Below are 49,598 nucleotides of genomic sequence, written 5' to 3' on the forward strand. Positions count from 1 at the left end.
CAGCGGTGACATGGGATCTCCGCGCACATCGGGCTCGACGAGAGCCAAGAGGGCATCCCGCAGGGCCGGCTCGCGGTCGACCAGTCGCTTACGACCACCGCCGGCCCGGCGGACACGTCCCAGCGGGGCCTCACCGGACTCAAGTTCTCGCACACCGAGCGACACAGTGCCCTCACGAACGCCTGCGGCGCGGGCAACCGTCCTGATCCCGCCGTGACCGAGCGATCGGGCTTCCGCCCCTATCAGCAGACGACGCTGCCGCTCGTCCAAGTGCGGCAGAATCGCCGCGAACTTCACCGCCAGAGCCGCCCGTTGCACGTCCAACCCACTCATGCCAGACCAACGAACCGTCGACTGGAAAGCCACGGGTTATTGATCTGCGCGTCCTAAGGCTCCGCCTGTCGCGGCCGCACCTTGCGACGGGGAATGTTCCGTTTCCCGTGGATCCATGACCGGTGAACGTCATCTCCGGTAGAGGGCCGACCCGTCGGGCACCTGTTCCGCGCAGCCGACCAAGGTCATGCGTCGAGTCCTCCCCGCTTCACCAGCTGGGCCGCGATGACATTGCGCTGGATCTCGTTCGTGCCCTCGCCCACGATCATCAGCGGCGCGTCACGGAAGTAGCGCTCGACGTCGAACTCCGTCGAGTAGCCGTAACCGCCATGAATGCGGACGGCGTTGAGGGCGATCTGGAGGGCCGTCTCGGACGCGAACAGCTTGGCCATGCCCGCCTCCATGTCCACCCGGTGGCCCGCCTCCGCCTCTCGGGCCGCGTACAGGGTCAGCTGGCGTGCCGCGGTCAGCGAAGTGGCCATGTCGGCGAGGTAGTTGCCGATGGACTGGTGTCGCCAGATCGGTTTGCCGAACGACTCGCGCTCCTGGGCGTAGGCGAGCGCGTCCTCCAGCGCCGCCCGGCCCACACCGAGCGCGCGGGCGGCGACCTGCAGGCGTCCCGTTTCCAGGCCCTTCATCATCTGTGCGAAGCCCTGGCCCTCGCCCCCGCCGAGTACGGCGTCGGCCGGCGCCCGGTAGTCCTCGAAGACCAGCTCGCAGCTCTCCACGCCCTTGTAGCCGAGCTTGGGCAGGTCGCGCGGGACGGTGAGCCCGGGACCGTGTTCGACCAGCAGGACGGAGATGCCCCGGTGCGCCGGGCTCGCCTCCGGGTCCGTCTTGCACAGCAGGGCGATCAGCTGCGAGCGGCGGGAGTTGGTGATCCAGGTCTTCGCACCGTTGACCACATAGCCGTCGGCTGCCCGGCGCGCGACGGTGCGCATGGCCTGCAGGTCGGAGCCGCCGCCGGGCTCGGTCAGGGCCATCGTCGCCCGGATCTCGCCGGTGGCCATCCGTGGCAGGTAGCGTCGCCGCTGCTCCTCGGTGCCGAAGTGCAGCAGCAGCTTGGCGACCACCGTGTGGCCGCCCATCGCGCCGGCCAGGCTCATCCAGCCGCGCGCCAGTTCCTCGGTGATCAGGACGTAGCAGGGTGCGGAGACGGGTGCGCCCCCGTACTCCTGCGGGACGGCCAGGCCGAAGATGCCGAGTTGCTTCATCCGGTCGATGAGCGCCTCGGGATAGGTGTTGGCGTGCTCCAGTTCCCTGACGACCGGCCTGACGTCCTTGTCGACGAAGTCGTGCACCGTCCGGACGATGAACTGTTCCTCGTCGGACAGGATGTCGAGGGTGCTCATGATGTGATGACGCTCCTTGCCGGAAGTCTCCGTCGATGGCTCCGTCCATGGTGGGGCCGTCGCTCCACCGGAGGTCCGCACGTCGCGCCGGCGCCGGCGGGCGGCGGGCACGGGGTGGCGCCAGGAGTTCCGGCAGCACGGCCGTCCTTGCCTCACCGCCGAGGTGACGTTCGCATGACCGCGCAGGCTGCCCATCCGCACACCGCGGCCCGATCTGCACACCGCGGCCCGGACCTCACTGCGGGCGGGCCGGCCGCCCTCCGCGCTGCAGCCCGGCGAGTGCCGCGGCGCGCTGATCGAGCCTCTTCAGAGCGACCTCGCCCCACCGGAGGTTGTCCTCTTCCAGTGACAGGCCGCGCAGCAAGGTGAGGTAGGGGCCGATGCGTTCGGCGGTGTCGAAGTACTCGTCCTCGGTGCGGCCGGCAAGCAGTCGTTCCCGGGTGCGCTCGAATCGGACCACTTTGGCGGCGGCCAGCTCCATGCGCTGGGCGATGGACGTACGAACGGCCTGGAGATCCCCGACGTCGACGCACTGGACCTTGACCAGCAGTTCGTCTCTGATCGCGGTCGGTTTGGCGGGAGGCTCGGCCGTGTGGGCGTGCACGGCTTCGTAGCCGGCCTCGGTGAGCGAGTAGAGCCGTTTGTTGGGCCTGCGCTCCTGTTGGACGGTGCGAGCGGCGACGAGACCGTCGCCCTCCATGCGTTCGAGTTCCCGGTAGATCTGCTGCGGGGTGGCCATCCAGAAGTTGGCGACGGAGGACCCGAACCCCTTCGCGAGGTCGTATCCGGACGCCTCACCCTCCAAGAGCGCGGCCATCACCGCATTGCGCAGAGCCATGGAGCCCAATTTAACAGCAGACGAGAATATTCAAAGAGTTGAATATTCTCACCCGTCAACGAGTCGGTTCGTACGTCAGTTGCTTCACCTGGCGCAGGGTGAGGGTCGATTCGACGGACTGAACGCCCTGGAGGGCTCCGATCTTCTCGCTCAGGTAGTGATAGAGCTCGCCGGTGCCCGCGGTGGCGACGGACGCAACCAGGTTGGCCTGGCCCGTGGTCGCCGCGGCGAAGCCGACCTCGCGGTGTTTCGCGAGCGCGTGTCCGACGTCGGCGAGGGCGGAGGGCGCCACGGTGAGCCACAGCATCGCGCCCACGCCGAGACCGAGGGAGGCGCTGTCGTGCTGCACGTCGAAGTAGAGGGCGCCCGAGACGCGCAGACGTTCCACACGTCGCTTGACGACGGATTCCGACTGGCCGGTCGCGGTCTGCAGTTCGCTGAACGTGGCCCGCCCGTCGCGGCGGAGCAGGGCCACCAGGGCCTCGTCGACCTCGTCCAGGTGGACGGGGGCGTCATCCGGCTCGATGCGCGGCGGACGCAACGCCTCTTCCTCGTCCGCATCGAGCGCCTGGATCTTGTCCAGCCAGCCGAGCGGGCCGCCGTAGAACATGTGGAGCAGACAGTGGGCGCTGACGGAGACGACACGCGGGGTGCGTTGCAGTCGGTCGAAGAGGAGTTCGTCGCGGTCCTGCCGGCTGCGGGGCCTCATGGCGCACAGGACCTCGGTGCCGCCGGAGATGAGGTTGATGTAGGTGGTGTCGGAGCGACGGGCCAGCGCGGTGGCCAGCTGCTCGGCCACATCGGGGGTGCAGCGCAGCCGGACGATCCAGCTGGCCCGGCCGAGCCGGGTCTCGTCGACCATGCCGACCACTCGCAGGCCTGCCGTGGTGCGCAGCCGCCGGAGGCGTCGGGCGACGGTCTGGTCGGACACTCCGAGCACCTCGCCGATACGGCTGAACGGCGCCCGCCCGTCCAGTTGCAGGGCCTGGAGCAGCTTCAGGTCCAGTGCGTCGAGAGGCTGGGGATCCACGGGCGGCCCTCCTGGTCCAGGGCGGGATACGGTCGTCGGTCGACGGTACGGGGAGCGTGGTGTCGCCGCGGTCGGCTCCTGCCGTGTCGCGAGGCCCGGGATCTTGGTGCGTGATCCCGGGCCCCGGTGCGGCGCCGTACCCGTCCCCACGGACGGCGCCGGTACCGGGCCGGCGTTCCGCTCGGTACGCCTGGCCGGCACGTCGGGTCTCACCCTCCGGTGTGGTTGCCCGCAAGGGAGGAGGCTTCGCCGTGCCTCTGGGTTCCCGTGCCGACCGGGCCTTCGGCTGCGGCCGCCTGACGGGGGCCGGGGGTCCGGCGCGGTGCCGTGTACTGCGGGCGGCGCAGCAGGAGTGCCCCGACGGCAGCGGCGAGCAGGGTCAGTGCGGCCGACACGATCAGGCAGAGGTGCAGGCCGTCCAGGAAGGCCTCGGACAGCGCGCCCAGGACGCGGGGCGTGTCCGCACCGAGGTCGAGCCCGCCGACAGCGCCGAGTCCGCCGTGGTCGGCGACCGTCCTGACCTGCTGCACGGTCGGCCCGTTCAGGCCGGCGTCGGTGAGGTGGCCGGGCAGGGTGTCGAGGGCCTTGGTGGACAGCAGGGCGCCGAGGACGGCCGGGCCGAGAGCGGCGCCGACCTGACGGAAGGCGTTGTTGCCCGCGGCGGCCATGCCCGCCTGGTGGAACGGCACCGAGCCGACCGCGGTGGCGGTCATCGGGGTGATGACGAAGGCCATGCCGAGTCCTAGCAGGGCGAGCCGCCAGGCCAGCGATCCGAACGAGGTGTGCGCGCCGATGTCGGTCAGCGCCAGCAGGGCGGCCGTGGTGAGCAGCAGGCCGCCCGGAATGAGGACGCGCGGCGAGACACGGTGGACGAGCCGGCCGACGGGGGCACCGAGCAGGAGCGGGACCATGGTCACCATGAGCAGGCGCCAGGCGGCGTCCAGGGTGGACAGGTGCTGGACCATGCCGAAGTAGAGGCTGAGGGCGAAGAAGAACCCGATCAGGCCCAGAAAGTTGATCATGGCGATCAGGGTGGTGGCGGTGAAGGCCGGGCTGCGGAACAGCGTGAGGTCCAGCATCGGGCTGGAGCTGCCGCGTTCCACCAGGACCAGCGCGACGGCTGCGACGACGGCGGTGGACAGCGCCACCATGACCTCGACGTCGGTGAAGGACCCGGCTCCGCCTTCGATGATCCCGTAGACGAGTGCGGTGATCGCGAGGGCGGCGGTGATCTGGCCGGGCCAGTCGAGACGACGGCTGCCCGGTGCCCGGGAGTCGGTCAGGAGCCTGGCGGCGAAGGCCATGGCGAGCAGCGACGCCGGGATGGCGAGGAGATAGATCCAGCGCCAGGCGTAGTGATCGAGGATGGTGCCGGCGATGACCGGGCCCAGGGCCAGGGCGGCGGTGAGGGACGTGGCCCACAGGCCGATGAACTTGCCGCGCTCACGCGGGTCGGGGACGGCGTGACTGATCAGGGCGAGAGTGGTGGGCAGCAGGGCGGCCGAGCCCAGTCCGGCGATGGCCTGTCCGGCCCAGACGACCTGGACGGACTGGGCACACAGGGCGAGGAGGGCGCCCAGGGCGCTGAGGGCGAGGCCCGCCTGGTAGACCTTCTTGCGGCCGTGGACGTCACCGAACACGCCCGCGGTCAGGATGAGGGCGGCCATCGGCAGGACGAACGCGTCGGAGACCCAGGACAGTTGGGAGGTCGAGGTGTTCAGCGCCCGCTGGATGGCCGGCAGGCTCGCCGAAACCGTGGTCACCGGCAGGTAGGCCACGAAGACGCCGATACAGGCCATGACGAGCGTGGCGGCTCGCCGTTCCTGTGGCGCGTTCGCCATGGTCGTGGCATTCACGGAAACTCTCCCTTGCAGCACCAGGAGCCGTGCAGCACCAGGGGCGCTGGGCACGGGGGTTCGATTGACGGGCCTCACTTTCCGCACCGCCGCCGGCCCGGAGCCAGCCACCGCCCGCCGAAGCCCGGAAAATCGACATCAGAGACCGGCTTTCCGCGGATTTCCGACCAGGGCGGGCCGGGCCGTACCTCCGCTCGTGGTGGCCGGTCACCCTGGGTACGGCACGTGAGGGACATCGGGCGGCAGGTTGAACGGTGTGACCACCTGGATCGCCGACGGAAGGATCGGCCCGTCGTCCGGCAGTGCCTTGTGGGCCCGCATGATCGCCTGACAGGCACGGCGCACGTCCTGGCGCAGGTCGTGGTGAAGCACCGCGGAAAGGCGGCGCTCCCGCAGCAGACGCATGTTGTCGTGGTCGAGGTCGTGGGCGATGAAGACGGCACACGACCGCCCCAGGGCGTCGAACCCGTCCAGCGTGGCGAGATTGCAAGGCAGAGGGCGCCTCGGAGGACTGGCTGCGCCACGTGGTCGCCGCCACCGCCGAGGGCTACCCCTTCCCCACCGGCCTGGACCTCGACCCGCCGGTGGACGGCCTCGCACCGCCCTCGCAGGCGGACGCCCTCCGGCGGGCCGTCGACGCGGGCTGGATCCCCGGGCGGCTGCGCCGGGAACTGCGGGCAGCCGCCAGGCGCCGCCGCGGCTGACATGGCCTCACGTCCCATGTGCACCGGTACGCCGTTGCCGGGGGCGGGGCGTCACCAAAGCCGGGGAGGGGCCTACAGGCCCGCAGGAGACACGAGTTGAGGAACCCACCGCGTTCGATACCCCTCTAGAGGGTTGACGCCGCGCAGTGCCCGGGTCCTCGGCCGTCCCCACGCCGGAGGCGGGCGGAGGGGAAGGACGGAACGTGCGGAACCGGGAGACGCCGGAGGCCGTGCCCAGGGAGAGCAGGGACCGAACGCGCATCGGCCGGATCGGGCGCTCGCCGCTGCGGTGGCACCACGCTCTGCTGACCCTGTGGACGGCCGTCTGGTTCGTTGTGGCCGAACGCCATGGGGCCGTGTCCTGGCACTATCTGAGAACCGGCCAGCAACTGCTCTTCGGCCAGACGCCAGGTGGCGGCCTCGCGCTCTACGCCAACCACCCCGAGCTGCAGATCGGCCCGGTCAGCTTCCTGGTCGCCGCGCTGTTCGAACCGTTCCCCGCCGAGGTGGGCGAAAAGCTCGCCGACGCCTTCATGTCGGGACTGGGCCTGTACATCCTGGTGCTGGTCGGCCGCGCCGCCGCCGACCACTACCGGGGCACCGGGCTCAACCACAAGCGCCTCCAGCAGCGCGTGCTGATCGCCGGGGCGGCCTTCATCCCCATGTGGGTGGAGGTCGCGGTGCGTTTCGCGCATCTCGACGACGTCCTGGCGCTGTTCTTCACCACGTTGGCCGTGCGCGCGCTGGTCCGGGGCAATGCCACCTCGGTCGGCGTCTTCCTGGCGCTGGCGGTCGACTCCAAACCCTGGGCGGTCGGCTTCCTGCCCCTCCTTCTGGCGCTGCCACGCCCGGTGCGCGTGCGCTCCGCCGCATGGACGGCCGGCCTGGTGGCTGCCGCCTGGCTCCCCTTCTATCTCACCCACCTGGAGACCCTGGCGGCGGCCCGCTTCACCATTCCCAACCAACCCGCGTCCGCCCTCCGCTGGATCGGCGTGCACGACGCCGCCACCCCCTGGTGGGACCGTCCGGCCCAAATGGCCCTCGGTATCGCCCTGGGCACACTGGCCGTGCGCCGGCACCGCTGGCCGGCGGTCGTGCTACTGGCTGCCGATGCCCGTATCGTCCTGGACCCGAGCGTGTACACGTACTACAACGCCTCGGTCCTCCTCGGCACCCTCATCTGGGACTCGATCGGCCAGCGCCACCTGGTCCCCTGGGTCAGCTGGATCGCCCTCATCTCCCTCTACGGCAGCGCCCTGTTGGTCCCGTCCGATTCCGCCCAGGGTTTCATCCGCCTCGCCTTCGCGCTCGGCTCCGCCGCCTATGTCCTGTGGTGGCCCCAGCGCACGCCCCGCAGCAAACGCAGGGGACGACGGCCGCTGAGTCCACCGCCCACGTCGTGGCAGGCCGGGCAGGACGTGGTGCAACTGCCCCATCAGAGGTCGCCACGATCCGCGAGGCTTCCGATCCCTGGAGAGCCCGGACCGTGACCGGACAGGCACCTCACCCTCACCGGCCTTGTCGGCCGTTGTAACGGTTCACCACCGTTTGCCCCGCACCGGGCATGGACAGCCTCGGTTCATGGCATCTCCAGCCCCCGTATTCGTCAATGTCCGCGACTTCGGCGCCGTTCCCGGCCCCGCCGGCCGACTCACCTGTTCGGACGCGTTCCAGAAGGCCGTCGACGCGCTGGACGAGAACGCGGGCGGAGTCGTCTTCGTTCCCGCCGCCCCGCAGCCCTATGAGTTCGTGCGCTCGGTGATGGTCGACCGCAACAGGGTCCGCATCGTCGGCGAGGACAGGAGGGCGAGTGCGCTGCAGGCCATCGGGGCCACGCCCCCACTGACCTTCGGGCTCCGTCGGATCACCCACGGGCAGCCGCTGAGTGACGGTCACTGGGCGGACCTGAGCGGCATGCTCGATGCCTCCGTCACCGACCAGCGGTGGGGCTGCCGCACGCGCGTCCCCTCCCCGGTGGCCGGGGGGCCGACGAGCGAGGCCACGGTGACCCTCCCCTGCTCGCCGTTCCAGTTCGGCCCGACGGACGGCGCCTACTGGTCGGGCGTCCGTCAGCTGACGGTGGATCTCGTGGTGCGCAACGACGCCATGCCGTGGTCCGTGCAGCCCCTGTTCGGCATGGTCGACGCGTTCCGTGCGCCGTCCCCCTTCTACGCCTACGTCAATGCGCACGAGACCCCGCCGGCTGTCGTCTTCGTCTTCCGGACGACCGACGGGCTGCACCGTGAGATCCGGATCCCCTTCGACCCCGCGCAGCCCGTGCTGCGCTGTTCCTTCCAGCTCGACCTGGACGCCCGCACCGTGACGGCCTGGACCAACAGACGGCAGGCGACACAACGGGTACAAGTCCAGCCTGATCTCTCGCTGGTCAACGACGACTGGACACCGCAGGAGCCCGGCAAGGACCTGGCGTTCGTCCCCAACTGGTACGCCCCGTTCCGGCTCGCCGCCATCGGTCCGAACTCGTCCGGCCGGGCCGGGCTGCCCGGCAGTGAGAACAATCCGGTCGACCTGACCTTCGGCGCGCTGCGGTTCTCCGACACCCTGCGCTACCGCGTCCTGGCGGAGGGGCAGGAACAGGAGGACACCAACGGCAAGGTGAACGACCGGCGGTGCCTCACCGTCGAGCCCGGTGCCTTCGGTGCCCTGACGATGAGGGAGCCGGTGCACAAGAGCGCCGCAGGCGTGCCCGATCTGCAGATTCTGTGGGAAGGGGACGGAGGATCGTTCGGGCGTGCATTCTTCGTCCCGGACCAGCTCGTGGAGTACGTCGAGGGAAACGGGTGCGAGAAGCTGAACATCAAGGGATTCTCGTTCGCCCCGAATCCCACGCACTACGGGCAGGCCATCGGACTCGGGCTCGTGTACAGCTTCTCGCTGGACGACATGGTGGTGGAATTCGGCGCGCAGGGGCTGAGTTCGCACCACTTCGGCGCGAACTACCCGGTGTCGCTGGCCTCCTGCCGGTTCGAGCACCAGACCGACTGCGCCATTTACGGCTTCTTCCAGAACACCACGGCCGACAATCTGGCGCTGGGCTACTACGGGCGCTCCGCGTTCAAGGCTCTCAGGTCCCGCGTCACCTACGGCAATGTCTCCTGCAGCGACTCCGCCGTCTGTGAGTCGGCCGTCAAGCTGTTCCAGACCGAAGCGGTGCTCGACAACTGGCTGATCGACTTCGAGGACTTCGGTGCGGATCTGCCGCGCGACAGCTACATCTGGGCGAGCCTCGCGGACGACATCGGCGGACCGACCCAGCTGACCGTACGCGACTGCGTCGGCAGCGCCGGAGGCGAGCACGCCGTCGCGATCCGGCTGGTCAGCAATGAGCGCGGGGCCCTGCCGGACTCCCACAAGGGAGCGGGCTGGTGCAAGGCCGAACGGTCCTTCAACCATCACGCCGACCCCCGAATGCCGGCCCTGATCGCAGTGGACGGTCCCCTGTGGCAGGGCCTCTACGAAGGCCTTCCACCCGCGGGAAAAGCTCTGGTCATCAACACGGCCACCCCCGGCGCCTCGGCCAGGATCGGCATCGGCGCGGTGCCTCCCCCGGCGTCGGCCCCACCGCTCCTGGCCCCGCCGGACGACCCGTTGCCGAAGCTCCCCGGCCTCATCGGCTACTACCGCGCCGATGCCCTGCGGGACACCCACGGCAGCCCCTTACGGGACGGGGCACTCGTGACCGAGTTCACCGACCTGAGCCCGGCCCGCAGCCACGGCACCCCGGCGGGCGGTGCGGCCGTGTTCGAGACCGGGGCCGTGAACGGCCTCGCAGCCCTGCGCTTCACCGGCGGTGTGTACGAGTTTCCCGCCCTGCGGGGCACCACCGGCGCCGCGACGTGGTTCTTCGTCGCGAAGCGCCTGCCCACCTTCGACTCGGCCCCCGGCCGGCCCGGTTCACTGCGCAGCTACGGGCAGGGCTGGCAGCTCGACTTCCTGCTCATGTCGCGCACTGCCGAGTCGGACAACGACTGGGCGGTGTACGCCGTGCGCTCCACGGCGGGCCCGGCCCGCAAGCTCCGGACCTTCGTCAACGGATACCCGTACGAACTGCGAAGGGACGACCGGGTCCGCACTGTCGGCTGGTCCACGCCGGTGCTCGGCTACCGCGCCGACCACGGTCACGCCTTGCAGGGCCTCGTGGCCGCCGCGGTCGTCTGCGACTCGGCACTGAGCGACCAGGACGTGGCCGACACCTGCCGCTACCTGCTGCACCGGCACCAGATCCCGGTGTAGCGGCGAGCTTCACTCGGTCACCGCCCCCAGATTTCTCGGTAGCCGTCCCGGTAGCCCGGCGGGTCCCAGGTCGTCGCGTGGCGGCTGTTGGCGGCCGTGGCCAGGTGGACGGGGGCGACGTAACCGCTCGCGGGTCGGCCGGAGAAGGCGCGGTTGAATTCGTCGACGATCTGCCAGCCCTGCAGGGACAGCGGCTCGGGCACGGTGGCGGTCTGATACTGACCGCTCTCGATGCGCTGAAAGGCGGACGGGTCGCCGTCGCCGGCGCCGATGTTGAAGGGTGGGCCGGAGCCCTTTCGGCCGGCGGCGCGGAAGGCGGGTGCGGCGTCGGCGAAGTACAGGTCGTTGATGGCGACGGAGTGGGTCCATCTGCTCTGGAAACGGGAGAGGAGGGAGGAGATCTCCCGCGGGGTGCGGCTGCTCGCGTCCGCGATGGGGATGTTCTCGTACGCGAGCAGCCGCACGCCCTCGCAGGAGGCGAGTTCCTTGCGGATCAGCTCGGACTTGTCCCTGGCGAAGGGGATCGAGGCATCGGTGATGAGCACGACCCCGGCGTGGCCGTTGGAGTGCGCGATGACCCACTGGGCGCTGATGGCAGCCACGTCCTGCACCCGAGTGGTGACGTTGGCGAAGAGCAGGGGGCGCCGGCTGGGGCCGGGGGCGGCGAGCGCGTGCCAGCCGACGAGCGGGATGCGCGCCTCGTTGGCCCGGACGACCTGCTGCGAGGTCGAGTTGGGGTCGAAGCCTCCGACGACGATGCCCGACGGCTTGAGGGCCACGGCCTCGCTCATGGCCGCCTGGATGCCGGCGGGGGTACCTCCGCCGTCGATGACCCGGACGTTCCAGCCGATGACGTGCGCGGCTTCGCGTACGCCGTTCGCGGCGCCTGCGACTCCGGGATTGGTCATGGTCTGGGCGACGTAGACGACGGTCTTGCCGGACACCGCCGTGGGGCCGGTCCTCGGTCCGTCCCAGGGCATGTCCGTCTTCTCCGCCTGTCGGACCTCTGCCCGGGCCCTGGCCTGGACCGCGGGGCAGCCGGCCGGGCCGGTGGTGGAGTCCGCCGGGCCGCCCGAGGAGCCGCGTTCACAGCCGGTGAGGGTGAGTGCCGCTGCTGCCAGCAGGGCTACGGCGGTGCACCGGGCCTTGACGGGGCCCGGACCGGCCTTGCGGTTGGCGTACACGGGAACTCCTCCCAAGGGGTGAGCGGCAGGACGCGGCTGCGGTCACGGGGTGGTGCCTTGTGCACCTCCGTGCCGGTTCGGGGGCGGGGGCGGCCCGGTGAGCAGGTCGCGGGCGGCGGTGCCCGTGCGCAGGCGGCGGCGAGCCGCGTAACCGGCCAGACCGACGGCGAGGAGCAGAGTGCCGCCGTAGAACAGCGGGGTCGTCCAGAAGTCGCCGCCCAGCTGGGCGATGCCGGTGAGGCCGACGGCGAGGACGGCGACGGCGACGAGCGTGCCGAGGGCATTGGGGCGGCCGGGTTTGACGGCGGTGGAGCCGAGGAGGGCACCGGCAAAGGCGGGCAGCAGGTAGTCCAGGCCGACGCTCGGATTGCCGACCTGCAACTGGGCCGCGAGGAGGACCCCGGCGAAGCCGGTGATCAGCCCCGATGCGGTGAAGGCGTAGACCGTGTACCTGCGGGTCGGGATGCCGAGGAGGTCGGCGGCGCGCGGATTGGATCCGACGACGTACAGGCTGCGGCCGAGCGGCAGCCGCTCCAGTACCAACCAGAGGACGGCGCCGAGGGCGAGCACGTAGAAGGCGGGGACGGGCAGGCCCAGGAGCGTGGAGTCGTAGAGGTCGGTGAAGGCGGCGGGCAGTCCTTGGGGGCCGGGGACGATGCGGGCACCGCCGGTGATCCATCCGGTCACCGCGTAGAGCATGCTGCCGGTGCCGAGCGTGGCGATGAAGGAGTCGATCTGCCCGAACTCGACGATGACGCCGTTGAGGACGCCCACGATCCCCGCTCCGGCGAGTACCGCGAGGCAGGCGAGCGGCCACGGCCAGTGTGCGTTGACGATCAGCTGCAGCGTCATGACATGGGCAAGACCGAGGCCGTAGCCGAGGGAGAGGTCGAACGCCCGGGTCACGATGGGGACCATGGCGGCAAGCGCGAGAAGGGCCGGGATCGACTGGGTGGACAGGATCGAGTCGACGGTTTCCCGGGTGGGGAAGGTGCGGGGCAGGGCGAGGGTGAAGACCAGGACGAGCAGCACCGCGAGGGCCGGCAGGCCGTAGGCCGCGACGAGGTGTCCGCCCGGCCGGTGCCGCCGCGGTCGGGGCGAGGACGGGGACGCGGTCACGAGGCGGTCGCGGTTCCGGGGCCGGGCAGGGCGGAGGCGGCTCGGGTGAGCCCGGCGACGGTCAGGGCTGCGCCGCTCAGCTCGGCCGTCACGGATCCGCGGACGAAGACCAGGGCGCGTGTGCACACATGGGTGACCTCCTCGAAGTCGGTGGAGACGAGAAGGGCCGCGAGACCGGCGGCCAGCGCCTGGTCGAGCAGCCGGTGGACCACGGCCCGCGCGCCGATGTCCACGCTCGCCGTCGGTTCCTCGAGGATCAGCAGGCGCAGGCCCGCGGGCAGCCACCGGCCGATCATGACCTTCTGCTGGTTGCCGCCGGACAGGGTGGCGATGGGGATCTCGCTGTCGCGGGGACGCACCGAGAAGCGGTCGATCAGGACGGAGGCGGCGGCGCGTTCCCGGCGGGGGCTGATCCAGCGCAGCGCCGGCAGGCCGCCGACGCGGGGGTTGGCCAGGAAGTTCTCCCGTACCGTCAGTTCGGCGGCACAGCCCTCGCGTTGTCGGTCTGCGGACACGAGGCCCACGCCGAGGCCGACGGCGTCGGCGACGTTGCGGGGGTGGTAGGGCCGGGTGCCGAGGAGCACCCGCCCGTGGAGGAGGGGCCGGGCGCCGGCGAGGGCTCGGCCCAGGTCCATGTGTCCGGCGCCCGTCAGGCCGACCAGGCCCAGGATTTCCCCGGGCGCGAGTTCCAGGCTGACCGGTCCGGCACCGGGGGTGCGTACGTGGTCGAGAACCAGGACGGCCGGACCGCCGGCAGGAACCCGGGCGGGGCTGCGGAGATCCGCCGGTTCCTCACCGACGATGTCGCGGACCAGACGTGCGGGGCTGTGGCCCGCGAGCGGGCCGTGGCCGACGAGGCGGCCGTCGCGCAGGACGGCGAAGGTGTCGGCCACTTCGTACACCTCGTCCAGGCGGTGGGTGACGTAGAGGATGCCGTGTCCCCGGTCGCGCAGGGCGTGCAGGACGCCGAAGAGCCGGGCGCAGTCCACCGCGGGGAGACGGGCGGTCGGTTCGTCGAGGACGACGAGCTTCGCCCGGGCCGCGAGGGCTCGGGCGATGGCGACCAACGAGCGTTCGGCCGGGTCAAGTTGGGAGACGGTCGTCTCGGGGTCGAGATGTGCTGCGACGATCCGCAGGGCGTCGGTGCAGCGCTCTTCGGTGCGTCGCCAGGAGATCAGTCCGGCGCGGCGGGGATATCCGGTGCTCAGCGCGATGTTCTCGGCGACCGTCATCCACTCGACCAGTCCGAGGTCCTGGTGGATGAAGGACATGCTGCGGGTTGCGTCCCGGGTGCCGAGCGGGTGTCCGGCCACGGTGATCTGCCCCGCGTCGGCGTGATGGACGCCCGCGAGCACCTTGATGAGTGTGGACTTTCCGGCACCGTTGGGGCCGAGGAGGGCGAGGACACTGCCGGCACGGACGTCGAGGTCGACCCCGGCCAGCGCGACGGTTCCGCCGAAGCGCTTGCCGAGCCCGCGCATACGGACCAGGGGTGGAGCGTCGTGCACGGACATCTCCGGAGATTCGACCTGGTTGATTCATCCCTTATGTGCAAGGGATATTAACGGAGCAAATCGTGGAATTTCAGGTCAGTCGGTCGTCAGGCTGCGTCGAGTGCGCATTCGGCCCAGATGACCTTGCCGTCGGCGGTGTAGCGCGCGCCCCAGCTGCGGGACAGCTGCGCGACGAGGAACAGACCGCGGCCGCCCTCGTCGGTACTGGCCGCGCGGCGCATGTGCGGGGCGGTGTTGCTGGTGTCGGAGACTTCGCAGATCAGGTTGCGGGCGTGCAGCAGCCGGACCCGGATGGGTCCCGAACCGTGGCGGACCGCGTTCGTGACCAGCTCGCTGAGGATCAGTTCCGCGGCGAACGCGGCCTCGTCGAGCCCCCAGTCGGCCACCTGCCGGAGGGCGTCCGCACGGACTTCACCGACCAGGGCCGGATCGGCGGCCAGGTCCCAGGTGGCGATCCGCGCGCGGTCCATGGCGTGGGTACGGGCGACGAGCAGGGCTATGTCGTCGTAGGGGTGGTCGGGCGCCACGAGATCCAGAATGATCTGACAGGTCTCCTCGGGGGTGTGCTCGGGGTGCCCCAGAGCGCCGCACAGGTGGTCGAGCACGTCGTCGACGTCGCGATGGCGGTCCTCGATGAGTCCGTCGGTGTACAGGACCAGCCGGCTGTCCTCCGGAAGGTGGATCTCGGCCGTCTCGAAGGGCAGGCCGCCGAGGCCGAGAGGGGGCGTGGCGGGCAGATCGGGGAACGACACGGTGCCGTCGGGCTGGACGAGCGCGGGCAGGGGGTGACCGGCGCGGGCCATGGTGCACTGCTGCGAGGTCGGGTCATAGACGGCGTACAGACAGGTCGCTCCGATGATGCCGAGGTCCGCGACCTCGGGATCCTCCCGGTCCAGGCGCCCCACGACATTGTCGAGATGGGCGAGGACTTCGTCCGGCGGGAAGTCGAGTTCGGCGAAGCTGCGTGCGGCGGTCCGCAGGCGGCCCATGGTGGCGGCGGAGAACATGCCGTGGCCGACGACGTCGCCGACGAAGAGGCCCACGCGCGTACCGGAGAGCGGGATGACGTCGTACCAGTCGCCGCCCACGTCGGATTCGGCGGGCAGATAGCGATGGGCGACCTCGACGGCGTCCAGATCGGGCAGGCCCTGCGGGAGCAGGCTGCGCTGCAGGGCCAGGACCATGGCGCGTTCGTGCGTGTAGCGCCGGGCGTTGTCCATGGACAGGGCGGCGCGCGCGGCGAGTTCCTGGGCCAGCGAGCGGTCGTCGTCCCCGAACGGGGCAGGGTCCTGCGAGCGGTAGAAGCTGGCCACACCCAGGATGACGCCGCGGGCGACCAGGGGGACGGTGATCAGGGAGTGGACGGTGGCCAGGAGCTGCTCGCTGAGCTCGGGATCATGGGCGAGCCAGCCCGCGGCGACCTTCAGATCCGGCTCCAGGACCGCGTGCCCAGTGGTCAGGCACTGCAGTTGCGGCGTGGTCGGGCCGAAGTCGATCCGCTTGCCGACCGGGTTGAAGGGAAGGTCGTCGCGGATACCGCGCACCACCGTGCGCCGCAGGTCACCGAGCGGGTCGGCGGACTCCTCGCCCCGCAGTACGGCCTCGGGCAGGTCGATCGTGACGAAGTCGGCCAGTCGCGGAATCGCCGTCTCGGCCAGTTCCTCGGCGGTGCGGCGTACGTCCAGGGTCGTGCCGATGCGAGCGCTGGCCTCGGACAGCAGCTCCAGGCGTCGGCGCGCCGCCAGGGCGTATTCGCCCACGTACGGCTCCCCCACCAGCACGAGCCCTCGCGCCGTCGGCCGGGAGTCGGCGGGACGGTCCCTCCCGCCACCGGCGGTGGCCATGATCGTCTCACCGCCCGCGCCGCCGAGTCCCGGCCCTGCCCCATGGGCCGCGCCGCCGAGCCCCGGCTCCGCCCCATGAGCCGCGGCGGCGCCGTGGTCGCCGTCCATGCCGTCCGGCACCGGCGCGGCTCCGGCGTGGCGACCGGGCACCGGGCCGGCGGAGAGACGGGCCGGCACCAGGAGGACGGCACCGTGTCCGGGCGACAGGACGACGGGAAGGGCCGCCGCGACCTGCGCGCTGTCGACGACCTCGTCGCCCTGGTACGGGATGGCGACGGGTGGCGGGGGCGAGGGCCCGGTGAGAACGGCTTCGATGACCATGCCCTCAACGCCGGAGGCACTGGTCGTCGGCCGGCCCACGAGCGTGACCCGACGGCCGTCGGACAGGCTCACGTCCAGCGCGGCCCGCTGGGCGCCGGAGATCAGCTCTGTGGCCCGCTCCAGGAGAACGGCCCGGTCACAGGGATGCAGTTCGGGGGCCAGTACGTCCACGCCGATCCGCTGGTGAAGGCCCGCGACAGCACCGGTCCGGGCGCCCAGATAGGCCCGCAGCAGCGCACGCTCGCGTACGGAACTCTGCCCCAGCAGCCGCCGTTCGACGGCCTCGGCCGCCTTGCGGATCACAGTGGCGAGCCGCGGATCCTCGGCGCCGCGCGGATAGCCCAGACACAGGACGCCTTCGATGCGCCCGCTCAGCGGGTCGCGGACCGGAACCGCACGGCAGGCGCTTCCCTGGGCGCGCTCGGCGAAATGCTCGGCGCCGAAGACCCGGATCAGCCGACGTTCCGCCAGCGCGAGACCGATGCCGTTGGTCCCGGCGTACTGCTCGGCGAACACGAATCCCGGGACGCGCTGGATCGCGGGGAGGGTTCTGGCCAAAGACGCCCGTCCGAAGCGGCGCAAAAGGACGGTCCCGCTCGCGTCGGCGAGGGAGATGTTCATCGCGCTGCCGGCGAATCTCGACTGCAACCGGTCGAGCACCGGAGCGGCCGCGCGGACGAGCCTGCTGTCCGTGTCGACATCCTCACGGAAGGGAAGGTCGGACTGGTCGGGCGAAAGCCCCAGGGACCGGCAGCGCTGCCAGGAGCCCAGGATCGGCGACCGTACGCCTGGCTCGACAGCGTCACCCTGCAGGAAGCGCTCACGGCTGCGGACGGGCCCTCCGCCGCCCGTCACGCGCCTCGTGGGCGTCGGATCCCCGCCGGACCGAACCACGCTTCGCCTCGCTCGCGCTAGCATTACTCGCCGTTTCCGTAAAAAACCGGGCATTGATGAGAATACGGTCATAACGGGCGTGAGTCATGGGCGGCAAAGCCGGTCACGTCCGGCGATCGGGCAGTGACTGTTCGCAGACGCATACCGTGGCCGACGCGAGCGTTGATCAAAGAACCGCGACCGGATTGACGGGCGAGCCCGTCCCGCCCGGTACGTTCAGCGGTGACAGGACGAGCAGGAACTCGTACCGCCTCGCCTCGGCAGCCGCGACGGCCAGTGCCTCCAGGTCGAGGTTGTCCAGCAGCGGCACCCCCATCGCCGCCACGGCCAGGGCATGGACCGGCGAATGGACGCCCTCCACGGGCGAGGGCCGTACATCACTGTCGCCGTCGGCGCCGAGCAGCGCGATACCGCGCTCGGCCAGCAGCGGTACGGCGTCCACATGAAGGCCCGCGCTCCCCCTGTCGGGATCCCAGGCACCCAGTTCCTCCCGGCGGCGGACGTGACCGGAGCGCAGCAGCACCGCGTCTCCCTCGCCGATCGTCACGCCCAGGGCCTTCTCCGCCGCGACGATGTCCTCCGCGTGCACCGCCTGCCCCGGCTCCAGCCAGTGGATCCCGGCGACAGCGGGGAGGTCGAGCAGCACACCCGTCGTGACGAGCGCCCCCAGCGCCGAGACCGCACCGAAGCGGGCGCCCGCGGCGTCGACGACCTCGCTCGCCGTCCGGCCGTCGTAGAGGCGCCCCCGGTAGGCGATGTGGCACAGGGCGTCGAGATGGGTGACGCCTTTGCCGTGGTAGTCCGCGGCGATGAAGTCCTTGTGGGTGGAGGGCTCTGGCGGCTCCACATCACCGAGATCGGTCATGCAGTGCACGGCCGGCTTGCGGTTGTCGGGGCCGACCCGGGTGTTCCAGGGCAGCCCCATCGGAACGACCGTCCCGGACCGCACCCGCGTCGCGGCCCGCCGCACCCGCTCCGCGGTCACCCGGTTCCATGCACCACGGTCCGCCTCGGCCCAGCGGCCCCAGGTGCGGACCGCCTCGAAGAGTGCGTCGAACTCCTGCCTGGAAACGGCGGGCCCATGGCCGGGAGCAGCCCGCGCGGAGTGCGGGCCGCCGGCGAAGCTGGGGCTCATCCACACTCACCGCTTCCGGTCGTCGGACACCTCGGCCGCGGGACGGCGTGACGTCGACGCCGTGCGACGGCAAGGAGCCACTGTGGTGACCAGAACTCCAGCGTCGCACACGCGGGTGGACCACCTCACGCCTCCGTCGGGACCGGGCTCGTCGGGTCCCGCTCGATCGGGTCCCGCTCGATCGGGTCCCGCACGCCGGACGTCCCCGCAGAGTCCCGTCAGGCACGGCCGCGCGGCAGCATGAGGGCCACGGCCGTGGTGGCCACCAGCATCACCACCGCGACACACAGGGCGACCCGCAGGCCCCCCATGAACTCACCCCGGTCAGCGACCAAGGCACCGAAGACGGCCACGGCGAGCGCGCCGCCCGTCTGCCGGAAGGAGTTCAGGATCCCGGCCGCCATTCCGGCCCGGTCCGCGGCGATGTCGTTCAGCACGACGGCGGTCAGGGACGGTACGGCGAAACCTACGCCGAGACCGACCGGGACGAGCATCGCCGCGATCACTGGTCTGCTGGTCCCCTCGTCCAGCCGGAGCAGACCGAACATCGCCAGCGCGCAGATCGCTTGTCCCACGGCGATCGGCATCCGCGGCCCAAAGCGTGCCGCAGCCCTGGCCGAGGCCAGGTTGGCTCCGGCGATCACGGCCATCATCGGCAGGAACATCAGCCCCGCGGCCATGACGGACAGGTTCAGAACGTCCTGGAAGAACAGACTCAGCACGAACACCAGCCCGTAGAAAGCGGCATTGACGACGAAGCCGATCGCGACCGAACCCGTCACCGTGCGCGAACGGAAGAGGTCGAGCGGGACCATCGGCGCGGCGGTACGTGCCTCGATCATGATGAACGCGGCCGTCGCCGCAACGGCGAGCGCCAGGCAGCCCAGCACCACGGGCTCGCCGAAGCCGTTCTCCCCTGCGGCGATCACCGCGAAGGTGAGCGCCGCGAGCGCGGCGATCGCCATGAGCTGGCCGAACGGATCGAGCGGCGCGGCACGGCGCGGTGAGCGCTCCGCACGGGTCAACACCGCGAGCGTGGCGATGCCGACGGGCAGGTTGACGACGAAGATCGCCCGCCAGCTCAGGGTGCTGGACAGCACCCCGCCGGCCACCGGGCCAGCGGCGATCGCGACGGCTCCGCCGACGGTCCACAGGGCGATGGCCCGTGCCCGTTCGGCCGCGTCCGGGAAGGCCTGCCGGACGAGGGCCAGCGAGGAGGGCAGCATGATCGCCGCCGCGCTCCCCTGGACCAGGCGGGCTGCGATCAACTCGCCCAGACCCGGCGCCAGTCCGCACGCCGCCGAGGCGACCGTGAAGCCCGCGACGCCGGCGCCGAACACCCGGCTCGCCCCGACGCGGTCGGAGAGCGTGCCCGCGGAAGGCAGGAGCGCGGCGAACATCAGCGTGTAGGCGTCCACGATCCATTGCAGTCCCGCCGTGCTGCCGCCGAAGTCCCGCCCGATCCCCGGCAGTGCCACGTTCATCGCCATGGCGTCGAGATTGAGGAGAAAGATGCCCATGAACGTGGTCGCCAGGATCAGCTTGGGTGCGGCCGTGCGGTGCCGGACATCCTGTGACGCGCGGGCTGGTGCATGACTGGTCATCCGTCCAGGCTGGTCGGACTCGCGAGGGCGGGGCAGACCGTGATCCTCCAGGGTGCGCCACAGGGGGGTGTGACAGGGCCAGTCTCCGGGCCTGGCCCGTGATCACGCGCTGGCATACTGACGACATGACCGAGTTCGGGAAGTTCCTGCGGGCTCGCCGTGGCGACGTACGCCCGGCGGACGTCGGGCTGCCCGCCAGAACCGGCACACGCCGCACGCCGGGTCTGCGCCGGGAGGAACTGGCGGCGCTGGCCGGTGTGAGCATCGACTACTACGTACGTCTGGAACGTGGCAAGGAGACCCGTCCGAGCCCCTCCGTGGTCGAGGCGCTGGCCGACGCGCTCCGCCTCGACGCGGAGGAGCGCGGCTTCCTGCGCGAACTGGCGGCGCGAGCGGCGCGGCGCGCTCCCGAGCCCCGTCCCCTGCCGTCGCGGCGAGTCCGCCCGACCGTCACCCAGCTTCTGGAGACGCTCCGGCCCAACCCGGCGTACGTCGTGAACCGCACCAACGACCTGCTGGCGGCCAATCCCGGCGGGCTGCGGCTGCTCCACGGCATCGCCGACTGGCCTGAGCGGCAGCGGAACACCGTCCGGTACACCTTCCTGCACCCGGCCGCCCGCGAGCTGTGGGTGGACTGGGAACAGAAGGCCAAGGGGTGCGTCGCCCAGTTGCGGGCGATCGCCGGCACCGATCCGGATGCCCCGGATCTCGCCTCACTCGTGGGTGAGCTGATCGTCAAGAGCCCCGACTTCAACCGGCTCTGGGAACGGTACGAGGTACGCACGATCGGCGACGGCGAGAAGACGCTCCGGCACCCGGAGGTCGGCACGATGACGCTCTCGCACGAGGGGCTGACCCTGAACCGCGCACAAGGCCAGCGCCTCATCGTCTACATGGCGGCGCCCGGCAGCCCGGACCACGACGCCATGACGCTCCTCGACCTCGCCGGCTCCGGTTCGTCCGGCCGTTCCGGCGATACGGCGCCCGTCCCACCCGCTCGGGGACACAGCTAGTCGGCAGTGCCGCAGCGTCAGGACGCCTCGCGAACCGGCAGGGCCGAGCGGCCGTCCACCCGTGTCATGCCCTCGGCGGTGGCGGCGACGGCCACGTGGGGCGCGCTGAGGGGCGGCCCCGCGCGCAGCACCTCAATACCCCTTCGCGCCGGCCACGATGGCCTCCCGGATGCGGTGGTACGTCCCGCAGCGGCAGACGTTGCGGATCTCGTCGAGGTCGGCCTCGCTGATCTCGCGCCCTTCGTCCCGGGCCTGGCGCACCTTGGCGACGGCGGTCATGATCTGGCCGGGCTGGCAGTAGCCGCACTGGGCGACGTCGTACTCGAGCCAGGCCTCCTGCATCGGGTGCAGCTCCTTGCCGACGGTGGCGGGCAGGCCCTCGATGGTGGTGATCTCGTCGTCCGGCGCGATGTCCTTGACCGGCACCGAACAGGGGTTGAACGCCTTGCCGTTGATGTGACTCGTGCAGGCCTGGCACACGCCGAGCCCGCAGCCGTACTTCGGCCCGGTGACGCCCAGGACGTCCCGGAGCACCCACAGCAGGCGTACGTCGTCCTCGATGTCCACCACCACGGGCTTGCCGTTGAGGATGAAGGTGTGTTCGGGCACGTGGACTCCTAGTAGGCGCGGCTCAGGCCGTCGGTGGGCGACGCGGGGACGGGCGGCGTGGTGGGCAGCGGCTCGAAGCCGAGGGGCTCGTCGTGGTTGATCGGGAAGGTCGTCGGCATCGTTCCGGTGGCTCGGCCGTAGGCGCAGGCCACGGCGGCCATCGCTCCCGCGACGGCCAGCTCCCCGGCGCCACCGGGCTGTCCGGTGGTCGGCGGCATGACGACGATCTCCAGCTCCGGCGGTGTGTTCCACTGGCGGGTGTAGAAGTAGTTGTCCCAACTTCCTTCCAGGAAATGCCCGTTGTCGAGGTGGAGGCCGGAGCTGAGCGTGATGGCGATGCCGTCCATGATGCCGCCCATCATCTGGGCCTGAAGTCCACGGGGGTTGACCGCCAGGCCCACGTCGACGGCGCAGACCACCCTGGTGACACGGGGTCCGGTGTAGGCGTCGCGGACCCTGCGGCCGGTGGTCTGCGGCCGGCAGTCGATCTCGGCGAGGACCGCGACGTACGCGTGGTACTCGGGGTGGATCGCGATGCCCTGTGCCGTGCCGGCGGGCATGTCACGGCCCCAGTCACCCACCTCCGCGGCCTTGTCCAGGACGGCCCGTGCCCGATCGTCCTTGAGGAAGGTGCGCCGGAACCGGCAGGCGTCCTTGCCCATCCGTCTCGCCAGCTCGTCCACGACCAGCTCCTGGGCGCATCGCACGTTGGGCGAGTAGATGTTGCGCATGGAACCGGTGTTGAAGCCCTTGTCGGTCTCGCTCAGGAGCTGGGTGACGAGACCGAAGCGGTAGGGGGTCTGCTGCGTGAGCGTGAAGATCGTCTCGGAGAAGGCGAGGTCACCGACGGGCAGTCGCGCGGCTTCCGAGGTGATGATCTCGCCGACGCCATGGCCGAAGTCGGTGGCCACGGAGGTGTGACGCTGGTCGTAGGTGAGCACCTGGCCGAGCGCGTAGGTGGCCCGGGCCCGCGAGGTGGACATGGGGTGGGTGCGGCCCTGGCGGAAGTCGTCGGTGCGATGCCACATCAGCTTGACCGGCTTGCCCAACGCCCGGGAGATCTCGGCGGCCTCGGCGGCGGCGTCGTGGAACAGTTTCCGGCCGAAGGAGCCTCCGCCCTCGGTGACGTGGACCTTGACCGCGGTGGGTGGCAGTCCCAGCTTCAGCGCGATCTGTTCCTGCGCGGTGATCGGCGATTTCAGGCTGGCCCAGATCTCGGCCGAGTCCTTCCGGACGTCGGCGACCGCACAGTTGGTCTCCAGCGCGCTGTTGCTGGCGAAGTGGAAGGTGAAGCGGGCGTCGACGGACTTGGTGAGCAGATCGAGCGCGGGAAGCGGGAGTTCGGCTCTGCGCAGCTCGTCCCGCACGGTGGCGGCCGACTTGCCGTCCGCGGTGCCCGGCCCCCAGGTGACCTTCAGGGCGCGGACCGCGTCGATGCACTGCCCGAAGGTGCGGCCACGGACGGCGACGCCGGTCGAGACCGTCACGACGTCCGTGATGCCGGGCAGTGCCCGCACCGCGTCCAGGTTCTCCACCGAGCGGACCGTGCCGTTGATCGTCGGCGGCCTGCACACCATGGTGGGCAGGGCGCCGGGCACCTGCAGGTCCATCGCGAACCTCTTGCGGCCGGTGACCGCTTCGAGCGCGTCGATGCGCCGCTGCGCGGTCCCGATGACCCCGAACTCGGACGGCTCCTTGAGAGTGACCGACACCTGCGTGGTCGTCACCGCGGCGGCCTTCTCGGCCAGTTCCCCGTAACTGAAGCTCCGGCCCGTCACGGTGGAGACGACGACCCCCGCCTTGGCGGTCAGCGTGTCGATCCCCTCCCCCAGTTCCAGGGCCGCTGCCTTCAGGAGCCGGCCGCGGGCGACGGCGGCCGCGACCCGGATCGGGGTGAAGGTGGAGATCGTCGTGTTGGAGCCGCCGGTGAGCTGGTTGAACACCAGCTCCGGCCGGGCGTCGGCGAGGGAGACGCGGATCCGCTCCAGTGGCAGGTCCAGCTCCTCCGCGATGAGCATGGCGCTGGAGGTGGTGATGCCCTGCCCGACCTCGGCCCGGGGCAGGGCGAAGGAGGCCGTGCCGTCGGCGTCGATGCGGATGCTGATCAGGTTCGCTGTGGGCAGGGTGGCGTGGGTGAGCATGTCGTTGAGGTCGTAGATCTCGGCCGGCCCCGGCACGGAAGGCACAGCCGCCCCGGCTTCCGCGGGGGCGAATACGGTCTCGCCCAGCTGGGCCGCCACGGTCAGGGTCGAGGCCGCCACCACGTACCCCAGGAACCTTCGGCGTCCGATTCCGTCCGGCTCCCCGGCAGCCTCGTTCGGCCGCGGGCGGCGGTGAGCTTCCATCAGCTGTCCTCCCGACCACGAAGTGGGGTGCGTCCGAATGCACCGCGAAGGAGGCACGGAGGCACCCGCCACCACGAGCTCGATCCGGTCCGTTCACGGCGGCTCTTGACTGTGCATGATGCGCGTGTGCCGTGGAAGATCTCGGCAGCCCATCTCCTCGTAAGTCTCACGGCATTTCACATTTGGGGCCGAGGCGAGGTGAGGCCGGGGCTCGGGGAGGTCACCGGCATCACTGCCGGGCAGGGTCCGACCGTGCCCGGCGGCCGGCTCGTGGGGTACCGGTCGGCAGATCATCAATGGGATGATCCCAGCGGCGTTCGACGAGCCCGCCAAGGTGTGGCAGCGCGGTGCCGCCCCGGATGAGCCCCCTTCATCGCGACAGGAGTGCGCAGTGAGCAGTGTCCACCACGATGTCGGTCTCCTTCCTCCGCCGCGGCTGGAGGAGGTCAGCGAGGACGTCTTCGCCTACATCCAGCCCGACGGCAGCTGGTGGATCAACAACACCGGCTTCCTCGTCGGACGGCGCGGTGTGATCAGCGTGGATGCCTGCTCGACGGTGCGGCGCACGCAGGCATACCTGGAGGCGATCGCCACCGTCACGCCGCAGCCGGTACGGACTCTGATCAACACGCACCATCACGGTGACCACACCTTCGGCAATCACCTCTTCGGCGGGGCGACCGTCGTCGGGCACGAAGCCACCCGGTCGAGCATTCTGGCTTGGGGCGGGCCGGGGGCCGCGGCAGCGTTCTGGACCGAGGTCGAGTGGGGCGACGTCACCCTCGAACCGCCGTTCCTCACCTACACAGACAGCGTCACCGTATGGGCCGACGACCTGCGCGCCGACGTACGCCACGTCGGGGCACCCGCCCACACGACCAACGACTCCGTCGTCTGGATTCCCGAACGCGAGGTTCTCTTCAGCGGGGACCTGCTGTTCAACGGCGGCACGCCGTTCCTCCTCCAGGGATCCGTGGCCGGTGCCGTCCAGGTCCTGGAGGAAGTGATCAAGCCCCTGGGGGCGACGACCATCGTCCCCGGGCACGGCGCCGTCGCGGGCCCCGAACTGATCGACGACGTGCTCGGCTATCTGCGATTCGTCCAGGCCACCGCCCGAGCGGGCCGGGACGCCGGGCTCACTCCTCTGGAGGCCGCCCGCGAAACGGACCTGGGCACGTACGCCGGCCTGCTGGACTCCGAGCGCCTGGTCGGCAACCTCCACAGGGCGTACGCGGAGTTGGAGGGCGGCCCGCTCGGCCGGGACATCGACGCAGCGGCCGCCCTCGGCGACATGGTCGCCTTCAACGGCGGTTGTCCGCTTACGTGCCTGGCCTGAGGCCGGCCGTACCAACCGCCGTGACCGAGCAGGAGTGGGTGCCCTTGTCCTCTCGTGATCGCTGATCCACGGCTTCAGCCACCGTGGCGGGTGGCGCGCGCAAGGAAGTGGTGGACGGCGTCCTCGTAGTACGTCAGGTCCCAGCCGGCCGTCACAAGCGCGGGCCGCAGGTTGTCCTCGGCCAGCGGGTCGTCCGGATCGAGGGGGCGGCCGTGGCGGGCGGCGCGCTCGGCACGGCCGGAGGGGTGGAAGAGCAGCAGGACGCCGCCGGGAGTGGTCACCCTGGCCCACTCGCGCAACGCCGTCGTGGGGTCGGGGACGTGGTCGACCAGACCCGCGCTGAAGACGCCGTCCACAGCACCGGTCGGCAGCGGCAGCCGGCAGGCGTCGGCCACCAGCAGGGAGCCGTCCGTGTCGCGGCCTTCGCGCACCGCGGCGGTGAGCATCGCCGGTGTGAGGTCGACACCGACGACGACGCCCTGGTCGCCGACTTGGGCGCGCAGCGTGGGCAGTACCCGGCCGGTGCCGCAGCCCAGGTCAAGGACACGTTGGCCCGGGCGCAGCCCCATCCGCTCGGCCGCCGCTGCGTACCGGGGGCCGTCGCCGGCGAAGCGCTCCTCCCAGGTGGCCGCCCGCCGGGTGAAGAACGCGCGGGCCGCCGTCCGTTCGGCCCGCGCCGCGACGAAGGCGGCGAAGCGCTCGACCACGCCGTCGCGGTGCCGGGCCAGGGCCGCCAGTTCTGCGGGGGCGGACTCGAGCAGGTCCGGTGCTGAGGCAGCCTCGTCCGGGAAGGCCCCGGCGAAACCGTCGACCGCTGCCTTGTCCACCTCCAAGTGCCAGCAGCGTCGCCTTCGCCGGAAGGTCCATCGTGTCGCTGTGCCAGTGCAGCACCCGCAGCCGCTCCGGCACGGCGGCGAACAGCGGGTCGGCGTGCGCGGACGCGGTCATGCGTACGTCGCCCCATCCGATCTGCGCGCCGGTGCCGGGCCGGGCGACACCGCCCGCCGCGACCGCCAGCAGCTGCGAGCCCAGGCACACGCCCAGCACCGGCACCTCGGCCTCCAGCGCGGCCCGCAGCAGGGCCAGTTCCGCGCTGCGCCCGAGGAAGTCCTCGTAGGCGGCCATCGGTCCGCCCATCACCACCAGGGCCACCACGTCGTCCACCGTGTCCGGCACCCGGTCACCTGCCCAGGTGCGGCAGACCCGGACCGGCAGTCCGGCCGCCCCGAGCGCGGTGCCGATGGCGAACGGCCCTTCCTGCGGTGCGTGTTCCACGATCTGGATCACCGGCCACCACCTCCCGCACGACCGTACCCGGGCAGCAGTCGCGAACAAACGCACATGCGAGAACAGATGCCGGGCGCAGATGGTGTCTGCGAACCTCCATCCCCGTTCTGACGCGCATATGCCTGCGCCTCGACGCCCGAACGGAACAAGGTTGCCGGAGCCGCCGACCCCCTGGGAACGCCCCTGGTTCAGGGACCTTGTCCGGCCCCGCGGGCAGCCGTTGTCAGCGGTGGTCACCACGGGCACGGCCGGCCGGATGGTGTCGGCCGGATCGCTGCACCGGCGGAGCGGGCAGCCGACAGGCCGACGTCCGGAGCCGCACTCCGAAGATCACGGCGCGTACGCTGAGGCGCATGGTTGAGCATCGCATGGTCGAGGTGAACGGAGTTCAGCTGCACATCGCCGAGGCGGGCGAAGGCCCTCTGGTGGTGCTGCTGCACGGCTTCCCCGAGTCGTGGCACTCCTGGCGCCACCAGTTCGGCCCCCTGGCCGACGCCGGCTTCCGCGTGGTCGCCCCCGACCAGCGCGGCTACGGACGCAGCGACCATCCCGACGACGTCGACGCGTACAGCATCCTTCATCTGGTCGGCGACGTCGTCGGTCTGATCCAGGCCCTGGGTGAGGAGAAGGCGTACGTCGTCGGGCACGACTGGGGCGCGCCGGTCGCCTGGCACACCGCGCTGCTGCGGCCGGACATCGTGCTCGGGGTGGCCGGCCTGAGCGTGCCGCCCCCCTTCCGCGGGCCGGAACCTCCGCTGGTCGCCATGGACAAGACGTTCGGCGGGCGCTTCTACTGGAACTACTTCAACCGTCGCGGTGTCGCCGACGCCGAGTTCGGACAGGACACGCGCACCACGTTGCGGAAGTTCTTCTACTCGGCCTCCGGTGACGTTCCCGGCGGACCCAAGCAACTGCTGGTCGATCCCGAGCGGGGCTGGCTGGCTGCCCTGCCGGACCCGGAAGTGCTGCCGCCGTGGCTCACCGAGGAGGATCTCGACACGCTCACCGAGAGCTTCTCCAAGGGCTTCACCGGCGCTCTCAACTGGTATCGCAACCTCGACCGCAACTGGGAACTGACCGCACCGTGGCAGGGCGCCGACATCACGCCGCCCGCCCTCTACATCTACGGCGACCGCGACCCCGTTCCCGCCTTCCCCGGCAGCCCGGAATTCATCGAAAGCCTCCCCGACCGAATGCCGAGCCTGCGACGCAAACCCCTCAAGCTCGCGGGCTGCGGACACTGGACACAGCAGGAACGCCCGGACGAGGTGAACGCGGCACTCATCGAATTCCTCAGGGCCTGCCCCTGAGCCCGCCCGCCGAACCTGCCGGCCTAGGGCCCGGCCATGGCTGGATCGCGACGGCTGCGGACCGACCATCGTTCCGTTCTGGCCGGCCGTTCCGCCCTGGCCGGCAGGTCAGTCGGGGCAGCGCTCGATCAGTTTTGCCAGGTTGTCCAGCCTGCGCAGGATCCGGGCTTCGGGAAGTTCGTCGACGAAGAGGGGCAGCCGTTCGACGCCGACGTCCTCATAGGCGTCGATGAGGCGCTCGTCGTCGCCGGGGACGTTGTGGACCGATACCGGTACGCCGTCGGCGGCGGCCGGCTGAATCGGGACGTCGGACCTTGAGCGCGGCCGGCCGTTCGCCCAGCCGGGCGCCGCGAGTGCGGGGATCGACGCCGTCTGCGCGCATCTCGTCCATCTGCAAGTTGACGCCGACCCCGAGCGGGAACCGACCGCCGGACAACCGGTCGAGGCCGGCCACCTCCTTCGCCGTCTGGAACACGTCCCGCTGCGGCAGGATGACGATTCCGGTCCCCGGCAACAGCTTCTCGGTCACCGCAGCGGCTATCGACAGCTCGACGAAGGGTCGTAGATGCGCACATGCGCGGCCGTGGCACTGGGCCGCCCAGCGGATGTCCGATCTTCGAGTGCACCGGGATGTGTGTGCTCGGGGACGAACATCGCGTCGGATCCGCGTTCCTCCAGCGCCCTGCCCAGCCGGTCGGGGCGGATCCCCTCGTCGGTCATCGGACTGTGCACACCGAACTTCAGTCGAGGCCGGTGGCTCCGGGCTCCGTCGCGTCCGCTCTCCTGACGCCGCCACCCCGCCCGGGGCGTCCCCCGCCCCTCGTCCCCGCCGGCTGAGCGCGCCGGGGGTTAGCCCTACCTGGAGATGTGCGGACAGCAGGATCGCCCCGGGCGGTCGCATCCGGACATGCTGAGTCTCGCAATTGCCGCTGGTTTCCCGATGATTCCGTAGGAGTTGGCTCGTGCGTGAGCAGGCATGGCAGAGGTCCGGTTCGTCCTGGCGGAACAGCGGTCGGCGCAGAGCCGCGCCGGCCGCGGCCGCGATGGCCGTCGGCGTCCTGACGTTGGGCGCCCTGGCCCCGCCCGCAGCGGCGTCCGCCGCCGCCGGGCCGGACGCCGTCCGCAAGAGCCTGAACGCGCTGGTGCACACCGACGGCGTGCCCGGCGCGCTGGCGAGCGTCGAAGACCGTCGCGGCCGCACCCGCACCTACACCGCAGGGCTCGGCGACCTGGCAACCGGTGCGAAGGTGCCCCGGGACGGCCAGGTGCGCATCGGCAGCAACACCAAGACGTTCACGGCGGTGGTCGTGCTGCAGCTGGTCGGTGAAGGCAGGATCGGCCTCGACGCCCCGGTCGACACCTATCTGCCCGGCCTCGTCCGCGGTGACGGTATCGACGGTCGGCACATCACGGTCCGCCAGCTGCTCCAGCACACCAGTGGGCTGCCCAACTACAGCAACTACCTCAGCGACGACATCCGCTACTACGACCCCCGCGAACTCCTCGAACTCGCTCTCCATCACAAGGCCGACTTCGCCCCCGGCACGAAATGGGCCTACAGCAACACGAACTACCTGGTGGCCGGTCTGATCGTTCAGAAGGTCACAGGCCGCCCGCTCGCCGAGGAGATCGACCGCCGCGTCGTCGAGCGCGCCGGATTGCGCCACACCTACTTCCCCGCCCCCGGCGAGGTGACGATCCGGGAGCGCCATCCCAAGGGTTACTACCAGGATTCGGCAGGCGCGCCTCTGGCCGACGCCACGGAATGGGATCCTTCCTGGGCCTGGGCTGCGGGCCAGATGGTGTCCACCACCTCCGACCTGAACCGGTTCCTCACCGCGCTGTTGGCGGGCCGCCTCCTCCCGAAGGCTCAGCTCGCCCAGATGCGCACCACCGTTCCGGCCTCCTACCCCTTCCCCGCCGGTGCCCGTTACGGGCTGGGGCTGGTGAGCACGCCGCTGTCGTGCGGCGGTGTGTACTGGGGCCACGGCGGCAGCATGACGGGATACGAGACCCGAGGCGGCGCCACGGAGGACGGTCGCGCCGCCGACGTCGCCGTGACCATACAGCCGAGCCAGGAAACCAAGGAGCATATGGAAGCCGTCGTCGACACTGCCCTGTGCCGCTGAACCGCTGAACCGCGCTGGGATCGGCCCTCCCCCGCCGTCGCAGGTGTCCTGTGCCCGTGGCCGCCCCAGCGCGCGTTGCCCCCTTGGAGACGACATGCGTCAACTCCTGCCATCTGCACGGTCAATGACTATCTGATGCGACGAGTCTGCGCTTCACCTGTCGACGGAGGGGCAGTACCAGGGTGCTGAGGTAAATGGGTTCCCCTCACCTACGTCGCGGCGCGGGACAGGAGCCTGCCGGCAGGCAATGCGGCGGTCGGTCGACGACGAGGTGCTCCAGACCATGGCCGTAGTGGGAACTCCCGAGGAACTGGGCCGGCAGATCCAGCAGCGGTACGGCGGAGGTCTGTTCACCCGCGTCGGACTGCTCCTCACCGGACCAGCGGATCCTTCTCTCGCCCTGCAGCTCGTCGAGGCGGTGCAGGCATCCTCCGCCCCATCGACCGAATGCCCCGGTCCGCCGGCTCCCCGTGCAGACCTTCCAGGAGCCGGCCGCCATTGCCTGCTGGCCGCCTGCGATGATCGACACGTGACCCCTGAAACTGCGCGGCCGGGCCGCACGAAGTACGTCCTGTTCGACGTCGACGGCACGTTGATCGATGCTGTGAGCAACCAGCGGCAGGTCTGGAGCACCTGGGCGGAGCGGTACGGGCTGGATGCGGACGAGGTCTACCAGGTGGCCCTGCGGACGCGGCCGATGGAGACGTTCGCCCAGGTCGCGGCCGACCGCGATCCACACGACTGCCTGGCCGCGCTGCACGAGCTGGAGGACGAGGACGTCCGGTCCGGCGTCTATGCGGCCTTCCACGGCGCGTCGGAGTTGCTGCACGGCCTGCCGCCGGGGTCCTGGGCGCTCGTGACCTCGAACTACGAGCACCGGGTGCGCGGCCGTTTCCAGCGGACGGGCCTGCCGGTGCCGGGCGTGATCGTGGACGCGGCCGCCGTCGAGGAAGGCAAGCCCTCTCCCGTCCCGTATCTGCGGGCCGCTGCCCAATTGGGTGCAGCGCCGGGAGACTGCCTGGTCATCGAGGACGCACCGTCCGGAGTGCGGTCCGGGCTGCGGGCCGGGATGACGGTGTGGGGCGTGAACGCCGCCGTCGCGGTGGAGGGTGTGCATCGCCACTTCGGCAGTCTGCGCGAGGCGGTCCCGCACATCCTGGACTTCGCGGCTGGACGTCACGGGAATGCCGCAGCCTGAGGCCGTCCGCCGGTTCCGGGCATCACCGGGATGATCTTCGTGTGGCCGGTGTGGTCACGGTGTCCGCGCGGCCTTGGAGAGCCCTGTTCGCCGGGCTGAGCCCGGGCTGCTCCTGGGCACTGCCGACCGCGCTGAGGCAGGAAGGCGTGGCCGAGGTCAGGAAGGCGTGACCGAAGGCCGACGGGGACGGCCGTGGGAGTGCGTCCGACCGCGAGACCGTCGGCCCGATGGCCCTGCTGCCCGTCGGCCTGGGCCTGGCCGTCACCGTCACGCAGCACATCCCGGCAGGTCAGACGACTCGTCGCCGCGGTTTCAGTGCCACCATGGGAAGCTCGGGCGCCGGCAGCGGCTCACCGTCGTACCCCGTCACCGAGCCGAACCGGTCGCCCGTCATCCAGTCCTCACGCGCCTGCACGATCTCCTCGTGCGACCGTCCGATGAAGTTCCACCACATGACGATCTCCTCCTCGAACGGCGTTCCGCCGAGCAGGATCGTCCGTGCGGGCCCGTCCGACTCGTTGGTGATGGTGAGTGTGTCGGTGCCCGGGTGGGCGTAGCCCAGCTCCGCGGGTCGCAGGGGGACGCCGGACAGGCGGATGTCGCCCTGGTCGACCAGGAGGCCGTGTTCGAAGTGCGGGTCCACGGTGAGGGTGAGGGCGGAGTGGCGGGCGAGGAGGATCTCGGCGCCCAGCAGGGGCGTGAAGGTCCGCACCGGGGAGACGGCACCGGCGAGGCAGCCGAGGAAGACCCTGAGTTCGGCTCCGTCGAGGAGTTGGGGCTCGGGCACGTGGTGCTGGAAGTCGCGTGCGGTGTTCCGGTGGGCGTCCGGCAGTGCCACCCACAGCTGGACGCCGTGCAGAACGGCGGTCCCGGGAGTGGAGACCTCGGAGTGGGCGATGCCGTGCCCGCCGGTCATGAGGTTCAGCTCGCCGGGTCGCACGAGGGCGTGGCTGCCCAGGCTGTCCCGATGCTCGATCTCCCCGCTGAACAGCCAGCTCACCGTCTGCAGGCCGGTGTGCGGATGGGGGGCGACGTCCATTCCGCCGCTCTCCTCGACGGCGTCGGGGCCGTAGTGGTCCGCGAAGCACCAAGCGCCGATCAAGGTCCGGGCGCGCTGCGGTAGCGTGCGCCGCACGGTCATCGCCCGCGGGCCGCCGAGCGGCACGTCGCGCGCGGCCAGGACCTCCACCTGCGGCGCACCGGCCGGCCGGCCGTCGTCCGAGGATGTGCCGCGGTGCACTTCCGTGGATTTCGTCTCGGCTCTGCTCACCGTGGACCGCCTCCCGATTCCCCGCATTGTTCTATGTTCAACTATTATGTGTGATCGTAGCCCCTCCGAAGGAGTTTCGGGTTGACCACCTACACGACCGGCACCGCGGTCCAGCGGATCTTCATCGACAAGCAGAGTCCTGACGCGTACCAGTCACTGGTACGGACGTCCGAGGCGGTGCACTCGGTCGCCGCCGAGGCGGGGCTCGAACGCACGCTGGTGGAGCTGATCAACCTGCGCGTCTCGCAGATCAACGGCTGCGCCTTCTGCCTCGACGTGCACACGCGGGCCGCCCTGCGCGCGGGCGAGACCACGCAGCGGCTCGGCGTGCTGGCGGCCTGGCGGGACACCGAGCTCTTCACCCCCGAGGAGCGCGCGGCACTCGCGCTGGCCGAGGTGACCACCGTCCCCGGGGACGCCGCCGTCCAGCAGGCCGCGTACGACACGGCCCGCGAGGCGCTCACCGACGACCAGGTCTCCGCCGTGATCTGGGTGGCGATCACCATCAACGCGTTCAACCGGGTCTCGATCATGAGCAAGCACCCGGTTCGGCGGCGGTCGCTGTCCGGTTGAGCCTGAGGTCATGGCCGCCTCCGGGTGAGCCGTTCAATGGCTTGCCGCGTTCTTGCGCGGTGTGGCAGGGTTCGGCGAGTCGATCTACACGTACCCATGCACGATGAAGGACTGAAGCCTTTGATCACGGCGTCCCCCAGCGGCCGCCGTCGGCACTGATCCCGACTGCCTTCCCGGCAGCGGGCAGCGGTGCCCTCGCGTCTCCTCACGGCGGCCCCACGCATGTCCCGTGCTCCCGGCTCCGGCCGGTCCCGCAGCCCTCGCGGCTGCCATTCCACGTGAGGTCATCATCATCGTGCATACCGACGTCCAGAGTTTCGCCGTCGCCAATCTGCTGCGCCGTCCGGCGGCGGTCGAAGTCGCAGGCTTCGTCGCGGGATTCGATCCCACGACGACCAGCCCGTACGTCAACTACGCAACCCCGGTCCCCGGCACCGAGCCGACCGCCCGGGACATCGACTCCCTGATCGAGGCATTCCGTGACACCCCTCGTAGCCCAAGCGGCCGTTGATGCCGAGCTCGTAGTCGAGTTGGTCCACCGCACGCTGGTCGAGGTGGAGACCGCAGGCGACCATCCCGGCCTCGCACCGCTGCCGCAGAAGCCGCATCGCCTCGCCCTGCCCGGGCTCCGCGCCGACCACTTCGGGTTCGGGGAAGTGCGGCGTGCCAAGCCCGAGATCGGCGACGGGGTCGATGGCGCAGGCTTCCGCGACCGCGATCGTGTCGGCGACCAGTTGCCCGGCTCCGGTTCAGATTCCTTGCATGGCAGTAACCGTGCTGCGCTGCTGGGGGACCTCTGGGCTCGCCGGTTAGTGCACGTGCTCTCTACGCCCACCCGTCCAACGAGACCTGAGGGCCGACGGTGAGGAAACCGTTGGGGGCTTCGATGCCCCAGGCGCCGTGGATGATGTGGGCGACCTTCAGAGCTTCCGACTTCACGGTCAGGCCGGTCTCTTCGTGCAGCTCGCGTACGGCGGTTTCCGTGATCGGCTCGCCGGGCTCGCTCTTGCCGACAGGTAGGTCCCACATGCCCTGGGCGAACTTGGCGTTCTGGCTGCGTTGAAGGAGGACGACGCGGTTGGTGGCCTGGTCGTGGACGATGACGGCGGCGACGAGGAGGGGCATGGATTCGAGCGCGGGCTTGAGGGCTTTGGGCTGGTCGTCGGTTGTCCGCTGAGCCACGGTTTTGTCCCTTCATCGGCCGGTTGATGGGCAGCTCAGGCCAGTGCTTCGCGTGCGCGGCGTGCGAGTTCGGAGGCTCCGGGCACTTTGCGCCGCTGGTAGACAGCGAGGGTGAAGCGGAGTGATGTGATCGCTTTGCGGGTGCGGTCGGAGGTCATGCCCTCCATGAGGGTCAAGGCCTGGGACCAGGCGGCGACGGCTTCGTCGGCGCGGGCCTGGGCGGCGAGGCTGTCGCCGAGGTCAGCGAAGGTGAGGGCGTGGACACGCTTGTACTTCTTGGGGTCCCACCGCACCAGAGCGTCTCGGTGTTGTTGCTCGGTGCCGACGTGGTCGGAGAGGCCGGTCAGGGTGCGGGCGGTGTGGCTGGCGACGGTGCCAGCGGCTGGGCCGCTGACGCGGGAGTAGCTGGGCTGCGGGCCGTCTTCGCGCAGGAGGGCGTCTTCGGCGGCAAGCAGAGCGCGGGCCGCTGCGGGCTTCTCGCCTACAGCTGCGTAGGCGCGAGCGTGGGTGATGTGGAGGAGGGCCTCGGTCTGGCCGTCGACGTGGCCGAGACCGCGGGTGAGGGCGCCTTCGACGAGGTCGACGCAGTGGTGGGGCTGCTTGAGGCTGAGGGCCTGGTGGGCGAGGGCGCGCATCATCCAGGCGGCGTGACCGCGTGGGTCGGCTTCGCAGGCGAGCTGGTAACCGACTTGGTAGTAGCGTTGCGCTGCACCTTCCTGGCCGAGGTCGTGGTGCTTCCAGCCTGTTGTCGCCGCAGAGACTGTGTCCCAACCAGGTCGTGTCGCCTCAGGAGGCGGCGATTGCTCCGGCCCGTGTCCCGTTGGGGCGGCCCCTCGTGTCGCTTTCCATGGTGACAATCACCGTATCAAGTGACGTGGGTCACTCCTGATGGCCTGTCGGTGGGCGGCTGGGCAGGCCGGCCCCGCGCGTCGGGTAGCGCAGACGCAGGGACGGCAATTGTTGGGGCCAGCGCAGTACTTGGGGAACACGCCGGCTCAACCTCTCGTCGTGGAGGGCACCGACCGCTCGCCAGGCAGCTTCGGTGACCTCTTCGGCCTGCAGCTGGCCGACCTCGGCTGTGTTGCGGAGAGAAACGGGCTGACCCGTCGCTGGGGACGATTACCGTATGCCCGCGGTGAGACTGTACTCCGGCAGCGCGATGTCCCCGGCCTTGGCGAACTGTGCGGCGAGCAGGTTCCGCATGGGCCAGCGGGTCATCTGCCGCATGGAGAGGTCCCGCAGACGGATGCCGAGTCGGCCCGAAGGCGCGAATCCAGAGGCGCCGCCCGGCGGGAGCTGCTGAGCCTGGCTCACGTACGGGCGCATCACCTCGTCGTATCGGCGGAAGGCGATGCGGTGGTCGCCCTCGGCAGCGGCGAGTTCACCGGCCAGGACATAAGCGCCGACCAGAGCCAGGCTGGTCCCCAGGCCGGTCAGCGGGGTCGCGCAGTATCCGGCGTCCCCCAGCAGCGCCACACGGCCGCGCGACCAGCGGTCGAGGCGGACCTGGCCCATGGAGTCGAAGAAGAAGTCCGGAGCAGCGCGCATGGCCCGCAGCAGGCGTGGGGTCTCCCAGCCGACGCCGGCGAAGCGCTGGGCCACGAGTTCCTGCTGGGCGGCGACGTCGCGGCGGTCGTAGGCGATCGGTGCCGATCGGAAGCTGAGGCCGGCCTTGATCTCGCCGGGGAGACGGCCGGGCCGTGCGGAGGCGACCAGTCCGCCGGGCGCATTGTGCATCAGGTACCAGCCGTCGAGTTCCAGGTCGTCGGTGGCGGTGAACCAGGTCGTGTAGAGGCCGAGCGGGTGGACGAACTCCTGCTCCGGGCCGAATGTCAGCGCGCGTACCACGGAGTGCGGTCCGTCCGTGCCGACGACCATCCCGAACCGGCGCGGCGCGGCTTTCTCGAAGGTGACGGTGACCGCGTCCGCGTCTTGGGCGATACCCGTGACGGTGTCGTCGAACAGGTACTCCGTGTCCGGCAGAGTGGCCTCGTACAGCAGGAGGGCGAGATCGCCGCGGAGGATCTCGATCTCGGAGACGATCCCCTCGCCGCCGAAGCTGTCGGCGGGCACCCGCGCGGTGGTCCGGCCGGAGGCGTCGACGAGTGCGAGGCCGCGTTGGTCCACGCTCTCCGCCCTGGCCCGGTCCATCAGACCCATCCGCTCGATCACGGTGCGGCCGGCACCGCGCAGATCCACGGTCTGCCCGCCCGGCCGGGGTTCCGGCGCGCGTTCCACGATTGTGACCCTGGAGCCTCCCTTGCGTAGCCAGTACGCCAGCGCGGGCCCGGCGATACCAGCACCGCAGATGAGTATCTCGTTGTTCGGCATGATGTGAACGTACGCCGTACGCAAGATAGTGCGCAAGCAGGAAATAGCCTTTCAACATGAGGTGTTGGACAGTACTGCACTAGTACGGGTGGGTGGGGAAGGTGCTCGTACACGGGTATCGTCCGGCGCTGACGACTAGGATGGCCCCCATCCAGGTGCACTAGTGCGAGGAGTCTCGGTGGGCGGACAGGCGGTACCGCGCTACAGCCAGATCGTCGCCGAACTGCGGCAGCGAATCGAGACGGGCGAACTGGCGCCGGGCGATCGCGTGCCGTCGACCCGCGAGATCACCAAGCAGTGGGACGTCGCGATGGCAACCGCGACCAAGGTACTCACCGAACTGCGCCGAGAGGGGATGGTCCGCGCCGTCCCTGGCGTCGGGACGGTTGTGGTGGCCCCGAGCCGCCCGGTGCGGGCCGCCCGGCCCGCTGCCGCCGCACGCTCGGGCGGGCCGTCTGATGCGTCACCGGGCCAGGCGGCGCTCACGCTCGGACGGATCGTCGGCGCCGCCGTCACGGTCGCCGACGCGGAGGGGCTGGCCGCGGTCTCGATGCGCCGGGTGGCCGCCGAGCTCGGGGTGGCGACCATGTCGCTGTACCGGCACGTGGCCGACAAGGACGATCTGCTGACGCGGATGATGGACACGGTCATCGCGGAGCACCCGCTGCCCGCCGACCCTCCGGCAGGCTGGCGCGAGGCGATCGAACTGGCGGCGCGGCAGCTCTGGGACCTCTTCCGCCGCCATCCGTGGCTTGCGCCGGCCCTGTCGGTGACCCGCCCTCAGATGATCACATCGGCGCTTCCGTACAGCGAGTGGATGCTTGCCACCCTGCACGTCCACGGACTCGACCTGCAGTCCGCCTTCACCGCGCACCTCATGCTGCTCAATTACGCCCGCGGTATCGCCGTCAACCTGGAGTCGGAGCGGGAGGCTGAGGCGCACAGCGGACTCGACAGCGAGGAGTGGATGGACACCCAGGAGCCCACGCTCCTGACGATACTGGGCACCGGCCGCTTCCCCGAGCTCTCCCGCCTCGCCACGACCGGTTACGACCTCGACCTCGACGCCCTCTTCGAGTTCGGCCTCCAGCGCCTCCTCGACGGCCTCTCCTCACTCCTCAACAAGAGATCCGTCGGCTAAACGAAGAAACGGCGTCCTCATACCCTTCCCGGACGCGGGAGGGGCTGGCCCGGCGACCCACACCCGCCATGACGTCGTACCTACTGGCCGGGCCGCCGACGACCAGGTCACCGTCTGGCTCAACCCCGCGCACGGCGCCTTGCTCATGCACGTGATCCGGACCGGCCTGGTCACCCCCGTCTGGTGCACCAGCTGGCGCCAAGACGCCACCACGCTCATCGGCCCGCTCATCGGCTTCCCGCCCCTGCCGTACGTCGACCTCCCGCGCCCACAGATCACGACCAGCCACCCCAACGGCTTCTGGAAACGGGACCACGTCGACACCTGGCTCGGCGACGCACCTGCCATCTGGATCGACGACGACTTCACCGGCCTCGACCACGAGTGGGCGAGGGAACGCACCACTCGCGGCCAGACGACCGCCCTGGTTCAGCCGGATCCTCGCGTCGGGCTCCTGGCCGAGCACGTAGTCGAGGTCCTGGCTTGGGCCGCCCTATTGCCCGTCGCGCGGGCAGATGCCTCAGGGAACTCCTGTGACACGAAGGCCGCACGTAGCCTGTGAGGAATCGTGAGCAATCCGGGAGCGGTCCGATGGAGATCACATGGCGTCGGATCGAGGAGCAGGACTTCCCTCTGCTGCGGATATGGCTCCAGCAGCCCCATGTGAAGCGTTGGTGGAATCACGAGACCACAGTGGAAGCGGTGGCACGTGACTTCGGCCCCGCTGCCCGAGGCGAGGAGCCCTCGGAAGACCTCCTCGCCTTCCTGGAAGGCCGTCCGGTCGGTCTCGTACAGCGTTCACGCCTGCGCGACTACCCCGAGTACCTGGCCCAGCTCGGCGCCATCATCGCCGTACCCGACGACGCAATGACCATCGACTACCTGATCGGCGATCCCCGCCACACCGGCCAGGGCATCGGCACAGCGATGATCCACTCCGCCATCGAGCAAACCTGGGCCGAACACCCGGCCACCCCGTGCGTACTCGTCCCAGTAGCGGCAGCCAACCGCCCTTCCTGGCGGGCCCTCGAACGAGCCGGGCTGTGCCGCATCGGAGTCGGAGACCTGGAACCGGACAACCCGATCGATGACCACACCCACTACCTCTACCGCATCAACCGACCAGGGACCGGCAACTGACAGCCGTGCAGGGCTGTCCGCGCCTTTGGTACCGGCGGTACCATCGATACCATGTCGCATCCCAAAGCCATGAACCTGCGTTTCCCCGATCCGGCCCAGCGCGCCGCGATCGAGACCGCCGCGAAGCAGGAGGGTGTCAGCCTGCAGGAATACATCCTCTCGGCCGCCTACGCCCGCGCCACCGCCGTGGAGGAACGCTTCCTCGAAGCGTTCAGGGCGTCGATGGCCCACAGCGATGACGCGTTCGCAGAGGGGGCCGGTACGGCCGATCCCGCCGCCGAGCAGCGCGCGGCGGAGCTGGAAGCGCGTCGTGATCTCGAGGCGCAGCAGGAGCGGGGTCACGCCGCGTGACACAGAACGAACCACTCCACCCTCTTGATGTGGCCTTCCTTCTGCACGCCGCCGAGCTGCTGCCCGGCGATCCCCAGGTCGACGACTACGGCCCGCTCTACGCAGCCGTCGCCCGGGTCAACGCCCGCGCCATGGAACGCGACGTCTACGGCTCCCCGTACCTCAAAGCCGCCGCGCTCCTCCAGACCCTGGCAAAACTGCCCTGCCTGGAACACTCGGGCGAAGCCTTCGCCTGGCACTCCACCGAGGCCTACCTCGCCCTCAACGGACACCGGCTCGACTACCCGCCGAAGGAGGCGGTCTCATTGGTGCGCGACGCCGCCACCGGCACGATCGAAATCGGCCTCATCGGCCGACAACTCCGCGCCTGGAATGTCTCCTGACCTGGCAGGAGACACCTGGTCGCCCTGCTGGAGACCGGGAGCTACTGGACCTACAGATCCACGGGCAGCAGACGGCCGGAGCTGCCTGGAGGACCAGTGGCTGCACCCGCCCTTCCAGCTTTCGACGGACCGTTACGATCTGTATCCGTAGGGTGATCTACTTCGTTCTCCACAGCGTCATTGGGGGGGACCGTGGGAATAGAGAACTGTGCCGTTGGGGCGATTGACGCAGGTCAGCCACGCAGCAGGAGCGCCAGTGACGCTTGCACCTGCTGACGGGGGGCGTCGGAGCCGGCGCCGCCTTCGTAGGTTGAGGCCATGGGGTATTCGTCGCACGTCCTCCCTACGCCGGACACCGCCAGATATCCGGCGCCGGGGGGGGTCCAGCGTGCGGCGTACGGCCCACTTGAGGGCACCTCCATCCGCGCGCAGCCTCACCGTGCGTTCAGCGCCCGCCGGGCCCGAAGGATGACGTTCTGCGCGTCCACCCCGTACACCGCTGACTCCCGCAGCGTGTCCCACACCCGCAGGTAGGCAGCAATGGAGTCGGCATCGTCCAGCCACAGCTCAGCGTGCCAGTCTTCTGTGATGACGAGCCGGTCGTCCAAGACCCAAAAGGCGTTCGCCGCGGGGATCTTCAGCGAGGCGCTGAGCGGGACGATCCCCAGTTCGACCGTGTCTATACCGACCATGCCCGAGAGCCTGTCCAGTTGGGCCGCGAGCATGGACGGCGAGCAGATGAGTGCGTGCAGGGCCGCCTCCCATACCAGCGCGTGGAATCGGTGACCTGCCTCGTACAGCCATTCCTGCCGGCGCATGCGGGCTCGGACGGCCTCGTCGGTGTCGCGGGTGGTCCCGTGAAGATCCGCGTACCGAAGGAAGATCGCCCGCGCATAGTCGGCGGTCTGGAGCATGCCGGGGACGACAGCCTCCTCCCACGCGCGGATGATCCCGGTCCGGGAGACTTCCAGGTTCCAGCTGTCCTGCACGGGACGGTGACCGGCGGCGAGCTGGCGGCGCCAGGAACGGATGTGGGACTCGAAGCCTTTGAGGCGGGCGTCGAGTTCGTCGAAGGCATCGGGGCTGTCAACACCCCCGGCCCAGGCACGCAGGTCTTCGCTGGTGGCGGTCTGCTGCCCGTTCTCCAGCTTGTAGACCTTGGAGTGCCCCCAACCGAGCCGCTGGGCGAGTTGAGTGCCGGTGAGCCGACCCCCAGGGGCCGAGAGGCGCAGTTCTCGAAGGCGGACGCCGAGGGCTTCCCGGGCCTGCTGGAAGTCGGTACTCACTGGCTCCCTGTCAGTGCTGCCGCAGCTGCGCCGCGAACTCGTCGTAGGGCACGGAGAGGTGCACGGCGGCGTCTCGGATCTGGCAGTACCCCAGGACCGCGGCAGGCTCGGTGATGACCTCCAGGTCGCCGAGGACGTCCTGATCGTCGAAGTGGAGCACGACGACGAGACGGCTGTCGAAGACCCAGAAGTCCTCGTCTCCCAGGTGCGCACGGACCGCGTCCTTGCGCCACACGTTACGGACGTCCTCACCGGTGGCCGCGTTGGTCCGCGCGTAGCTCAGAAGGAACCGCTGGCCGTCGGTGGGCGGGTCATCAACGACGCGGACCCGGCCGACGCACTTGCCGTTGTCGGTCTGCCGGCGGATGTTCGTGCACCAGTCGCTGTCAAGGTCCATGGGGGCCTCGCCCGTCCGCAGGAACTCGTCGAAGCCGAGGTCTTCCCGGTCCGAGGCGTAACCGCCCCTGGTCTCCAAGTGCCAGGCCGTGTACTCGAAGGTGCGGAAGAGCTGCCCGAACTCCTCCAGGCTGATCACCTTGCGCACGCGCTGCATCTCCTTGGGGGCGTGGTTCACGAGCAGCTCGCGCGGCACCACGACGGCAGCGTCTCCCGGGCCGAAGTGCTGGAGCTGGGCGAGGGCGTCGGGGTCGGTGAGGGGTGTGCCCTGGACGATGATCTCGCCAGAGCCCGTGTCCTCGTGAAGCGCCGGGCAGCTGCCGTTCTTGCTGTCCGTACCGGTGAACCGCAGTCGTCGAGCCATGTCGCCTCCGTCATCGGGTGGGCCACCAGCATCACCGTGCTCCAAGCCCGTGCACTACAGCGTGCCGCCCCCTCCGTGAGACCACACGAGAACATCCGGACTGCTTGCAAGAACATTCGAGAACATCGCATCGCGTGCGTCAACAGTGCCTTCGTACGGTCTCGTTCATGGCCTCACCTCCCGAGCACGCTGTTGACCCATTCGTTGCTGTGGAGTCTCTCCGCGCGGCACTGGACCGGGCAGGGATCGTCCTGCCGTCCCTCGCGGTCGACCCCGCGGCACCCGCCCTCGCCCTGGTGGAGCTCGGCCGTGTCCGCGCCGACGTGGCCCTGCGCCTGGCTGAGGCACTCCAGCCCCGAGGAGCAGCAGCATGACCACCACAACGGACGTCCCGCCGGAAGTTCTGGGCGCACTGGCTGAACATCTGCCGGGACCAGACGGCCTGCCCGACGAAAGGGCCCGTGGTCGCGGCTGCATCTGGTGCGGCCAGCACCTGACCTCTGAGACCGCCGTCGACCTCGGCGAGCAGGTCGAGCAGTCCGACGTTCTGCGCTGGTTCCCTCGGGGCTGTCACCCGTGCACGGCCGACCGGGCGCACCGCTCGATGCTCGACCACGCCTCGTTCTGCCCGCTGTGCGCGCACGCGGATTCGGCGGCGGCCTGTGTCCTCGGCCGGGGCCTGTACCGCCTGCAGAGGGAGTGCCGTCGATGACCCCGAAGACAACCACGGCACCAACAATTGCGCTCGGGGCGACGGCGTCCGGCTACTGCGGGAAGTGGTATCCCGGACAGCGCGGGTTCTGTACCCGGCCGCCCCACGCGGATAAGCGGCACGTCGATCACTACAGGGGCAAGAAGGCCATCACGGACGCCGAGGGCTACGTGTGGACTTGCCTGACCTGACCTCCGCTCCCCGCACACGCCGACGCACAGGGAGCGGGCAAGGCCTCCAGCGTTCCCCACGACGGCGAATCGGGGCGGGAGCAGCACTGGAAGACGCAGGGCCGTCCCTGGCACCCGTCAGGGGCGGTCCTGCACACGAACGCCCGCCTTGCGGGAGCACCCAGTACCCCCGGGCCGGGGGCCGCTCGTCTACACGAGGAGGAACAAGTGACCGTCGCGTTAGAACGTCCCACCGCAACGCACCAGCGGGATCCGCGAGAACTGCTCAACGCGGTCGCACCCCACATCACCGAGCTGACCGTCAACGTCTTCGACTCCGGCATGACCCTGTGGGACCGCGAGATCGCGCTGCTCCTGCGCGACCACACCATGGTCCGCGACATGGCCGAACGGATCCTCGGCAACGCCGTCATGTACGTCATGGGCTCCATCGAGAACCCCGACGTGCACCTCGGCGTCGGCAAGCTCGTCGACATCGGCGTCCACCAGCTCATCCTCGACACGCCCGTCTGGTGGGGCATCTGCCGCCTCTACAACGGCGGCCGGTTCAAGCACCACGCCCCGTTCATCCAGCGCCGCAGCGACGGCCTGTGCCTGCGCACAGGCGACTTCCTCCGCAACCAGGGCTGGGCCGTCGACGAGGAACTGTGGGCCATCGACGGCGCGGACTGCTCCCCGTGCGACGACAAGGTCCCCGACAGCCACTGACCCCGCTACAGTCGCCCCCACCCTCACGTTCCCCCGGAGGGCGGGGGCTCCCGCATCCCGAAACGAGCCAGAGGAACACGCCGTGCCTGTACCCCACGACATCGTCGCCGAGACCGAACTGTGGGACGCCTACGCCGAGTCGGCGTTCAAGGACGACGCCGAGCCGTCGTTCTGCTGGACCCAGTACGCCGGCCACGGCCCGGGCCCGGAACTCCTTCACTCCCCCGAGTCCGTCCTGGAGGTCGGCTGCGGCACCGGCCGCGCCCTCGCCCACCTCGCGCAGCAGGGCGTGAAGGTCTGCGGCGTCGACCTCTCGCCCCGCATGGTGGAACGCGCCAGGCAGAAATGGGCGCCGCTCGGCGTTCGGATCGAGCAGAGCGAGATCCTCACATGGCTCGCCGACGACGAGGCACGCTACGACGCGGTGTACTCCATCTTCGGAGCGGCCTGGTTCACCGACCCCTCCCGCCTCTTTCCCCTCGTCCTCGAGCACCTGGCCCCGGGCGGCGTCTTCGTGTTCTCCCAGCCACCGGCCATCCCCGGCGCCTACGGCCCGCAGGGCATGTACAAGGGCGGCTTCGCCGGGAAGGCCATGTTCACCTACCGCTACAGCTACAAGCCCGCGGTGTGGGAACGCCACCTTCTCCGTGCCGGCTTCACGACGGCCGAGGCGACAGTGGTGGCGGCGCCGAAAGCCGGGCACATCGGCACCCTCATCGTCCAGGCCCGCGCCTGACCGGCCCTACTGCGGCCCATCCGCCCGAGGCCGTGAGTACCGTCCCTGGCATTCGCGCACGGTACGCGTGTGACTTGGGGGATGTGCGATGGGGGTTCGACTGTCGGGCGGGATCGGCCCATTACGGGTGTCCGTACCGGTGTTCGGTGCGGCCGGCGGCTTCTTCGGGGCCGGCCTGTTCGCGCTCAAGCCGCTCGCCTGGCTGCTGTGGTGGGAGCTGGTGCTGTGCTGGTACCTGCTGCTCGGCTGCCACTGGCTACCGCGGGTCGTCCACTGGAACGGGCCGCGCGCGGCGTGGAGGTGATGGCAGCGCCGGCAGGCCGAGGGCGTTGTCAGAGGAGGCGCTCAATACTCCAGCCGGACTTCTGTATCTCTGCGGTCAACGGCCTGGCGGTGTGGAGTGTAGCGGGGCTGTGGCATGCGCGGGACGGTCTTGGACACGTCGTCCCACCAACGTGTGTCCGCGCCGCATGTAGTGACAGCGCGACGAGCAGTCCGTTCTCGTGATCCACGACGTACCAACGAATGCTCGGGACCTGGCACTCGAAGAACTCTTCCTGCGGACCGGAACCCGCTTCTCCCGGGTGGAGTCCCTGCGGCGGGGGCGAGGGAGACTCGGTGGCACACCAGGTCCGAGTCGCCCTTCGAACATCCCTCCCACTTGCCGCAGTCGTAGCGCTTCTCGGGCCTGATGAGGTCGAGGAGCTGGTAGGCGTCGAGGGCCTACGATGGCGGCACATCCGCATCGGCGTTCAACTGACCGACACGGCCCAGCTCGGGCAACTTGCTGCCCGGCTTCGCGCGCGGCCCCGCCGTCGCGCGAGGCACACCAGCGGCGCCCGATCCCCTCGCCCGCCGCCCGGGACCTGTCCCACCCACCCACTTCTCTGTTCTTCCTGCTGTGGGGCGTGGACTCGGGGGCGTAGAGGGGATGTCGGCCACCCGACCACGGCCGGACCAGCGTGGTGACCTGCGGATTCGCTGGCACGCGCGGCTGAGGGTGCGGCCGGTTGCCGGACGGGTTGTCGGCGGGGATGTGAGCCTGGTCCACGGAGGCGTTGTCGCGTCGTGACCGTGGTCGGACCTTCATGGTCGGGGCTCTGGTCGGGGCCGGCTGCTGCTGTGACCGGTACACGCGGCGCCCGGCAAGGACGGCGCCGCACCGGCAGGGAAGCGAGCAGGTCCGTGATGATCGGCGTGGACGTGGGCAGCGCGGACCGGATGGCGCTGGGCGTGCTGGCGCAGTACCGGATGGCCACCACCGAGCAGATGCACCGAGTGATCGCCCCCGAGGTGCGTATCGAGCAGACCCGGCGGCGGCTGGCCAGACTGCGTGCCGAGGGGCTGGTTGAGCGCATCACCCTGCCGCAGGCCGGACGGACCCGGGTGTGGTTCCCCACCTCGTACGGCGTGCAACTCGCCTCCGAATGGCCCGAGATGCGCGGGCACCGTCCCTCCAGGACCACGAGCCGGGCAGCTTCGCATCGAACACCGGCGCCTTGACGTGCGTCGGCTCGCCGAGACCGACGACCAGGCCGTTGGCACCGGCGGCGAAGGCCATGTTCACGTCGATGCCGACCAGGAACCGATTCATGCACTCGGCGTCGGTGAGCGGCCGCGCCCAGTCGTACGCCTCCTCGAACAGCTTCTCGCCGGGGCCGCGGACATGGAAACGCGGCAGGCCGGCCAGGAGCGGGTGCCCGTCCGGGGCCTCGCACGGCGCGCAGTCCACCGGGTCCTTGCCCAGGCTGCCGGGGTTGTGCTCGGAGTGCCGCTTGCCGTCGGCGTCGGGCTCGGAGGCGCGGGTCGGCGGATGCAGCGCGGTCATCAGCTCCAGGCCGGTGACAGCCGTGGAACCACGCGGCGTCATCACCCGGGACGCGTACACACCCAGAATCCGGGCAAGTTCCGCCGGCGGCAGCTGCCCGGCCGCTCCCCAGTGACGGGAGTCGAGCGAATGCCAGGACGGGATGCACAGCTGCACGCAGGCCCGCTCCGAGCCCTGCGCCGGGCGGTAGATCCGCGCCCACGGCCCGAACCCGCGCTTCGTCAGCTTCCACTCCGCGCGCACCAGCTGCTTGATGACCTTGTGCCCCTCCGGCAGCCGCCCGGCCAGACGCTCCTCATCGGTGAGGGTCACCGGCAGGCCGAAGCGCTCCAGCGCGGCCTCGGTGAGCACGAGCAGCGGGTCAGCGTCCTTGCCCGGGCCGGACAGCTTCGGCTGCCCCAGCTTCGCCTCCTTCAGCGTCCAGTCCACCAGGGCCGGAATGGACGTGGCGGGCACGTCCAGGACCAGGCCGCCCGTGCAGTACGCCACGACCTGGCCGTCGTCTTCGACGTCAACGACCGCCAGCGGACCGTTCTCGAAGCGCGGGTCGGCTCCGCCCGCAGGGGTGCCGGCTGGGGCGGCCTTCTTCGCTCCGGGGCGCCGCCTCGACAAGTCCCCCCACAATCAGGCGCTGCACTACATCTCCGGCAGGGCCATCCACCGCGCCTCCGAGAGCTACCGCGGCGAGGGCAAAACCGATGCCAAGGACGCCGCCGTCATCGCCGACCACGTCCGCGTCCGCCGCGACCTGCACCCCTTACGCGCCGGCGACGACACCGTCACCGACCTCAAGATCCTCACCGGCCGCCGCACGGACCTGGTCGCCGACCGCACCCGCACCATCAACCGGCTCCGGGCCCAGCTCACAGGCATTTTCTCTGGCCTGGAACGGCAACTGGATCTCGCTAACACCGGCCCGCTCATCTTGCTGAGCGGCTACCAGACCCCAGCAGCCATTCGCCGAATCGGCGCCAAGCGGCTGGAGACCTGGCTGCGTAACCGTCACGTCGTCCGCGCCAACCGGCTAGCCGAGACCGCCGTCCAGGCCGCCGAACGACAGCACACCAGCCTGCCCGGGGAGAAGCTGGCCGCTGCGTCGGTGCGCATGCTGGCGAAGGGGTCCTGGCTCTCAATCAGCAGGTTGCCGAGCTCGACAAGGATATCGAGGCCAGGTGTCGCGATCACCAAGCCTTCGAAGTGATTACCAGCATGCCCGGCCTGGGCGTGATCCTCGGCGCGGAGTTCCTGGCAGCCACGGGCGGCGACATGACAGTCTTCGGCACCGCCGACCGCCTCGCCGGCTTCGGCGGTGTCGCGCCGGTGCCTCGTGACTCCGGGAAGATCAGCGGCAACCTGCGGCGTCCCCGGCGATACAACCGCCGCCTCCAACGGGTCTTCTACGCCTCGGCATTGTTCAGCATCCGACACTGCGGGGAATCACGACGGTTCTACGATCGCAAACGCGCCGAGGGCAAGCGCCACACCCAGGCTGTACTCGCCCTCGCCCGTCGCCGCGTCAACGTCCTCTGGGCCCTTCTGCGCGACGGACGGCGCTACGAACTCACGCCCCCAAGCGTCCTCGCGGCTTGACAAACGACATTAGGAATCAGTGGAAGTTCTCCTGAGTGGGCCCCGTTAGCCTTGACTCGGCCCACTCCGCCCGCGCTGCGCCGGCGCGCCCACTGGTGGATAGGGCCGGTGGCCATGAGTCGATCACCGCACAGGGCGGCCCACGGTCACGTACCAAGGTTCTTTTGGGCTGCCCTTTTGGGCGTTGTAGTGATGCGGTGGCGGCTGGCTATGGACTGGCTGGGTGAGATCTCGCCATACTCTGATCTACTCGGTTACGGCCGAGGGCCTTCTGCGCCACACGCGACACGATGTGGTGTCCGCGCGCAGGCAGTCGACGGCGTGGTCTGCTGTTCTGATTCCCACGTCGTAGCTCTTCTAGCCGGCCATGCCCGGCATTGCCTGAGATAGCTGCAGGCCAATTGTTCTGCAACGGCCCGAGTCGCCCATGAACCTGCTCGGGCAGGAGGGGAGTCCACTATGCCACACTTCATACCAGCACTTTCGCGGCAAGGCCGCCTTGCCGCAGTGTCGCTGCTTAGCGCCTCCATTCTCACAGCCCTGACCAGCAGCGCCGCTTATGCCGCCCAGGCAGACCAGAAGAACGGCCTGCCGACTTCGAAGGGCTACCCCGCAGTAGTCCCGTGGGTACCGAACTACATTTGGGACTGCAATCACTCGACCGGCGTGAGTTACACTGCGACCAACGGGACGGACCCACACGGGTACGACTACGTAGAATATCCCAAATGCTACTTCTATCCGGCCGGCACGCCGCAACTGGTGCTCGGGGCGGCGGTGAAGAAGTCCGCGGACATCAACAACTGCACCTCGGCTCAGGCCTCGAACATCATGAAGGCCTTCTCCGCCACAGTAACCAACGAAGTACAAGATATGAACGGGTATTCGACGCAGGTTGAGGCGGGCCTCCAACTCGGCGAGGCGCTGAAGCTGGGCATCAACCATGCCTGGCAGAATTCGCACACCGTGTCCAGCGGCACCGCCTACACTGATACTACGACCTACAATCTGTCCGTGAATCCCTATTCGATTGGTTATGTCCAGTGGCGGCCCTACCTCGCGCAGGTATCCGGCACCGTCATAGCCGATTACTGGGTGGCGACTCACGGCCAATGGACCTGGAGGGGCACGTACAAGACGGCGACCCCGGTACTGATCCCGGGGACCAACGAGGCAGATGGCGAGTGGAAAGTAGTTCTCAAGCCCTGCCCGTAACGATCTCCGCGAGTAAAATACGCATGTCACTCTGGAGACTCTTTCGCTCTTTACAGCGAGGGTGGCGCCCCGACTGCGGGCCACCCAGGACGGGTATCAACTCGAAGCAGCAGAGCCTGCCCAGAGCAGCTGAGGTCCCGGGCGACCTCGCAAAGGGAGTCGCGGCCCCTGACAGTGGATCTGCCGGGTTCAGCGACAGAGCTCCGTGAGGGTGTCATCGAAGTCGGGGAACTCCTGGGCCGCCAACTCGACCACTGCAGCGGGTGACCGACGCCAGCCCGGTGCGAACCGTTCAGCGACGGCCGTCAGCTCCTGGTTGGGGCGCGGGGTCCAGGCGGGCTCGTATGAGGTGGCTGCTTCCCAGGGGCCGAAGCCGCCAGCCAGCAGCCACAGGAAGTCGCCCAGATCCCGCGCGACAACACCGGTCTCCCCCTCCGACCCGAGGAAGACGACCGGTTGATCGGCCGGCGGCTGGCTCGGGCGGACCAGCCAGAACGCCGCATACCCGCCCGAGCCGTCCTGACCGAACACGCGGAAGTCGTCGCCGTCCAGTTCGCCGTTCCCGGTCCATGCTTGGAACCAGTCGGTGGTCTCCTCAGCGGACAGGAAAGCCGCGAAGGGCTCGAAGTCGACCCCGTCACCGCCTGCGTAATCGAAGGGAACGGCCATAGCAGCGGCGAGCGCAGCGGGGAACTGTCGATCATCGGTGGGCGTCACCTGCACAGGCTAACGAGGTAGTCAGACATCGGTGGCAGACGGTCAAGATCCACCGTCACAGGACGATCGCCGCCCCGCAGCCGTCTCACCCGATTCAGTCCACACAGGTCAACGCGATCCGGCCGACTAACTTCGTTGCGACAGGTCAGCCGTCCCGTACAGCACGGCTGGTGGGGCAGCTGTCCGTTGTCATCCAATCGAGGCGTTTGACAGCGAACCTAGTCGTTCCGGTTTCCTTGCCAACGAACCTAGTCGTACGAGGTGACGTACTGGGG

Annotated in this window: 42 protein-coding genes and 8 pseudogenes; 24 read left to right on the top strand and 26 right to left on the bottom strand. The window is 70.0% G+C overall.

Translation table 11 applies throughout. The features are described from left to right. The 6 genes and pseudogenes from ACIRU3_RS42610 to ACIRU3_RS42635 form a co-directional block, all read right to left on the bottom strand. Positions 1 to 333: pseudogene (locus tag ACIRU3_RS42610) on the bottom strand (ISAzo13 family transposase); the annotation flags it as partial. A 185-nt stretch (positions 334 to 518) separates the two neighbouring features. Next, on the bottom strand, positions 519 to 1,685 hold the full coding sequence (locus ACIRU3_RS42615) for an acyl-CoA dehydrogenase family protein (RefSeq protein ID WP_404068929.1): 1,167 nt from the start codon (positions 1,683 to 1,685) through the stop codon (positions 519 to 521). A gap of 235 nt (positions 1,686 to 1,920) precedes the next feature. After that, the gene (locus ACIRU3_RS42620) at positions 1,921 to 2,523 is read right to left on the bottom strand and encodes a PadR family transcriptional regulator (RefSeq protein ID WP_404068932.1); all 603 of its coding nucleotides are present in this window, start codon (positions 2,521 to 2,523) and stop codon (positions 1,921 to 1,923) included. A gap of 55 nt (positions 2,524 to 2,578) precedes the next feature. Next, positions 2,579 to 3,553 (bottom strand): Lrp/AsnC family transcriptional regulator, encoded by a 975-nt coding sequence (locus tag ACIRU3_RS42625; protein WP_404068934.1) that lies wholly within the window; start codon positions 3,551 to 3,553, stop codon positions 2,579 to 2,581. 209 nt (positions 3,554 to 3,762) lie between these two features. Then, positions 3,763 to 5,394, bottom strand: coding sequence for an MFS transporter (locus ACIRU3_RS42630; protein ID WP_404069021.1), 1,632 nt, complete (start codon positions 5,392 to 5,394; stop codon positions 3,763 to 3,765). Between the two features lie 222 nt (positions 5,395 to 5,616). Beyond that, a pseudogene (locus ACIRU3_RS42635) lies at positions 5,617 to 5,895 on the bottom strand (LacI family transcriptional regulator); the annotation flags it as partial. A gap of 2 nt (positions 5,896 to 5,897) precedes the next feature. On the opposite strand from ACIRU3_RS42635, the pseudogene ACIRU3_RS42640 reads away from it, so the two are divergent. The 3 genes and pseudogenes from ACIRU3_RS42640 to ACIRU3_RS42650 form a co-directional block, all read left to right on the top strand. Continuing rightward, positions 5,898 to 6,113, top strand: a pseudogene (locus ACIRU3_RS42640) (phytanoyl-CoA dioxygenase); the annotation flags it as partial. 260 nt (positions 6,114 to 6,373) lie between these two features. Further along, entirely contained in the window at positions 6,374 to 7,603 is a 1,230-nt protein-coding gene (locus ACIRU3_RS42645) for a hypothetical protein (RefSeq protein WP_404069024.1), read from the top strand. A gap of 91 nt (positions 7,604 to 7,694) precedes the next feature. After that, positions 7,695 to 10,367: a hypothetical protein gene (locus ACIRU3_RS42650; protein WP_404068936.1), complete on the top strand. Its 2,673-nt coding sequence runs from the start codon at positions 7,695 to 7,697 to the stop codon at positions 10,365 to 10,367. 17 nt (positions 10,368 to 10,384) lie between these two features. Here the strand turns inward: ACIRU3_RS42650 and ACIRU3_RS42655 are convergent, their stop codons facing one another. The 6 genes from ACIRU3_RS42655 to ACIRU3_RS42680 form a co-directional block, all read right to left on the bottom strand. Continuing rightward, positions 10,385 to 11,551 (bottom strand): substrate-binding domain-containing protein, encoded by a 1,167-nt coding sequence (locus tag ACIRU3_RS42655; protein WP_404068939.1) that lies wholly within the window; start codon positions 11,549 to 11,551, stop codon positions 10,385 to 10,387. Between the two features lie 42 nt (positions 11,552 to 11,593). Then, on the bottom strand, positions 11,594 to 12,670 hold the full coding sequence (locus tag ACIRU3_RS42660; protein ID WP_404068941.1) for an ABC transporter permease: 1,077 nt from the start codon (positions 12,668 to 12,670) through the stop codon (positions 11,594 to 11,596). Then, complete coding sequence (locus tag ACIRU3_RS42665) at positions 12,667 to 14,184, bottom strand: sugar ABC transporter ATP-binding protein (RefSeq protein WP_404068943.1); 1,518 nt, start codon at positions 14,182 to 14,184, stop codon at positions 12,667 to 12,669. Before ACIRU3_RS42665 ends, ACIRU3_RS42660 begins: the two co-directional genes overlap by 4 nt. Before the next feature lie 86 nt (positions 14,185 to 14,270). Further along, a complete protein-coding gene (locus ACIRU3_RS42670; protein WP_404068945.1) occupies positions 14,271 to 17,243 on the bottom strand; it encodes a SpoIIE family protein phosphatase in 2,973 nt (990 codons plus the stop codon). A gap of 166 nt (positions 17,244 to 17,409) precedes the next feature. After that, entirely contained in the window at positions 17,410 to 18,378 is a 969-nt protein-coding gene (locus ACIRU3_RS42675) for a cyclase family protein (protein ID WP_404068948.1), read from the bottom strand. Positions 18,379 to 18,596: 218 nt separating this feature from the next. Beyond that, a complete protein-coding gene (locus tag ACIRU3_RS42680; protein ID WP_404068951.1) occupies positions 18,597 to 19,982 on the bottom strand; it encodes an MFS transporter in 1,386 nt (461 codons plus the stop codon). A 125-nt stretch (positions 19,983 to 20,107) separates the two neighbouring features. On the opposite strand from ACIRU3_RS42680, the gene ACIRU3_RS42685 reads away from it, so the two are divergent. Further along, entirely contained in the window at positions 20,108 to 20,995 is an 888-nt protein-coding gene (locus tag ACIRU3_RS42685; protein ID WP_404068953.1) for a helix-turn-helix domain-containing protein, read from the top strand. Between the two features lie 132 nt (positions 20,996 to 21,127). Here ACIRU3_RS42685 and ACIRU3_RS42690 read toward each other — a convergent pair whose 3' ends face one another. Both ACIRU3_RS42690 and ACIRU3_RS42695 read right to left on the bottom strand, forming a co-directional pair. After that, on the bottom strand, positions 21,128 to 21,604 hold the full coding sequence (locus ACIRU3_RS42690) for a (2Fe-2S)-binding protein (protein ID WP_404068956.1): 477 nt from the start codon (positions 21,602 to 21,604) through the stop codon (positions 21,128 to 21,130). An 8-nt stretch (positions 21,605 to 21,612) separates the two neighbouring features. Next, complete coding sequence (locus ACIRU3_RS42695) at positions 21,613 to 23,949, bottom strand: molybdopterin cofactor-binding domain-containing protein (protein WP_404068958.1); 2,337 nt, start codon at positions 23,947 to 23,949, stop codon at positions 21,613 to 21,615. 391 nt (positions 23,950 to 24,340) lie between these two features. Here ACIRU3_RS42695 and ACIRU3_RS42700 point away from each other — a divergent pair, with 391 nt between their 5' ends. Further along, on the top strand, positions 24,341 to 25,285 hold the full coding sequence (locus ACIRU3_RS42700) for an MBL fold metallo-hydrolase (RefSeq protein ID WP_404068960.1): 945 nt from the start codon (positions 24,341 to 24,343) through the stop codon (positions 25,283 to 25,285). A 74-nt stretch (positions 25,286 to 25,359) separates the two neighbouring features. Here ACIRU3_RS42700 and ACIRU3_RS42705 read toward each other — a convergent pair whose 3' ends face one another. Then, complete coding sequence (locus ACIRU3_RS42705; protein WP_404068962.1) at positions 25,360 to 26,112, bottom strand: class I SAM-dependent methyltransferase; 753 nt, start codon at positions 26,110 to 26,112, stop codon at positions 25,360 to 25,362. An 82-nt stretch (positions 26,113 to 26,194) separates the two neighbouring features. Then, a pseudogene (locus ACIRU3_RS42710) lies at positions 26,195 to 26,422 on the bottom strand (gamma-glutamyl-gamma-aminobutyrate hydrolase family protein); the annotation flags it as partial. A 503-nt stretch (positions 26,423 to 26,925) separates the two neighbouring features. Here ACIRU3_RS42710 and ACIRU3_RS42715 point away from each other — a divergent pair. Next, positions 26,926 to 27,882, top strand: coding sequence for an alpha/beta fold hydrolase (locus ACIRU3_RS42715; RefSeq protein ID WP_404068965.1), 957 nt, complete (start codon positions 26,926 to 26,928; stop codon positions 27,880 to 27,882). Between the two features lie 217 nt (positions 27,883 to 28,099). Here the strand turns inward: ACIRU3_RS42715 and ACIRU3_RS42720 are convergent, their stop codons facing one another. Continuing rightward, on the bottom strand, positions 28,100 to 28,783 hold the full coding sequence (locus tag ACIRU3_RS42720; RefSeq protein ID WP_404068968.1) for an LLM class flavin-dependent oxidoreductase: 684 nt from the start codon (positions 28,781 to 28,783) through the stop codon (positions 28,100 to 28,102). Positions 28,784 to 28,925: 142 nt separating this feature from the next. Between ACIRU3_RS42720 and ACIRU3_RS42725 the strand changes: the two genes are divergently transcribed. Then, the gene (locus ACIRU3_RS42725; RefSeq protein WP_404069026.1) at positions 28,926 to 30,011 is read left to right on the top strand and encodes a serine hydrolase domain-containing protein; all 1,086 of its coding nucleotides are present in this window, start codon (positions 28,926 to 28,928) and stop codon (positions 30,009 to 30,011) included. A 205-nt stretch (positions 30,012 to 30,216) separates the two neighbouring features. On the opposite strand, the gene ACIRU3_RS42730 is transcribed toward ACIRU3_RS42725, so the two are convergent. After that, positions 30,217 to 30,540, bottom strand: coding sequence for a hypothetical protein (locus tag ACIRU3_RS42730; RefSeq protein ID WP_404068971.1), 324 nt, complete (start codon positions 30,538 to 30,540; stop codon positions 30,217 to 30,219). Between ACIRU3_RS42730 and ACIRU3_RS42735 the strand changes: the two genes are divergently transcribed. Beyond that, positions 30,541 to 31,209: an HAD family hydrolase gene (locus tag ACIRU3_RS42735; protein WP_404068973.1), complete on the top strand. Its 669-nt coding sequence runs from the start codon at positions 30,541 to 30,543 to the stop codon at positions 31,207 to 31,209. Between the two features lie 41 nt (positions 31,210 to 31,250). Next, entirely contained in the window at positions 31,251 to 31,379 is a 129-nt protein-coding gene (locus ACIRU3_RS42740) for a hypothetical protein (RefSeq protein ID WP_404068976.1), read from the top strand. A 119-nt stretch (positions 31,380 to 31,498) separates the two neighbouring features. Here the strand turns inward: ACIRU3_RS42740 and ACIRU3_RS42745 are convergent, their stop codons facing one another. Next, positions 31,499 to 32,479, bottom strand: a complete 981-nt coding sequence (locus ACIRU3_RS42745) for a pirin family protein (protein ID WP_404068978.1) — start codon at positions 32,477 to 32,479, stop codon at positions 31,499 to 31,501. An 81-nt stretch (positions 32,480 to 32,560) separates the two neighbouring features. Here ACIRU3_RS42745 and ACIRU3_RS42750 point away from each other — a divergent pair, with 81 nt between their 5' ends. After that, positions 32,561 to 33,052, top strand: coding sequence for a carboxymuconolactone decarboxylase family protein (locus tag ACIRU3_RS42750; protein ID WP_404068981.1), 492 nt, complete (start codon positions 32,561 to 32,563; stop codon positions 33,050 to 33,052). A 295-nt stretch (positions 33,053 to 33,347) separates the two neighbouring features. Continuing rightward, complete coding sequence (locus ACIRU3_RS42755) at positions 33,348 to 33,563, top strand: hypothetical protein (protein WP_404068983.1); 216 nt, start codon at positions 33,348 to 33,350, stop codon at positions 33,561 to 33,563. A 347-nt stretch (positions 33,564 to 33,910) separates the two neighbouring features. Here the strand turns inward: ACIRU3_RS42755 and ACIRU3_RS42760 are convergent. The 3 genes and pseudogenes from ACIRU3_RS42760 to ACIRU3_RS42770 form a co-directional block, all read right to left on the bottom strand. Further along, positions 33,911 to 34,234: pseudogene (locus ACIRU3_RS42760) on the bottom strand (NUDIX domain-containing protein); the annotation flags it as partial. 35 nt (positions 34,235 to 34,269) lie between these two features. Beyond that, positions 34,270 to 34,989, bottom strand: a pseudogene (locus tag ACIRU3_RS42765) (tetratricopeptide repeat protein); the annotation flags it as partial. A 364-nt stretch (positions 34,990 to 35,353) separates the two neighbouring features. After that, positions 35,354 to 36,565, bottom strand: coding sequence for an FAD-dependent monooxygenase (locus ACIRU3_RS42770; protein WP_404068985.1), 1,212 nt, complete (start codon positions 36,563 to 36,565; stop codon positions 35,354 to 35,356). 178 nt (positions 36,566 to 36,743) lie between these two features. Here ACIRU3_RS42770 and ACIRU3_RS42775 point away from each other — a divergent pair, with 178 nt between their 5' ends. Genes ACIRU3_RS42775 through ACIRU3_RS42795 form a run of 5 tightly spaced genes read left to right on the top strand, consistent with a single transcriptional unit; the run spans position 36,744 to position 39,580 of the window. Continuing rightward, positions 36,744 to 37,706 (top strand): TetR/AcrR family transcriptional regulator C-terminal domain-containing protein, encoded by a 963-nt coding sequence (locus ACIRU3_RS42775; RefSeq protein WP_404068988.1) that lies wholly within the window; start codon positions 36,744 to 36,746, stop codon positions 37,704 to 37,706. A 19-nt stretch (positions 37,707 to 37,725) separates the two neighbouring features. Further along, positions 37,726 to 38,268, top strand: coding sequence for a hypothetical protein (locus tag ACIRU3_RS42780; RefSeq protein ID WP_404069029.1), 543 nt, complete (start codon positions 37,726 to 37,728; stop codon positions 38,266 to 38,268). A gap of 29 nt (positions 38,269 to 38,297) precedes the next feature. Continuing rightward, the gene (locus ACIRU3_RS42785) at positions 38,298 to 38,846 is read left to right on the top strand and encodes a GNAT family N-acetyltransferase (RefSeq protein ID WP_404068991.1); all 549 of its coding nucleotides are present in this window, start codon (positions 38,298 to 38,300) and stop codon (positions 38,844 to 38,846) included. Between the two features lie 51 nt (positions 38,847 to 38,897). Then, positions 38,898 to 39,197, top strand: coding sequence for a DUF1778 domain-containing protein (locus tag ACIRU3_RS42790; RefSeq protein WP_404068994.1), 300 nt, complete (start codon positions 38,898 to 38,900; stop codon positions 39,195 to 39,197). Continuing rightward, positions 39,194 to 39,580 (top strand): fic family toxin-antitoxin system, toxin component, encoded by a 387-nt coding sequence (locus ACIRU3_RS42795; RefSeq protein WP_404068997.1) that lies wholly within the window; start codon positions 39,194 to 39,196, stop codon positions 39,578 to 39,580. Before ACIRU3_RS42790 ends, ACIRU3_RS42795 begins: the two co-directional genes overlap by 4 nt. A gap of 434 nt (positions 39,581 to 40,014) precedes the next feature. Here ACIRU3_RS42795 and ACIRU3_RS42800 read toward each other — a convergent pair whose 3' ends face one another. Together ACIRU3_RS42800 and ACIRU3_RS42805 are read right to left on the bottom strand one after the other, a co-directional pair. Then, positions 40,015 to 40,866, bottom strand: a complete 852-nt coding sequence (locus ACIRU3_RS42800; RefSeq protein ID WP_404069000.1) for a helix-turn-helix domain-containing protein — start codon at positions 40,864 to 40,866, stop codon at positions 40,015 to 40,017. A 10-nt stretch (positions 40,867 to 40,876) separates the two neighbouring features. Further along, the gene (locus ACIRU3_RS42805) at positions 40,877 to 41,626 is read right to left on the bottom strand and encodes a DUF6879 family protein (protein WP_404069002.1); all 750 of its coding nucleotides are present in this window, start codon (positions 41,624 to 41,626) and stop codon (positions 40,877 to 40,879) included. Positions 41,627 to 41,793: 167 nt separating this feature from the next. Between ACIRU3_RS42805 and ACIRU3_RS42810 the strand changes: the two genes are divergently transcribed. The 6 genes from ACIRU3_RS42810 (at position 41,794) to ACIRU3_RS42835 (ending at position 45,476) form a co-directional block, all read left to right on the top strand. After that, positions 41,794 to 42,000: a hypothetical protein gene (locus tag ACIRU3_RS42810; RefSeq protein WP_404069004.1), complete on the top strand. Its 207-nt coding sequence runs from the start codon at positions 41,794 to 41,796 to the stop codon at positions 41,998 to 42,000. Continuing rightward, positions 41,997 to 42,338, top strand: coding sequence for a hypothetical protein (locus tag ACIRU3_RS42815; RefSeq protein WP_404069007.1), 342 nt, complete (start codon positions 41,997 to 41,999; stop codon positions 42,336 to 42,338). The genes ACIRU3_RS42810 and ACIRU3_RS42815 overlap by 4 nt, the downstream gene beginning before the upstream one ends. 398 nt (positions 42,339 to 42,736) lie before the next feature. Then, complete coding sequence (locus ACIRU3_RS42820; protein ID WP_404069009.1) at positions 42,737 to 43,237, top strand: hypothetical protein; 501 nt, start codon at positions 42,737 to 42,739, stop codon at positions 43,235 to 43,237. Between the two features lie 82 nt (positions 43,238 to 43,319). Then, a complete protein-coding gene (locus ACIRU3_RS42825; RefSeq protein WP_404069011.1) occupies positions 43,320 to 43,973 on the top strand; it encodes a class I SAM-dependent methyltransferase in 654 nt (217 codons plus the stop codon). Between the two features lie 88 nt (positions 43,974 to 44,061). Beyond that, entirely contained in the window at positions 44,062 to 44,277 is a 216-nt protein-coding gene (locus tag ACIRU3_RS42830; RefSeq protein WP_404069013.1) for a hypothetical protein, read from the top strand. A gap of 965 nt (positions 44,278 to 45,242) precedes the next feature. After that, positions 45,243 to 45,476 carry a replication-relaxation family protein gene (locus tag ACIRU3_RS42835; protein ID WP_404069031.1) on the top strand — a complete coding sequence of 78 codons (234 nt, stop codon included), beginning with the start codon at positions 45,243 to 45,245 and terminating at the stop codon, positions 45,474 to 45,476. Here the strand turns inward: ACIRU3_RS42835 and ACIRU3_RS42840 are convergent. Next, positions 45,433 to 46,404: pseudogene (locus tag ACIRU3_RS42840) on the bottom strand (transcriptional regulator); the annotation flags it as partial. The gene ACIRU3_RS42835 and the pseudogene ACIRU3_RS42840 sit on opposite strands and share 44 nt — an antisense overlap. Before the next feature lie 22 nt (positions 46,405 to 46,426). Between ACIRU3_RS42840 and ACIRU3_RS42845 the strand changes: the two are divergent. Together ACIRU3_RS42845 and ACIRU3_RS42850 are read left to right on the top strand one after the other, a co-directional pair. Then, positions 46,427 to 47,391, top strand: a pseudogene (locus ACIRU3_RS42845) (IS110 family transposase); the annotation flags it as partial. A 459-nt stretch (positions 47,392 to 47,850) separates the two neighbouring features. Further along, the gene (locus ACIRU3_RS42850) at positions 47,851 to 48,606 is read left to right on the top strand and encodes a hypothetical protein (RefSeq protein WP_404069016.1); all 756 of its coding nucleotides are present in this window, start codon (positions 47,851 to 47,853) and stop codon (positions 48,604 to 48,606) included. A 189-nt stretch (positions 48,607 to 48,795) separates the two neighbouring features. Here the strand turns inward: ACIRU3_RS42850 and ACIRU3_RS42855 are convergent, their stop codons facing one another. Next, a complete protein-coding gene (locus tag ACIRU3_RS42855; RefSeq protein ID WP_404069018.1) occupies positions 48,796 to 49,323 on the bottom strand; it encodes an SMI1/KNR4 family protein in 528 nt (175 codons plus the stop codon). Positions 49,324 to 49,598: the final 275 nt, after the last annotated feature.

It is taken from the genome of Streptomyces sp. NPDC101151, assembly GCF_044768335.1.
GTDB lineage: Bacteria > Actinomycetota > Actinomycetes > Streptomycetales > Streptomycetaceae > Streptomyces.

Coding starts and splice junctions, on each gene's coding strand:
- ACIRU3_RS42770 (WP_404068985.1), bottom strand. CDS start 36,565: ATGCCGAACAACGAGATACTCATCTGCGGTGCTGGTATCGCCGGGCCC.
- ACIRU3_RS42665 (WP_404068943.1), bottom strand. CDS start 14,184: ATGTCCGTGCACGACGCTCCACCCCTGGTCCGTATGCGCGGGCTCGGC.
- ACIRU3_RS42850 (WP_404069016.1), top strand. CDS start 47,851: ATGCCACACTTCATACCAGCACTTTCGCGGCAAGGCCGCCTTGCCGCA.
- ACIRU3_RS42815 (WP_404069007.1), top strand. CDS start 41,997: ATGACCACCACAACGGACGTCCCGCCGGAAGTTCTGGGCGCACTGGCT.
- ACIRU3_RS42805 (WP_404069002.1), bottom strand. CDS start 41,626: ATGGCTCGACGACTGCGGTTCACCGGTACGGACAGCAAGAACGGCAGC.
- ACIRU3_RS42835 (WP_404069031.1), top strand. CDS start 45,243: ATGCACCGAGTGATCGCCCCCGAGGTGCGTATCGAGCAGACCCGGCGG.
- ACIRU3_RS42830 (WP_404069013.1), top strand. CDS start 44,062: ATGGGGGTTCGACTGTCGGGCGGGATCGGCCCATTACGGGTGTCCGTA.
- ACIRU3_RS42715 (WP_404068965.1), top strand. CDS start 26,926: ATGGTTGAGCATCGCATGGTCGAGGTGAACGGAGTTCAGCTGCACATC.
- ACIRU3_RS42725 (WP_404069026.1), top strand. CDS start 28,926: ATGGCCGTCGGCGTCCTGACGTTGGGCGCCCTGGCCCCGCCCGCAGCG.
- ACIRU3_RS42810 (WP_404069004.1), top strand. CDS start 41,794: ATGGCCTCACCTCCCGAGCACGCTGTTGACCCATTCGTTGCTGTGGAG.
- ACIRU3_RS42675 (WP_404068948.1), bottom strand. CDS start 18,378: ATGAGCCCCAGCTTCGCCGGCGGCCCGCACTCCGCGCGGGCTGCTCCC.
- ACIRU3_RS42620 (WP_404068932.1), bottom strand. CDS start 2,523: ATGGCTCTGCGCAATGCGGTGATGGCCGCGCTCTTGGAGGGTGAGGCG.
- ACIRU3_RS42680 (WP_404068951.1), bottom strand. CDS start 19,982: ATGACCAGTCATGCACCAGCCCGCGCGTCACAGGATGTCCGGCACCGC.
- ACIRU3_RS42720 (WP_404068968.1), bottom strand. CDS start 28,783: ATGCGACCGCCCGGGGCGATCCTGCTGTCCGCACATCTCCAGGTAGGG.
- ACIRU3_RS42650 (WP_404068936.1), top strand. CDS start 7,695: ATGGCATCTCCAGCCCCCGTATTCGTCAATGTCCGCGACTTCGGCGCC.
- ACIRU3_RS42695 (WP_404068958.1), bottom strand. CDS start 23,949: ATGGAAGCTCACCGCCGCCCGCGGCCGAACGAGGCTGCCGGGGAGCCG.
- ACIRU3_RS42685 (WP_404068953.1), top strand. CDS start 20,108: ATGACCGAGTTCGGGAAGTTCCTGCGGGCTCGCCGTGGCGACGTACGC.
- ACIRU3_RS42630 (WP_404069021.1), bottom strand. CDS start 5,394: ATGGCGAACGCGCCACAGGAACGGCGAGCCGCCACGCTCGTCATGGCC.
- ACIRU3_RS42790 (WP_404068994.1), top strand. CDS start 38,898: ATGTCGCATCCCAAAGCCATGAACCTGCGTTTCCCCGATCCGGCCCAG.
- ACIRU3_RS42785 (WP_404068991.1), top strand. CDS start 38,298: ATGGAGATCACATGGCGTCGGATCGAGGAGCAGGACTTCCCTCTGCTG.
- ACIRU3_RS42615 (WP_404068929.1), bottom strand. CDS start 1,685: ATGAGCACCCTCGACATCCTGTCCGACGAGGAACAGTTCATCGTCCGG.